Genomic DNA, 54892 nt, shown 5'->3' with positions numbered 1-54892 from the left:
CGACGCCGTGACCGTCCCGGACGGGTACAGGCAGAACATCGTCATCCGCTGGGGCGAGCCCATCCTGCGCGGTGCGCCCGCCTTCGACCCGGAGAAGCAGACCGCCGCCGCCCAGGCCGGTCAGTTCGGGTACAACAACGACTTCCTGTCGCTGCTCCCGCTGCCGGGCGAGCGGGGCAGGCAGATCCTCGTCGCCAATCACGAGTACACCGACGAGGTGCTCATGTTCCGCGGTTACGACGCTGCCGACCCGACCCGTGAGCAGGTCGAGATCGCGTGGGCGGCGCACGGGCTGTCCGCCGTCGTCGTGGAGGAGGACCGCAGGAGCGGGAAGCTCTCCGCCGTCTCCCGGCATCCCCTCAACCGGCGCGTCACCGCCACCACCGAGTTCCGGCTGACCGGGCCCGCCGCCGGGTCCGACCTGCTCAAGACCTCCGCCGACCCGACGGGCACCAAGGTCCTGGGCACCCTCAACAACTGCTCGGGCGGGACCACCCCGTGGGGTACCACCCTGCACGGCGAGGAGAACTTCAACCAGTACTTCGCAGGCGCGAGCCGCGCCACCGACAAGCGGTACGGCATCGGCACGGCGGCGAGTGAGCGCAAGTGGGAGCGGTTCGACAAGCGGTTCGACGTGGCCCGGGAGCCGAACGAGGTGCACCGCTTCGGGTACGTCGTCGAGCTCGACCCGTACGACCCGGACTCCACGCCCCGCAAGCACACCGCCCTCGGCCGGTTCAAGCACGAGGGCGCGACCGTGCGGCTCACTGACGACGGCCGACCTGTCGTCTATACCGGTGACGACGAGCGGTTCGACTACTTCTACAAGTTCGTCGGCAGCAAGCGGATGAAGAGGGGCTCGTCGCGGGCCGTGCGCGAGCACAACCTCTCGCTGCTCGACGAAGGCACGCTCTACGTCGCCAGGCTCACCGGCGACTCCCCCGCCATCGAGATCGACGGCACCGGCAAGCTGCCGGGCGACGGCGAGTTCGACGGCAGCGGCGAGTGGATCCCGCTGGCCACCGCGACCGCCAAGGGTGCCGTCTCGCACGTCGAGGGCATGACCGCCGACGAGGTGTTCGTCTTCACCCGTCTCGCCGGTGACAAGGTCGGCGCGACCAAGATGGACCGGCCCGAGGACATCGAGCCGAACCCGCACACCGGCAAGGTGTACGTCGCCCTCACCAACAACACCAACCGCGGTGTCGGTACGAACGCCCCGGCCGACGAGGCCAACCCGCGAAACGCCAACAAACACGGGCACATCCTGGAGCTCACCGAGCGCTGGAACCGGGCCGAGAGCACGAGGTTCGCCTGGACGCTCTTCCTCGTCGCCGGCGACCCGGACGACCCGGCCACCTACTTCGCCGGGTTCCCGAAGGACGACGTCAGCCCGATCTCCTGCCCGGACAACGTGGCCTTCGACCCGTACGGCAACCTGTGGATCTCCACCGACGGAGCCCAGCTCGGCTACCACGACGGCCTCTTCGGCGTCGCCACGAAGGGCGAGCGGCGCGGTGAGCTCAAGCAGTTCCTGACCATGCCGATCGGTGCCGAGACCTGCGGTCCGATCGTCCAGGACCGGCGGGTGCTCGTCGCCGTGCAGCACCCGGGCGAGATCGGCGGCGCGACCGTCGAGGAGCCGGCCAGCACCTGGCCCGACGGCCCCGGCAGGATCGTCCGTCCGTCGGTCGTGGCCGTGTGGCGCGCCGACGGCGACGACATCGGCGTCTGAGCGCACAGACCAGCGCGGTCGTCATGCGCGCCGGTGCAGCGTGAGGTCGACGAGCAGGGCGCGGTGGTCGGTGTCGGCGAGGTCGAGGAAGCGGGCGTCCCGCGCGGCGAAGTCGGGGGAGACCAGTACGTGGTCGATCTGGGCGCCCAGCGCGGGGGTGCTCCCGGCCGTGCGGGCGGGCCAGGTGGGCGTGCGGTCGGAACCGGCGAGGCGGGCCGCGTCGCGCAGGCCGGTGTCGAGGATGCGGCGGAAGGCCGCGTGGTCCTGGGAGGCGTTGAAGTCGCCGGCCAGGATGGCGGTGGCCTTCGCGTGGCCGGCGGCGAAGTCGCGCAGGGCGCTCAGCTCGCGCCGCCAGACGTCCACCTGGCCGGGCAGCGGTGGCATCGGGTGCGCGAGCTGGAGCCGTACGGCCCGCCCGCGTACGTCGGCGACGGCGCCCGGCATGCCCATGGTGCCGGGGAGGGTGTCGGCGGCCTTCAGCGGGAAGCGGCTGAGGAGGACGGACCCTGCCGATCCGCCGCCCTCGACGGCCTGCCGGTGCGGGTAGTCGGCACCGAGGGACTGCTTCAGCGCCGCGTCGCACGCGAACTCGCACTCCTGTACGAAGACGAGGTCCGGCCGCTCCTCGCGGACGGTGGCGATGAGCGAGTCGGTGGCCTGCCCGAACTCGACGTTCGAGGTCAGCACCCGCAAGGAGGCCACCGGCGCCCCGCCGGGTGCACCGATCTTCCCGTAAGGCTCCATGAACCACGCCAGCAGTCCCAGTACCGCCACCGCCCACACCACCCCGGTCCACCAGCGGGCGAGCAGCGCGAGGCCCAGCCCGAGGGCGGCGGGCGCCAGCAGCCACGGCAGGAAGGCGAGGAGCTGGGGGACGGGGGTGATCCCGTCGGTGTCGGCGACCCGGCACCCGACGACGACACTCACCCCGGCGGACAACAGCGCGGCGAGCCATATGCCGGGCCGGCGGAAGCGCTGTCGAGTCACCGTCCCGAGACTACGAGCGGCCGTCCACCCGCGCCAGGAACTCCCCGAGCGCCGCGTTGAACTCCTTGGGCCGCTCCAGGTTCGGCATGTGCGCCGCCCCCTCGATCACCAGCAGGGTGGAGTCGGGGAGGGCCGCGTGCATGGCCTCGGCGTCGGATACCGGCGTGTACGCGTCGTCGCTGCCCACGACGACCAGTGCGGGGACGGTGACGTGGGTCAGCAGCTCGCGGTAGTCGGGGCGTCCGGCGCGGGCGCGGAGGGCGGCGGCGGCTCCCTGAGGGGGTGCGGACGTCATCATGCGGTGGACGTGGGCCTTCACCTCGGGTGCGGCGTACGGCGCCACCATCTTCTCCAGCACCTCGTCGGCGTACCCGCGCATCCCCTCCCGCAGCAGCCGGTCCGCCATGGCGTTGCGGCTCTTCATGCCCTCCGGGGTCTCCGCCACCGGGAAGGTGTCCGCGAGGACCAGGCCCCGGATGCGGCTCCCGAACCGCCGGTAGCCGTCCATCGCGATCTGGCCGCCCATCGACAGTCCGGCGAGGACGAAGGTCTCCACCGACAGGTCGTCGAGGAGCGCCTCGATGTCCGCGGCGAAGTCGGCGAACCGCGTGATGCCGGGGGCCTGCGGAGACTCGCCGTAGCCGCGCAGGTCGGGGGCGATCACCCGGCGCGTGGCGGAGAACTCCGCGATCTGCGGGGCCCACATCGTGCGGTCGAACGGGTGGCCGTGGACCAGGACAAGGGGGACCGCGGGGGTATCGGATCCTTTGTCCTCGTATGCCAGGAACTCCGGGAAAGGGGTCATGTGGCCGACCCTAGATCGCTTCAACTCGTCGGTGCAATAAGATCTTTGCCCTCGGTGCAATGTGATGGGGGACCCTGTGGACGACTACCGGCGCCTCGCCGACCGACTGGCCGACGACATCGCCGCCGGACGGCTCAAGCCCGGTCAACGGCTGCCCCCGCAGCGGGCGTTCGCGCGGCGGCGCGGGATCGCCGGGTCGACGGCGGGGCGGGTGTACGGCGAACTCGTGCGGCGGGGACTGGTCGTCGGGGAGGTCGGGCGCGGGACGTTCGTGCGGGCGGCTCCGGCGGCGCCCATGGGCCGGGCACTCACCGAGCCGACCACGGCCGCGCCCATGGGCCGGGCGCTCAATGAACCGACCACGGCCGCTCCCGTGAACCTGGAGCTCAACTACCCGTCCGCGCCCGGCCAGTCCGAGCTGCTCGCCCCTGCCCTCGCGCCCCTGCTCCGCCCCGATGTCCTTGCGGAGGCCCTGCTTCCCGCCCCTGCCGACGGCACGGCGGCGGCCCGGGACGCCGCGGCCGCCCTCCTCGTCACCCCGGGCTGGCGGCCCGGCCCCGGCCAACTGCTCTTCACCGGCAACGCCCGCCAGGCGATCGCCGCCACCCTCGCCTCCCTCGTCCGCCCCGGCGGCCGGCTCGGCGTCGAGCCGCTGACGTATCCCGTGGTCAAGGAGATCGCCGCCCGGCTGGGCATCACGCCGGTGCCGCTGGCGGCGGACGAGGAAGGGCCGCTGCCGGAGTCCGTGGCCGCCGCCCACCGCACGGCCCCCCTCTCCGCCCTGTATGTGCAGCCGACGCTGCACAACCCGACGTCCGTGACGATGACCGAGGAACGCAAGCGCCAACTGGCCGCTGTTGCTGTTGACGTGGGCGTCCTGATCGTCGAGGACCGCATCTGGTCCTTCCTCGCCGACGGCGACCCGCTCGCCGTCCACGCACCCCGGATCACCCATGTCGTCGACGGGCTGTCGAAGCGGGTGGCCCCCGGACTCACCGTCGGCTTCGCCGTCGTACCTCCGTGGCGGGGCGAGGCCGTGGCGGACGCGATCCGGTCCGGCGGGTGGAGTGCCGGACGGTTCGCGCTGGAGGCCGCCGTGCGGTGGATCGGGGACGGGACGGTCGCGCGGCTGGTCGCGGCCAAGCGGGCGGACGCCGGGCGCAGGCAGCGCATCCTCCAAGAGGAGCTGCACGGGTTCGCCGTACGGTCCGATCCTCGCGCCTATTACGCCTGGTGGGAGCTGCCCGCCCCGTGGCGCGCGGACACCTTCACGGCCGCGGCCGCCGCGCACGGCATCGCCGTGACGCCCGGACCGGCCTTCGTCGTCGACCCGAGCCGGACGCCGGACGCGGTCAGGCTCGGGCTCGCGTCTGCCGCTGAGCCGGATCTGCGGCGGGCGCTGCGGACGCTCGCGGACGTCGCCGGAAGAGGAGCAGATACCCGTACCGGCCGCTGAGCCAGCAGATCAGAGCCACGGTCAGCCCGACGGCGACCAGCAGCCAGGAGACCGTGCGCAGGGTGGCCGTGAGGGCGTCGTAGACCGCGCCGGCGGCCGGGTGGAGGGCCGGGTCGGGCAGGCCGGCGACGGTGAGGCGGCGACCGACGGCGACCGCGAGGCCGAGGAGGGCGCCGCCGAGGGCCGTGCCGAGGGCGGTCGCGGTGACCGCGCGACGGCGGCAGGCCGCCACCGCGATCCCGGCTACGGCGAGGACGCCCGCCGTGACGGGCAGCCAGAAACCGGCGATGTCGAGCATGTGGAACCCCTTCCGGAGCCGGGCCAGGTCCTCGGCCGGGAGCACGGACACCTTGGTGTGCCGGACCGGGATGCGGTACGCCAACGGCGCCTGGTCCGCGGTCAGTCGGTCCTTCACCTCGGCGGCGACCGGTGCGAGGTCCACCGTCACCGCCCCTTCCCGGCCGCCGCGCAGCGCGCTCAACACGGCGTCGTGGACGGCCCGGTTCGACGCGTCCCACGCGGTGCGGAAGGCCTCGGTCCGAGTGAACGAGCGCACCGCGTCCCGCACGAAGGGGCGCATCGGCCGGTCGGTGTCCACCTCCCGCAGGATTCCGGCGCCGACCGTGTCCGCGATCGCGTCCCGCACGTCCGGGTCGGTGGCGAGCGGGGCCATCGTGGTGACGTACCGGCTCGTGTCGGTGAGCCCGTACGCCACCCAGGCCGCCGACGCGCCGAACGGCACGAGCAGACAGGCCAGGGCGATGAGTACGGCCGACAGGGCGTTCCGGAGTCGTGTGGGCACCCTTCCAGGCAAGACGCGGCGGGCCGGGGGTGCGCGCGGAGTGACTCCATATGGGCGCACGGGGCAAGCCGTACGGGCACAGGGCGGCCGTGTCCTTTGACGGAACTGGGCATGCCGCTCCGGGGCCGGGGCCGGGGCCCCTGCGCCGTACTCGGGAACCTCAGCGGATGCGGTTTCCCACCGCGTCCTCGCGCGTGTAGTAGCGGTAGAAGAACACGCCGAAGATGGCCGCCGCGACCACCAGCCCCATGACCGCCGACCGCAGGATGCTCTGGCCGCTCTGGTTGTACAGGAACCCGACAGCCGCGCCCGCGAAGCCCGACTTCGTCATCGAGTGCAGCTCCCGTTGCAGCAGCGGCGCGAACGTCGCCACGGCGAGGCACAGCACGATGAACACGAACGCGGTGACGAAGCCGAACAGGATGTTCCAGCCGGTGATGGGCCCGCCGTCGCGCCGGTTGGCCGCGGCCCAGTAGCCGTAGACGAGTCCGAGAACGACGGGGATCGCGAACCGCGTCACCCGGTGGACCCGCTCGCCGAACACGTCGGGTGTGCGGATCGGCCGGGTCGTGACGCGCCGGGCCGGACGACGGTGCATGCCGCGCATTCCACCGGGCGTGGGTGCCGCCTGAGCCATGAGAGCACTCCTCTCTCCTCGCCCCCGCCTTCCAGAGCACACCTGGGGACAGGCCCTGGCAAGTCGGCGGACGGGATTCCCGGTGCGGCGCACCGCGGCGGGGGCGCTCGTGCAGGGTGGTTTGCAGTCCTGAGACCCACCTTTGCAGCCGCAGCGGTTACGGTGCTGCCCTAAGTGATCGACGGGGGACGGGGAGGACCGATGCCGGGAACCGTGCTGCTGCTGGCCGCATCGCCGGTGGGCAAGGGCTGCTTGGTGGACGCGGCGTCCGTGCTCCCCGTGCTCGCGGCCGTGCCGCCCGCCGTGCTGTCCGGCACCAACACCGCAAACGTCGTCGAACTCGCCGACCCGCTGGAACCCCAGGCCGTCCTCACCCGGCTGCGCGCCGCCGCGACGGCCCCCGGCCCGCTGACCGTCTTCGTCACCGGCCAGCTCATGCTCGACCGCCGCCAGCACCTGCCCCACCTCGCGCTGGCCCGCACCACGTCCGCGACCGTCCGCTACACCGGCCTGCCCTGGCACTGGATCCGCGAGGAACTGCGCCTGCGCACGCCGGGCACGACGACCCTGCTCCTCGACCTGCACGCGGACGCGGAGACCTGGGCCTGGCTGCGCTCCCAGCCGCTCGACTCCGGCCGCAACAGCGCGGTGTACGGCCGTATCGCGCCGCCGCCGTCCTCCCGGCGGGCGGTGGCCGTGCCGGCGTACATGAAGGCGATCGCGACGATCCTGCGCAGCGGGCGGCGACCTGATCTCGCGGAGTTGCATCAGCAGGCGTTGGCCCGGCTGGGGAGCGACGGGTACGGGAACCTGGTGGTGGGGGTGCCCCCCGCTGCTGTCCCTGTGGGCTCCGCCCCCAGACCCCCGTATCCGCCTGAACGGCCTCGTCCTCACATGCCGGACAGGCTGAACACACCTGGCCGGGAGCGTGTCGACGACCCCCACGTCGCCATCACCACCGCGGTCCAGGACGGCCGTCATGACGCCGCCGACGCCCTCGCCGCCGAGCACGAGCAGGCTGCCGTACGGGCGCACGGCCCGGCCTCCGAGCAGGCCCTGCACTGGGCCGAGGTGCGGGCGGATCTGGCGATGTTCGCTGGGGACCCGGAGCGCAGTTGCCGTACGTGGCTGGCGGTGGCGTCGGCCCGGCTGGGTGCCGGGCAGCCGGTGGACGCGCCTGCCGTGGAGGCGGCCGTGGACCGGGCCCACCACCAGTGGGGGCAGATCGGCGACCCGGCGCGGGCCCGCGAACTCGGGGCCGAACTGGCCGACCTGCGGGCCCGGGTGCCGGGACGCCGCGTGGGCGCCCTGGACCACATCCGGCGGCAGCTGAGCCAGCTGCAGACGCTCGGCTCGTGAACATGCGGCACTTCCGACCTCTCCCCCGTGACCAACGTTGGTGACATGATGGTGAGTTATGGCTGAGGGGGATGGAGTGGCCAACCAAGGCATACGCGTTCGGCTGGACGGGACCGCGAGCGAGAGCGACGTCGGCGCTCTGCGCAAATGGCTGGAACGGGAGAAACCGCTCGACGAGCTGGTGCGGGCCGGCCGGCTGCAGATCCACGAGCGGCGCCGCGACGACGAGCCCGGCGCCCCGATGGGCGTCGGCATGGACATCGTCGTCGCGCTGGTCGGGGCAGGCGCCGCCACCGTCTTCAAGGAGCTGCTGGGGCAGGTCAAGCAGTCCGTGGAAGCGTGGCGGGTCAACCGCAGCGAGGTCGAGGACGGCGATCCGCCCGAGGGTCGCGTCGACACCGTGGACCTCGACGACAGGTAGGCCGGTGACCCGCTTCGACCCGCGTGGGCGGGTGAACCGGGCGCTGCTGGTGGGGGTCTCCGAGTACGACCTCACGGAGCCGCCGCACGGCGTGCCCGGCGACCTCCCCGCCGTCAAGCACAACCTGAACCGGCTCCGGGACGCGCTTTTGCGGGGCCGGGTCTTCGGCGAGCACGAGATCACCGTGGCCCGCTCGCCGTCCCTCGACGACTTCGACCACGCCCTGCGCAGGACCGCCGGGGAGGTCGAGGGGCTGCTGCTCCTGTACTTCACGGGGCACGGTGCCATCCCGAGCGCGGGCGACGAGCTGTTCCTGCAGATGCGCAACGCGAGCGTGGTCGCGGGCGGGCACGCCGTCTTCCCCGGCGCGGAGATGTTCACCACCGCCCTGACCGTGCTCGCCGCCGGTCCGGCCGAGCGGATCGTGGTCGTCCTCGACTGCTGCTTCGCGGGCAACGCCGCGTGGATCTGGGAGACCTTCCGCGACAAGCGGCGCGTGCTGCTGCTGATGAGCGTGCAGGCCAACCATCGCACCGACGCGGGGAACGGTGCGGCGCCGACGCCGTTCACCGGGGAGCTCGTACAACTACTTGAGCAGGACGAGGAGTTGAGCTTCCAGGAGCTTGCGGACCGGCTGCGGGACCGGATGGCGGCGGCGGGGCACAAGACGGTGCGCGGGGAGCCGTGGGAACCGCAGAGCAGAACGGAGCCGGGTGAGGACGTCCTGCTGTCCGCTCGGTCGCCTCTGTCGGTCCGGTGGGCGATGGGCGGGGCGGGACCGTGGCCCTCCGGCGAGCATCGGGGTGCATCCGGACAGCCCGGACAGCCCGGAGAGCGGAGGGGCGCGCTTGGGCGGCCCGGGGAGCGGCGGGGTTCGGGTGGGCCGTCCGGCCAGCGTCGGCGTCCGTCTGCCGTCCGTACGGCCGCTGCCGTCCTCCTCCCCCTCCGCGCTCTCCTGCGCTCCGGCGCCACCGCCCTCACCGACGCCTACCGCCGCGCGCGCCGCACGGACCGTCGCCCCGGCCGCCCCGCCGACCGCCCCACCGGACGCTCCGCCGCCCGCGTCGTCCTCGTCCTCGCTCTCGTCCTCGCCGGCCTGGGCATCGGCTCCTACGGCATCGTCAGCGTCACCGGCGGCCACGCCTCCTGCGGGCCGCCGCTCGAACTGCGCGTTCTGACCGACCCCGACCTCGAACCGACGGTGAGCGCGGCGGCGGCGGCCTACCTGAAGTCGGACGAAAACACCACCGGCGACGGCTGCCGGCGCAGTGGCATCACGGTCTACAGCGCCGGTTCCGCCGACGCGGTCACCGCGCTCGGCGGGCAGTCGGACGCCTGGCAGGAGCCCCGGGACGAGCACACCAACCCGCAGCGGGACGTCGGCCCGCAGCCGGACATCTGGATCCCCGCCACCCCCGCCGAGGCCGCCCGGGTCGCGGACGCCCAGGACACGGACGCCGTGGCCCGCCTGGACCCCGACGAGGAGCCGCTCGTGTACTCCCCGGTCGTGCTCGCCGTACCGAAGAACCTCGCCGCCGGGTTCCTGGGCGAACTGGCCGGCCCCTCGCTGAGCCGAATGATCACCGCCCTGCGCGAACGTGACGCGGATGCCCGAGTGCGCCGTCCCGACCCGGAGTTCGCGGCGTCGGCGCTGCTCGCCACGATCGGCCTGTACGGCACCGGGGCCGACCCGGGCGGTGCGGAACAGAGGGTCGCCCAGCCGGGACCGCCCTCGCCCACGGCCGCCGACCTGCTGTGCACGCTGCCCGACGACGACACCGTGGACAACCGCACCGCCGCCCTCGTCCCCGAGTTCCTGCTGCGCAGCGGCGTCGGCTGCGACCGGGCGACCCGGACGCCTCGGGTCGCCCACTACCCCGGCGACGTACCCGGGCTGGAGCCCACGTTCGTGCGGGTCCGCTGGCAGGACGCCGACCGGGACGAGGCGGCGCGGGACGCGGCGGCCGAGGACTTCCGGCAGTGGCTCAGCACTGAGGACGGGCGGGCCGCGTTCGCCCGGGACGGCTTCCGTTCGGCGAGCGGCAAGCGTCCCCTGCTGGACGCCGAGGGCCAGGTCCCCGCCGGGACGCTGTGGGAGCCCTCGCCGCTCAAGGAGACCGCCGGACGGGACGAGATGGAGACGGCACTCACCGACTACCGCGCCGCGCACGGCCCCGGCCGCGTCCTGTTCCTGCTGGACGGCTCGGGCTCGATGGCCTCGCTCTGGGAAGGTCCCAGCGGCGGGCCCGGCCTGCTCAAGCAGTCCCTGGGCGGGCTCGGGAGCAGGGACGAGTACGGTGTGTGGATGATGTCGGGGACGTCCGGCGACGAGCGCCCGTACGAGACCCTGCTCCCCTTCGGCCGCCACCCCCGCAAGGACGCCGAACGCGCCGTCGACTCGGCCCGCGTGCGGGACGCCGAGGCCGACCCGCACGCGACCCTGCTCGCCGCGCTGGACGACCTCGCCGCCCGCGGCCCGGCCGAACGCCCCCGTCTCCTGGTCCACATCACCGACGGCGAGGACGACAACCGGCTCACCGGCACGAATCTCGACGACGTGTTGGCCCGCGCGCGGGCAACCAGGGTGCCGGTGGCCATGGTGTCCCTGGCGACCGGCGGCTGCGACCCCGGCAGACCGGCCGCCCGCATCTCCACCGCGAGCGGCGGCCGCTGCCTGGACGCCGGCGAGAACCTCGGGGCGGGTCTGACCGACGAGGTCGCGCGCGCGGGGACGGGGGAGGACTGATGGCCGGGCGCGGGGTGGGGGTGCGGGCGGGACGCCGCCGCACCGCACGACTGCTGGGCCGCGGCAGCGTCGCGCGGCCGACGGCCCGGCGCGGCACGGGACAGCGGGCGGGACGCCGCCGCACCGGACACCCGATGGCCGGCCGCGGCACCTGGGCGCGCCTCGCGGCCCTCCTGACCGTGCTCCTGGTCACGGCCGTGACGGCGTGCACCGGCGGCCGCGCCGGGGAACCCGCGACGCCCGCCGCCGACGTGCCCGGTGACATCGTCGTCGCCAGCGGGAGGGACGTCACCGGCAAGAACGGTATCCGGCAGCAGCTCATCGACGCCTGGAACCGGCAGCAGGAGAAGGCCGGCACCGGCTACCGCGCCCGCCTGGTCGAACTGCCGGGCAGCGCCGACGAGCAGCGCAGCCAGCTCCTCGGCGCCCTCCAGTCCGGCAGCGCAACCTACGACGTCGTCAACCTCGACGTCACCTGGGTACCGGAGTTCGCCGCCGCCGGCCTCGTGCGTCGCCTGCCCGACGCCGTGCTGGACAGTGACGTCATCAAGTCGGTGGCGGGCACGGCCCGTTGGGACGGCAAGGTGTACGCGGTGCCGTTCAACAGCGACGTCGGCCTCCTCTACTACCGCCGCGACCACCTGCGCGCGGCGGGCATCCAGCGGACCGACCTGAGCACGGGCGTCGACCGGGCGCGGCTCCAGGAGATCATCCAGTCGCTGGAGAACCAACCGCCCAAGGGCTACGAGCAGGGCTGGACCACCCAGCTCGCCCCCTACGAGGGCCGCACGGTCAACGCGGTGGAGGCGTTCGCGTCCGCGACGCCGGACCTCCCCCTCACCGACGCCGAGGGCCACTACGTCGCCACCGTCGAGCAGTTGACGGAGGGCATCGCCGAACTCCGTCAGCGCACCGGTCCGCTGTACACCCTCCAGGACGCCGTCCACTCCGACGAGGACGCCTCCCTCGCCGACTTCGCCGCCGGTCGCACCGCCTTCCTGCGCCACTGGCCCTACGCCTACCGCACGCTGCACCAGACCTTCACCGACGAACAGCTCGGCGTGGCCCCGCTGCCCGGCCGGGCGGTGCTCGGCGGCCAGAACCTCGCGGTGACCGCCGCGTCCCAGCGGGCGGGCAAGGCGGCCGAGCTGATCGGTTTCCTCACCGGCGAGGAGAGCGAACGCTGCCTGCTGGACGCGGGGTTCGCGGCGACGCGGGCATCGGCGTACGGCAGCGCCACGGTGAAGTGCCCCCTTGCCGCCGGAAGCCCTTCGCCCTCCCCCACCGGCGAGCGCGCCGACCGCATGCCGCGCGACGATGCCGGCCGCCCCGCCTACGCCCGCCGCATCCTCCTCCCGGCGCTCCGGGCCGCCGTCCAGCGCCCCCGCACCCCGCTGTACGGCGCGTTCACGCAGACGTTCACCGCCCAGCTCGGAGCCCTCTTCGGCGCCCGTCCGCCGACCGACGCGCAGCTCGCGCAAGGCCTGGACGAGGCGCTGCGCAAGGCGCTGCCGGACTAGACACCGGCCGGCGGCCGCCGGAAGCGTCCACACCGGGGGTGTCGGACCGTCAGGTGCCGAGGTCCTCGATGATCGCGTTCACCTGGCGGCCCATCGAGGGGGCCCACCGCGCAGGCAGCGGCGCCAGTCGGTCGACCGCCGCGCCCAGCCACTCCGGGTCACCGAGGCGGCGCAGCGCCTTCGCGTCGGACATCTTCTTGAACAGGTCTGCAACGACGGTGACGTGGGCGGCCGTGTAGAGGCGTTCGTGGTGGGTGTAGTTCACCGACCAGCCCTCGTACGGATGGCGAAGGAGCCCACTCACGGAACAGCCGCTGCGGCCGGCCCCCATGTGACTGCCCCCGAGCCCGTCAAGGACACCCGCGGTACGGGTGGCCTGCCACGCCCAATGGGTGGCTCGCACCCCCACACTCACGAACTTGCCCCACGGGACGACGGCCAGGGGTTCTGGCACTCCGCGCTTGTGGTGCTCCAGTCCTCCGGCCGTGAGCACCACGCAAGAGCCGTCCTTGCGCTTCGGATCCCCGATGACCCACCGGTCCCCAACCAGCTCCAACGGCCCCAGATGCCGCACCATGATCCCCCCTAAGCCCCTTCGGTCCATTCGGTACACCGACGGCAACGCAACAAGCGGCGGTGCCGCCGGCGGTGCTCAGCGCGTATCTCCCAGTGAGACGAGCAACGTACGCAACAGCCCGTTGAACTGCTCGCTGTCCTCCACCCCCAGCCCCGACAGCAGCTTGCGCTGGTTGCTCACATGGCCCTCGACCACCTCGTCGACCCGGGCGACGCCCTCTTCCGTGAGGGCGATGTGAAGGCTGCGGCGGTCGCCGGGTACGGCCTCGCGGGTGACGAGGCCCTGGGCGACGAGACGGTCCACGCGGTTGGTCAGGGCGGCGGAGCCGATCATGACGCCGGCGGCCAGCTCCTTCGCGGTGAGCGGCCTGTTGCTCCGGCGCAGGGTGGCGAGTACGTCGAACTCCCAGGTCTCCATGCCGTGTTCGGCGAAGTAGTCCTTGAGGCCGGCGCCGACGAGCCGTGAGAGCCGCATGATGCGCCCGACGGTACCCATGGCGTCGAGGTCAAGGTCCGTGCGCAGGACGGCCCATTGGTCGAGGAAATCGTCGACGGAGTCGCGCATGACGGTCACCTCCCCTTCATTGATTCGATGTCAAACCGTTTGACTAAGTTCTAGCGTACTGCTTAGCTTCTCGATGTCAGATAGTTCGACGTCGAAAGGCTGGATCGTGACGACCGCCGAGGCAGATCATTCCACCGTGGCGCGGGTCATCCGCACGCGCCGCAGTGTCCGCCACTACCGGCCGGACCCGGTCCCCGCCCCGCTGCTGCGCGAGCTGACCGACCTGGCCCTGGAAGCGCCGTCCAGCTTCAACCTCCAGGCTCGCTCGATCGTGGTCGTGGCGGGCGAGGAGGGGCGTCAGGCCCTCACCCGGGCCACCGGAGGCCAGCCGCATCCCCAGGAAGCGCCGGTCATGCTGGTGTTCGTCGCCGAGTCCGCCGCCTGGTGCGAGGACCGCGGGGACATCTGGGAGACGGCCCTGGAGGGTGGTGCCTGGTCCGGCAGGTTCGCCGCCGCCTCGCCCGACGACGCCCGTGCCTTCTACGAGGACCCGAGCCGGCGTGGCCTCGAGCGCGAGTACGCGGTCAAGGACGCCATGATCGCCGCCTCGTTCCTGATGATCGCCGCGCAGGCGGCCGGCCTCGCCACCAGCCCGATGAACGGCTGGGACGAGGAGGACGTCAAGAAGGCCATCGGCGTCGACGGACGCGACGACGTGCACATCGCCCTGCTCATGCCACTGGGCTACCCGGCCGAGACCCGGCTCCACCCGGGCCGCCGGGACCGTGCGCTGACCTGCTTCAGCGAGTCGTACGGCCGCTGAGGCGCTCCGCGAGAACACGTTCGCCATTCAATCAAGCACGTCGAACAACTTCACCAGCAGGTTCTTTCAACGGGGGGATGGTCTTCATGACCACTGTGAACAAGCTCGTCCAGGTCGCCGGCATCATCGACGCCGCCGAAGCCGACATGGTCATCGGGGAGGGCGCGGACTGGATCGGTTTCGCCCTGCGGCTGCCGTCCGGCAAGGACGACATTCCCGAGCAGGACGCCGCCGTCATCATCAAGGGCCTCGAAGCCCCGCACGCCGGCGTCCTCATCAGCTACCTCACCGACGCCGAGGAGGTCAGCGAGTTCTGCCGCGAGCTCGGTGTCGTGGCCGTACAGCTGCACGGTGACGTGGCGACGGAGGAACTGCGCCGACTCAAGGAGATCCGTCCGGAGCTGTTCGTCCTGAAGTCCCTGGTGGTCAAGGAGGACAACGCCGACGAGCTGCTGAAGCTGGTCGACGAGACGCACCCGTACGTCGACATGTACATCACCGACACGTTCGACCCGAAGACCGGCGCCAAGGGCGCCACCGGCCTCACCCACGACTGGAGCGTGTCGGCCGAGCTGGTCCGCCGCTCCCCGAAGCCGCTGATGATGGCGGGCGGCCTGAACCCGGAGAACGTCGGCGACGCGATCCGCACGGTCCGCCCCGCCGCCGTGGACGCCCACACCGGCCTGGAGGGCCCCGACGGACGCAAGGACCGGGTCAAGGTCGCGAAGTTCGTCACCGAGGCGCGCCGCGCCTTCGACGAGATCGCCTGACCGCCGGCCCGCGGCAGGGGCGGCCGGTCCGGGGACAGCCCGGCCGCCCCGCTGCCTCGTCCGCTCCACACCCCGGCTGACCGAGGAGATCCCGTCGTGACCACCGGCCACAACGTCCACCCCCTTCCGCAGACCGACCAGCTCCGCGCGATGCACACGATCATCCGCGACCGGGACTGCGCCCGCCAGGACTTCGTCTTCTACTCCCGCCGCATCATCCGCCTCCTGCTGGAGACCGGAATGGACCTGCTCCCCTTCACCAAGAAGGAGGTCACCACTCCGGTCGGCACCACCTACCACGGCCTGGAGTTCGCCGCCGAGCTGTGCGGCGTGTCCGTGATCCGGGCCGGCGAGGCCATGGAGGGCGAGCTGCGCGACCTGCTGCCCGGCGTCCGGATCGGCAAGATCCTGATCCAGCGCGACAAGCAGACCAAGCAGCCCCACCTCTACTACCGGCACCTGCCCGCCGACATCGCCGAGCGGCACGTACTGCTGCTCGAGCCGATGCTGGCCACCGCGGGATCCGCGCTCGCCGCCGTCGACGTCCTGCTGGAGGCGGGGGTGCGCGAGGAACGCATCATCATGATCAATTTTCTGTCGTCGCCCGAGGGCCTGCGTCGCGTCGCCACCGAGCGGCCGCGCGTGCGGATCGTCACCAGTGCCATCGAGGACCGGATGAACGAGAACGCGTTCATGGTTCCGGGCATCGGCGACTTCGGCGACCGGTTCTTCGGCACCACCGACTCCGGAGCCCGGACATGACCGGCCAACGCCTCGCGACCACCTCCGCGATCACCGCCCTCGCCCCCGCCGTATGGGGCTCCACCTACCTGGTGACCACCGAGTTCCTGCCGCCCGACCGGCCCCTGCTGGCCTCGACCGTACGGGCGCTGCCGGCCGGCCTGATCCTGCTGGCCGCCACCCGGGTCCTGCCGAAGGGCGGCTGGTGGTGGCGGGCGATCGTGCTCGGTGTCCTCAACATCGGCGCGTTCTTCTACTTCCTGTTCCTGGCCGCCTACCACCTTCCAGGTGGCGTGGCCGCCCTTGTCATGTCGGTCCAGCCGATGATCGTGCTGCTGATGGGTGCGGTGCTGCTGGGGGACCGCATCAAGCCCGTGCACGTGGCCTCCTGCCTGATCGCCGCGGCCGGCGTCGCCCTGCTCGTCCTTCAGCCGCACGCGGGCCTGGACGGCATCGGCGTGGTGGCCGGTCTGCTGGGCGCGCTGTCCATGGCCGCCGGCATCGTGCTGACCAAGCGGTGGGGCCGCCCCGAGGGCGTCACGCTGCTGACGTTCACCGGCTGGCAGCTCACCGTGGGCGGCCTGTTCCTGCTGCCGATCACGCTGGCCGGCGAACCGCTGCCGGACCATGTGACCTGGGGCAACGTCGGCGGCTTCGCCTACCTCGGCATCATCGGCGCCCTCGTCGCCTATGTCCTGTGGTTCCGCGGCCTGTCCCGGCTGCCCGCGCTGGCGGCCTCGTTCCTGTCGTTCGCCTCGCCGCTGTGCGCGACGATCCTCGGCTACCTCTTCCTCGACCAGTCGCTGCGCCCGCTGCAACTCCTCGGCGCCGCGGCCGTCGTGGGAGCCGTCGTCCTCGCCCAGCCACGCGGAAAGAAGCCCGCGTCACCGGCGGCGGCCGAGGGCCCGACCCGTAGCCGGGTCGCGGACGACGCCCGCGTCTGAAACATCGTACGCACGCGGCCGTACGTACACACGGCCGTACCTGCGTGAGCATCCGCATGTCACCGCCCTGAACAGGGCGTACTTTTCCGGGGGGAAACACCGTCATGAGCACCCGTGCGCCGATACCCGGCGTGTCCCACATGGGCGTCTCGCTGCCCGATCTCCTTGCCCACCAGGCCCGCCTGCGGTACGACGACATCGCCGTCACCCTGCCGCAGGCCTCCGGGGAGAGCGGTCACCTCACCTTCGGCGGGCTGGACGCGGCCGCCCGCCGGCTCGGCACCCATCTGGTCCGGCTCGGCGTCGAACCGGACAGTTGCGTCGGCCTGTTCACCGAGCCGTCCGCCGAGCTGATGACCGGCGTGTGGGGCATCCTCACCGCCGGCGCCGCCTATCTGCCGCTGTCCCCGGACTATCCGGAGGACCGGCTGAGATTCATGGTCGAGGACTCCGGAGCCCGGGTCGTCGTCACCCAGGACCACCTGCGCGAGCGCGCCCTGCGCCTGGTTCCGGAGGGCACCACCGTCGTCACCGCCTCCGACGTCCCCGACCTGCCACCCGTTCCGCTGCCGCAGAACCGCGGCCACCACCTCGCGTACGTCATCTACACCTCGGGCAGCACCGGCCGGCCCAAGGGCGTGATGATCGAGCAGCGCAGCATCGTGTCCCAGATGCAGTGGCTGGCCAACTTCGGTCACCTGGGCCCCGAGGTGTCGATCCTGCAGAAGACGCCGATGAGCTTCGATGCGGCCCAGTGGGAGATCCTGGCGCCGGTCACCGGCGCCAGGGTCGTGATGGGCGCACCCGGCATCTTCCGGGACCCCGAGGCGATCGTCAGGACGATCTGCGAGCACCGGGTGACCGCCCTGCAGGCGGTGCCGACCCTGCTCCAGGCCCTCGTCGACACCGAACAGCTCGGCGCCTGCTCCTCGTTGACGCGGGTCTTCTCCGGCGGCGAGGCCCTGACCCGCACCCTCGCCAAGGACCTGTTCGCGGCGCTGCCCGGGGTGTCGGTGGTCAACCTGTACGGGCCGACCGAGACGACGATCAACGCCACCTCGCACTGGATCGACCCCGACACCCTGGGCGAGGCGCCCTCCGGGATCGTGCCGATCGGCACCCCGGCCGACAACGTCACCTGCTACATCCTCGACGAGAACCGCCAGCCGGTGGACATCGGCGAGAGCGGTGAGCTCTTCCTCGGCGGCGCCCAGGTCGCACGCGGCTACATCGGCCTGCCCGAGCAGACGGCGGCGCGGTTCGTCACCTCGCCGTTCAACCCGACGGAGCGGCTGTACCGTACGGGCGACCTGTGCCAGTGGAACCCGGACGGCACGATCCAGTTCATGGGCCGTACCGACAACCAGGTCAAGCTGCGCGGCTACCGCGTCGAGCTGGAGGAGGTGGCCTCGCGGATCGAGGAGCACCAGTGGGTACGGCGGGCCGCGGCCGTCGTCACCGACGATCCTCGCACCGGGAGCAAGGCCCTGGTCGCCGCGGTGGAGTTGAACGAGCGCACCGCCGCCGTCATGGACCAGGGCCGCGGCGACGCCGCCCACCACCAGTCCAAGGCGTCCAAGCTCCAGGTCAGGGCCCAGCTGTCCAACCCGGGCCTGCGCGAACCGGAGGAGCTCGCGGGCCGCGAAACGGTCGAGCTGCCCGGCCGGGAGGCCTCCGCGGCCCAGCGGCGGGAGGCGTTCGCCCGCAAGACGTACCGCTTCTACGACGGCGGCCCGGTCACCGCCACCGACGTCCTCGGCCTGCTCTCACCGTCCCCGGTGTCGTCGTACGCCCGGCCCGTCGGCGACCTGTCGGTGCCCGCACTGGGCGAGATCCTGCGCTGGTTCGGTCCGTTCCGCAGCGAGGAGCGGCTGCTGCCGAAGTACGCCTACGCCTCCCCGGGCGCCCTGTACGCCACGCAGATGTACCTGGAGGCGAGCGGGCTGCCCGGGCTGGCGGCGGGCCTGTACTACCACCACCCGGTCGACCACACCCTCGTCCGCCTCGGGGAGGTGTCCGACGGCTTCCCCGCGCACGGCCTGCGGGTCCACTTCCTGGGCAAGCGGCGGGCGATCGAGCCTGTGTACAAGAACAACATCGCCGAGGTGCTGGAGTTCGAGGCCGGCCACATGGTCGGTGTGTTCGAGGAGGTCCTGCCCGCCCACGGCCTGACCATCGAGCCGTACGGCTTCGAACCGTCGGTCAAGGACCGGCTCGACGTGGCCGACGAGGACCTGTACCTGGGCACCTTCGCCGTCACCCGGAACGACGGGCGCGTCCGGCCGGAGCAGGTGGACCTGTACGTGCAGGCCCACGACGAGCGCGTACAAGGGCTGGCCGCCGGTCTGTATCGGTACCGGGGCGGGGAGTTGGAGCCAATGGGCTCCGACGTCGTCGAGAAGCGGCACGTCATCGCGATCAACCAGGGCGTGTACGAGCGGGCCGCGTTCGGCGTCAGCGCGGTGGCCCGCACCGACGCCGACTGGCTGCACTACGTCGTCCTCGGCACCACGCTGCACCATCTCCAGCGGCGGCCCGGCATCGGCCTCATGTCCTCCGGCTACTCCTCCAGGTCCGGCCATCCGCTGCCCGCCTCGCGCCGCCTGGACGACCTGCTGGCCGCGGCCGGCGAACCGGCCGCGCCCGCCTCGTACTTCTTCGTCGGCGGCCGGATCAGCGACGAGCAGGCCGCGCACGAAGGCATGGACGAGGACGCGGTGCACACCAAGGGCCCGGCGGAGATGGTCCGCGACGACCTCACGCGGTTCTTGCCGGACTACATGATCCCCGCCCGGGTGCTGGTGGTGAACGAGCTGCCGCTGACCGCCAACGGCAAGATCGACCCCAAGGCCGCCGCCCGGCTGCCGGAGATCGCGCAGGCCCGTACGTCGGCCGAGTACGTGGAACCCGAGACCGCCACCGAGCGCTGGCTGGCCGGCGAGTGGGGCCGCACGCTGAAGTACGAGGACGTCTCCACCCAGGACGAGTTCTTCGCCTCCGGCGGCAACTCTCTGCACGCGGTGGCCCTGGTCAACCGGATCAACCGGGAATTCGGCGTCACCCTGCCGCTCCAGATCGTCTTCGAGTCCCCGAAGCTGGCCGACCTCGCCGCCCGCGTCGACGAGGGCGCGCCGGGCCGTGTCTCCCGCCTCGTTCCGCTGCACGGCGGCGGATCCGGTGACCGCCCGGTGTTCTGCTGGCCGGGCCTCGGCGGCTACCCGATGAACCTGCGCCTGCTCGGCCGCGAGGCCGCCCCCGGCCGCGCCTTCTACGGCGTCCAGGCGCACGGCATCAACCCGGGCGAGCTGCCGTACGGCACGATCCGCGAGATGGCGATGGCCGACGTGGCCGAGATCCGGCGCACGCAGCCCTCCGGGCCGTACACGCTGTGGGGCTACTCGTTCGGCGCGCGGGTGGCGTTCGAAGCGGCCTGGCAGTTGGAGCAGTTCGGCGAGAAGGTCGAGCGGCTGCTGCTGATCTGCCCCGGCAACCCGCGGGTGCGCACCGAGGACGGCCGTCAGTGGGGGCGCGAGGCCTCGTACGCCAACCCCGCCTATGTGACCATCCTGTTCTCCGTGTTCACGGGCACGATCCACGGGCCGGAGCTCCAGGAGTGCCTCGCCCGGGCGGTCGACGAGGACTCCTTCGTCGGGTATGTGGCCGGTTTGCTGCCCCAGCTCGGTGCGGAAACGATCCGCCGGATCACCCGGATCGTCACGGAGACCTACGAGTTCGAGTACAGCTTCCGCGAACTGCGTGAGCGCCGCATCGAGGCGCCCGTCACGATCTTCAAGGCGCGGGGCGACGACTACTCCTTCGTGGAGGACAGCTCCGGCTACTCCGCCGCACCGCCGGGGATCGTCGAGCTGGAGGGCGACCACTACGCCGTGCTGAAGGAGCACGGCGTCGGTGAACTCGTCGCTGCCATCCACGATGTGACGCATCGTCAGTAACCGTCACGTCCGCACACTCCTCGCCCCCGTGCACATCCCCCGCCACGGGGGCGAGGTCCCCGGAACCCCGGAAGGGAGCCGTGCGATGCCGCACGTCAGCATCAGGCACTGGCCGCGCACCTTCACCGACGCCGAGAAGGCGGACCTGGTGGCGGCCCTGACCGAGACGATCACGAAGGGCTTCGGCTGCGAGCCGGGCGCGGTGTCGATCGCCGTGGAGGCGGTGGAGCGGTCCCGCTGGGTCGCCGAGGTGCACGTACCCGAACTCGAGAAGCGCGCCCACCTGTTGTGGAAGCAGCCGAACTACTCCGAGCCCGTCCCGACCGAAGGAAGGTCATGAGCACGATCCCTCTCGTCTTCACCGAAGAGGTCCGCGAGGCCCTGCACGAGGGCCGTCCGGTCGTCGCGCTGGAGTCCAACGTCATCACGCACGGCCTGAAGTACCCGCACAACGCCGAGACCGCCCACCGGGTGGAGGCCGCCGTCCGCAAGGGCGGCTCGGTGCCGGCGACGATCTGTGTCGAGGACGGCGCCATCCGGGTCGGCATGACCGAGCGGGACATCGAGCGGTTCGCGTCCGAGACCGGCATTCCCAAGGTGTCCAGCCGGGACCTGCCGATCGTGCTGGCCGGCGGCGGCCAGGGCGCGACCACCGTCGCCTCCTCGCTGGTGGCGGCCGAGCTCGCCGGGATCCCGTTCTTCTCCTCCGCGGGGCTGGGCGGGGTGCACCGGGGCGCCGAGACCACCATGGACGTCTCCTCGGACCTGATCCAGCTGACCCGCTCGAAGGTCGCGGTTGTCTGCGCCGGGGCGAAGATGATCCTCGACCTGAAGCTGACCATGGAGTACCTGGAGACGCAGTGCGTCCCGGTCGTCTCCCACGGCTCCGACGACTTCCCCGCGTTCTACTGCGCCTCCAGCGGCGTGAAGTCCCCGCACCGTATCGACGACGAGGACCTGATCGCGAAGTCCGTCGCCCTGCACTGGGCCGCCGGCCACCCCGGCTCCTTCGTCATCACCACCCCGCCCCACGCCGAGGACGCCGTCGACGCCGCCGAGGCGGAGGCCGCGATCGCCGACGCGCTCGCACAGGCGGAGCGGGACGGCGTCACCGGCCAGGGCCTCACCAAGTACCTGATGCACGCGGTCGACCGGGCCACCGGCGGCCGTACCGCACAGGCCAACATGGCCGTCCTGATCTCCACCGCCGAGGTGGGCGGCCGGATGGCCGCCGCGTACGCCCGGCACCTTGCCGACCGTTCCTGACCATTCCTCATCCCCAGGGAGAAACCCGCATGACCTCGCTGTTCGACTCCGTGACCTTCGGCAAGATCCCGCTGGCCAAACGGCTGGTGATGGCGCCGATGACCCGCAACCGGGCCAAGCCGTGCGGCGGCGCCACCGAGCTGATGGCCGAGTACTACGCCCAGCGCGCCTCCGCCGGCCTCATCATCACCGAGGGCGTGCAGCCCTCCCAGGTCGGCCAGGGCTTCCTCAACACGCCCGGCCTGCACCACCCCGAGCAGGTCGCGTCCTGGCGCGCGGTCACCGACGCCGTGCACGCCGAGGGCGGCCGGATCGTGGTCCAGCTGATGCACGCCGGCCGGATCGGTCACCCGTCGCTCTACGACAGCGCCCACACCTCCGTCGCGCCCTCGCCCGTCGCCGCGGCCGGCCAGTGCTTCACCCCGGGCGGCATGCAGGACTACCCGGTGCCGCACGAGCTGACCGTCGACGAAATCGCCGAGACGGTGCGGGACTTCGCGACGGCCGCCCGTAACGCCGTCGAGGCCGGCTTCGACGGGGTGGAGATCCACGCGGGCAACGGCTTCCTGCTGCACCAGTTCCTCGCCGAGAACACCAACCACCGCACCGACGCCTACGGCGGCTCGCTCGCGCACCGCATCCGCTTCGCCGTCGAGGTCACCGAGGCCGTCGTCGCCGCGATCGGCAACGAGCGCACCAGCATGCGCGTCTCGCCCGGCAACACCTACAACGACATCGCCGAGGGCGACACCGAGGGCCTCTACGCGGCCCTCGTCCCGGCCCTGCCGGAACTCGCGTTCCTGGAGGTGTGCGAGATCGTGACCCGCCCGGTGACCCGGGCCGTGCGCGACCTGTGGCGGGGCAATCTGGTGCTGAACCCGCACGCCGCTCCCGACTCCTTCCCGGCCACGGCCAAGTCCGCGCAGGAGGTGCTGGACGAGGGCCTGGCGGACGCCGTGTCGCTGGGCGCGCTGTTCCTCGCCAACCCCGACCTCCCCGCCCGCATCGCGGCCGGCGGCCCCTTCAACGAGGCCGACGAGTCGGCGTTCTACGGCGGCGACCACCGCGGCTACACCGACTACCCCGTCCTCGCTCAGTGAGGGCCGACCGCACCAACGAGCGCACCCTGCTCCTCTTCGCCGGCCGTGCCCACCCGGAGCTGGCCGGGAAGGTCGCCGCGGAGCTGGGCGCGCGCCTGGTGCCCACGCAGGCCCGGGACTTCGCCAACGGGGAGATCTACGTCCGTTACGAGGAGTCGGTGCGGGGCGCGGACTGCTTCGTCATCCAGTCCCACACCGCGCCCATCAACACGTGGATCATGGAACAGCTCATCATGATCGACGCGTTGAAGCGGGCCTCCGCCCGCAGCATCACCGTCGTCGCCCCGTTCTACGGCTACTCGCGCCAGGACAAGAAGCACAAGGGCCGCGAGCCGATCTCGGCGCGGCTGCTCGCGGACCTGCTGGCGTCCGCGGGCGCGGACCGGATCATCACCGTCGACCTGCACACCGACCAGATCGCGGGGTTCTTCGACGGTCCGATGGACCATCTGTTCGCGCTGCCGACGCTCGCCGACCACATCGCCGCGGGGAGCGACCATCAGCGGCTGACGGTGGTGTCGCCGGACGCGGGCCGGGTGCGGGTCGCGGACCGGTGGTGCGACCGGCTGGGCACCCCGCTGGCGATCGTCCACAAGAAGCGGGACAAGGACGTGGCCCACCAGGTCAGCGTGCACGAGGTGGTGGGTGAGGTCGAGGGCCGGGTGTGCGTGCTGGTCGACGACATGGTCGACACTGCGGGCACGATCTGCGCGGCGGCCGACGCGCTGTACGACAGCGGCGCCGAGGACGTGATCGTGGCGGCCACGCACGGCATCCTGTCCGGCCCGGCGGTGGACCGGCTGAAGAACTCGCGGGTCAGCCGCTTCGTGTTCACCGACACCCTGCCGACGGCCGCCGCGACGGGCCTGGCCAAGGTGGAGGTGCTGTCCATCGCCCCCGTGATCGCTTACGCGATCCGGGAGATCTTCGAGAACGGCTCGGTGACGAGCCTGCTCGACGACCTGTGAGCGACGACCTGTCAGCCGGGTTGTGTCCAGCGGCCGACGGGGGCCGCGGAGTCCGTGAGCTGTGTGGCGTGCCGCGCGGGCCGGGGCTCCGTCGCCCTCGCCGGGCCCGCGTTCGCCGCGAGTACCAGGGCGGCGATCGCCACGACGGCGGCGACGATGCCCCTGGCGTAACGCTCGGTGGCGCTGGTGCGATCAAGCACGACAACCTCGCAGCGGCGACAGGACCAGCAACAACAGGAACTCGAACGGCAACACGAACAACCACACCGACAACCGCGCCGACAACGGCAACGAAAACAAACAGAAGCAGCGGCGTATTAAGCATGGTTAATACGCCGTTTAACCTAGGGGCTGGCGGACTCGAACGGCAAGAGGACCAGGGGAGTTGGGCATGTCGGAGCGCGACGACCCGGTGACCATCGGACGCAGGGTGCAGCAACTGCGCATCGGCCGCGGGCTGACCCAGAGACAGGTGGCCGAACCGGCGTACACGCCCGCCTACATATCCACCTTGGAGGCCGGCCGCGTCCGCCCCTCCGACGACGCGCTCAGGCATCTCGCCGAGCGGCTCGGCGTCGGCTTCGAGGAGCTGGCGACCGGGCGTCCGGCCCGTCTGGTGACCGAGCTGCGGCTGCGACTGACCGATGCCCAGCGCACGTTGGCGACCGGCGCCGCCGAGGCCGCGGCCGAGGAGTTCGCGGCGGTCCTCGCCCAGGCGGAGGCGCACGGGCTGGTGGGTGAGCAGGCCGACGCCCTGCTCGGACTCGGCGAGTCCGGCATCGACACCGGCGACCTGGCGGCCGCCCGGCTGTACTTCGAGCGGGCCGAGGAGGCGCTCGCCCGTGCGGGCGCCCCCCTGCCCGCCCGCGTCCCGGCGATCCGGGGCCGAGCCGTCTCCCACTACCTGGGCGGTGAACTCCGGTATGCGGTCTACCTGGTGGAGTCCACCCTCGACGAGCTCAACCGCGGCGGCCTGCACGACCCCGATGCGCTGGTCCTCCTCTACGCCGGCGTCATCGGCCCGTACATGGACATGGGCGCCCACGCCCGCGCCGCCCAGGCCGCCGAACTCGCCCTCGCCCTGGCACCCCAGGTCGGCGACCCGGCCCTGGTGGCCCGGATGCACCGTTCGGTCGCCCGCACCCTGCTCGCCGAGGGCCGTATCGCCGAGGCCGACGCCTCGCTCGCCAAGGCGGCCGAGCTGTACCGGCAACTCCAGCTCCGTACCGAACTCGCCAACTGCCACTGGATGCGCGGCTACGTGTACGCGCAGAACGGCGAACTGAAGCGCGCCGAGGCCGAGTTGCGGGAGGCCCTCGCGATGCTCTCGGCCAAGCGGGCAGCCCTCTACTCCAGCCAGGTCGCCGTCGAGCTGGCCGACGTACTGCACCGGCGCGGCAAGTCCGAGGAGGCCGCCGCCCTGCTGCACGGCGTGCTCAGCGACTTCACCGCCGAACGCGGCGCCCTGCATTCCGCCGCCGCCCACCGCCTCCTCGGCATCATCGCCGAGGACGCCCGGGACACCGAGGCCGCCGAGGAGCACTACGTACGCGCCCTGAGCCTGCTGGAGCGGGCGGGCGCGGTCGGTGACCTGGCCGACCTGTGCCGGCTGCTGGGCGACCTGCTGCGCCGCGGCGGCCGGGTGGAGGCCGCGCTGGACGCCTACCGGACGGGGCTCGGACACCGTACGGCCCCGGGCACCACCACCCTCGGGCCCGCGCCCGCACAGCCTCCTCTGTGACGAAACCGGGGCGGCGCACAGCGGTCCCGGATACCGTGCGCGGAGACAGCGGTACGGCCGATACAGCCGAGACAGACGCACTACCGGGACAGGCACGTGGAGAACCAACCGACGGCGGGCGACAGCCTGCGCCTCGCCGTGCGCGCACTCGTGTACGCGGTCCTCGGCGGGGCGGCGCTGCTCGCCATCGCGACGGTCCTCTCCGTCCTCGGGCCGATGCTCGCGCTCGACCTGTACACCCCGGCCGTCGCCGCCTGGTGGACCGTCTTCACGGCGGTCGCCGTCCAGGGCGTGCCGTTCCTGCTGCTCGGTACGGTCGTCTCGGCGGCGATCGGAGCCTTCGTACCGGAGAAGGTGTTCAAGCGGCTCCTGCCGCGCAACCAGGCCCTCGCCGTCCCGGTCGCGGGAGCCGCGGGGGTCGTGCTGCCCGGCTGCGAGTGCGCGTCCGTGCCGGTGGCCGGGAGCCTGATGAGCCGGGGCGTGGCCCCGGCGGCCGCCCTCGCCTTTCTCCTCTCCGCGCCCGCGATCAACCCGGTGGTGCTGGTGGCGACGTCCATCGCCTTCCCCCGGCAGCCCGAGATGGTGCTCGGCCGGCTGGTCGCCTCACTGGGGACGGCGGTGGTGATGGGCTGGCTGTGGGCCCGGTTCGGGCGGGAGGAGTGGATACGGCTGCCCAAGCGGCGCGCACCGGCCGGCGGGGGCGGTCTGCGGGCCTTCGGCGCCGGGCTCCAACACGACTTCCTGCACGCCGGCGGCTTCCTCGTCCTCGGCGCGGCGGCCGCGGCGACCTTCAACATCGCCGTCCCGCGCTCCGTACTCGACGTCTTCACCGGCTCCGCGTGGCTGTCGGTGCTGCTGCTGGCCGTCCTGGCGGTCGTCCTGTGCGTGTGCAGTGAGGCCGACGCGTTCGTCGCCGCCTCGCTCAGCGGCTTCTCACCCACCGCCCGGCTGGCGTTCATGGTCGTCGGCCCGATGGTCGACCTGAAGCTGATCGCGTTGCAGACGGGGACCTTCGGGCGCGCCTTCGCCGTACGGTTCTCGGCCGCGACCTGGGTGGTGGCCCTGGCGAGCAGCGTGCTGGTGGGATGGTGGCTGCTGTGAGCGTGCGACGGTACGGCTCCCCCCTCCTCCTCGTCCTCATGGGCGCGGCGATCCTGCGGATCTCGCTGCTCAGCGAGCTGTATCTGCGGTATGTGCAGGCGGCACTGCGGCCGTATCTGGTCGTGTCGGGTGTGCTGCTGGTCCTGCTGGGGGTGGCGATGGCGGCAGTACGGCGGTTCGCGCCCGCCGACGACGAGCCCGGGGAGCACGACGAGCACAGGGAGCACGCGGAGCACGGAGATCAAGGGGAGCACGGCCACGACCATCACCACGGCCCCCGCATCGCCTGGCTCCTCACCCTCCCCGCCCTCGCCCTGCTGCTGTTCCCGCCGCCCGCGCTCGGCTCGTACAGCGCCGGGCGCGAGGCCGCCCAGCGGGCGTCGCAGGGGGTCGGGACCTTCCCGGCGCTCGCCTCCGGGGACCCGGTGGAGCTGACCCTCGCCGAGTTCAGCTCCCGGGCGATCTACGACAGCGGGCGGTCGCTGAACGGCCGTACGGTCCGCATGACCGGCTTCGTCACCCACGGCGACGACGGCACCTGGTACGTCACGCGGCTCTACGTCACCTGCTGCGCCGCCGACGCGACGGCCGGCAAGGTCGAGGTGCGTGGGGACGACGCCCCGCCGGTCGACACCTGGATCACCGTCACCGGCACCTGGCTGCCCAGGGGGGAGCTGGGCAGCGACGCGGCCTGGCCGGCGGTGCTCGACGCCACGTCGGTGAAGCGGGTGAGGCAGCCGGCGGATCCCTACGAGCAGCGGTAGCCGAGGGAACGCCGGAGGGGACGCCGGGTGGGTTTCGCCCTTCGGCCCATGGGTAGTCGGGCGTCGCCCCCGAGCGGGTCCTTTACGACGGTGGGCGCTCTGTGACGAAGGAGGCGGTGGCCGTGCGTCCCAGGGACGGCCCGGACGGCGCCCACGGTGACGAGCCCGGCCGGTACGGAACGGAAGGCGGCGACCGCGGTCGCCCCCGGTCCTCTCCGCAGCCCGGATACTCCGAGCCTCCAGGCGCGTCGGAACGCCACGCCGAGCGTGAACTGGCCCAGGACCGCATGCGTGACGTCGACATGATCGCGGAGGGCGTGCGGGACGCCGAGCCCAAGGACATCCCGCGGCGGCTGTGCGGCGTGGCGGTCGAGCTGCTGCCGGTGGCCGACGCGAGTGTGGCGCTGCACAGCGAAGGCATGCCGGTACGGCTGAGCGCGAGCAGTGAGCGGGCCGCCCGCTTGTCGGAGATCCAGGCCACCCTGGGCGACGGGCCCTGCCTGTACGCCGCCCGTGTAGGCGTCCCCGTGCTCGCCTGCGACCTCACGACCGGGCGGGACGCCGGACGCTGGCCGGTCCTCGCCCAGCAGGCCACGGCCGCCGGGGTGCGGGCGATCTACTCGATCCCGCTGGGCAACGAGGCCGTGTGCGTGGGCACCCTCGACCTCTACCGCGACACCCCCGGCGAGCTCACGCCCCGCGACCTGCGTACCGCGCTGCTCGTGGCGGGCGTGATGACGGTCGCCCTGATGGAGCTGCCCCGAGGGGACGAGAACGGGGGCCCGGGCCCGGAACCGTGGCTCGGCGGCCTGGCCAAGGAGGGGGACGAGGTCTACCAGGCCATCGGCATGATCATGGCCCAGCTCGGCGTCGACGCCGACGATGCACTGGCCCGGCTGCGCGCCCACGCCTTCGCACAGAGCCGTACGGCGCTGGAACTGTCGCGTGACGTGATCGCACACCGGACGAGGTTCGACCGGGACGGCGACGAGGACTGAACCGGCGTGGCGCCGACCGGACCGGCGTGGCGCCGACCGGACCGGCGTGGCGCCGACCGGACCGGCGTGGCGCCGACCGGACCGGCGTGGCGCCGACGGCGTCGAGCAGGCCGTGCTGGTCCTCGGCACTCAGACCTCCACCCGTCCCTTCCTGCGGACCTCCGTCAGGCGCTGCGCCCCGAGCTGTACGACCGCCTGCGCGACCTCGGGCGCCACCTCGCCGAAGCCGCCGTGGGTGAGGCCGATCGCGTCGTCGCCGACGCGGACGACGGCGACGTCCAAGGTGAACGCGGCGGGCTCGCCGTCGGCCGTCTCTCCCCACACGAGGACCCGCAGGCCCTGCCGGGCGTCCCCCACCTCCGGCAGCGCGGCCTTGCCGACCTCGACGTCGTGCAGGTCGCCCCGGGCGGTCTTCACCGTGAACCGCGCGCACTTCTTCGGCAGCTTCTTCAGCCAGGCCAGCGTGCGGTCCACGTCCGCCGCCGGGTGCGCGACGACCTGCTGGCGCAACTGGGTCTCGTTCCAGTCGTCGTCGAGCCCGACCACCGCGCGGGGGCGGGCGTCCGCGCCGAACAACTCCTCTGAGTAGAGGGTGTCGAACAGACGCTGGCAGTCCCGTTTCTTCGTGGTCGCCTTGAGTACCGCGTCGTGCCAGGTCGCGGCGCCCTGCGTGGGCGTCCACGGCTCTCCCAGGTCGACCTCCGTGAGCAGCGTGGCCTGCGCCTGGGCCTGGGTGAGGTCGGGGGTGGCGGCCGGGCTCTTCGGGTGCGGGGTGGGTGTGGTGGCGGCGAGGTCGGGTTTCTCGGCGGTGGGCGGGGTGGTGAGGGCGGAGCAGGCGGTGGCGGTCAGGAGGGCGCACAGCGTGAGCGCGGCGGCGAGAGTGCGGGCCGGGGGTGGGGTCATCGAGGTCTCTCCTGAGGGCTGCCAAGATCGAGTACGCCCTCTTACGGCACCACCGGGAGTGACGGTCCACCAGTGAGCCGGGCCGTACGGGTGAGGGGATCGGTGCTGAGGGGAGGGGTGGGGTGCGCAACCCGGCGCTGACGGGGCGCCGCCCGCGCCCACCCATGCCGCCCCGGCGGTACGACTGCCCGCGGCTTGCGAGGTTGCGAAAATCGATCGCCCCGTTCCTCGGCCCCTTGTTACCGTCCCTCCATGCAGCGCGCCCACGTAGTGCCCGTGTTTCTCACGACGACGCCGGAGAGGGTCCCGGCGCGCTGACAGTTGACTCAGTCGAAAGCCCCGGGGCGAGTGCCCCGGGGCTTTGCCGTGTGGGGGCTCGTCTCCGGTCACCGTGAGGAGAGCCCGCCATGAACGCCATGAACGCCATGACCGCCAAGAACGCCATGAACGGCGCGCACGATCACCGTCGGCTCGGCCGTGAGCTGGGCCTGTTCGACACCGATCCGCTGATGGGCGCGGGGCTGCCGTACTGGCTGCCCGACGGGGCCGTCGTACGGCACACCCTGGAGGAGTACGTCCGGGAGGCCGAGCGCGCCGCCGGATACCGGCACGTGTACTCGCCGGTGCTCGGCAAGCGGGAGCTGTACGAGATCTCGGGGCACTGGTCCCACTACAGCGAGGACATGTTCCCGCCGATGGAGCTGGGCGCGGAGGAGGTCGTACTGCGGCCGAGCCTGTGTCCGCATCACGCGCTGATCTACCGCTCCCGCTCCCACAGCTACCGTGAACTACCTCTGCGCCTGGCCGAGTTGGGCGGAATGTACCGCTCCGAGCTGTCCGGGGTGCTGGGCGGTCTGACCAGGGTCCGGGCCATCCAGCTCAACGACGCGCACATCTTCTGCACCCTGGAGCAGGCCGTGGACGAGGCCCGGGACGCCCTCGAGCTCATTGGCCGCGCGTACGCCGATCTCGGCATCCGGGCCGCCCGGTACCGGCTCTCCCTCCCCGGCGAGGGCGGCAAGTACGTCGCCGACCCGGACCTGTGGCGGCGGGCCACCGCACTGCTGCGGGAGGTCCTCGACGAGTCGGGGATCCCCTACGAGGCGGCCGAGGGCGAGGCCGCCTTCTACGGGCCCAAGATCGACGTCCAGATCGCCGATCCGGCCGGCCGCGAGTCCACCCTCTCCACCGTCCAGATCGACTTCCACCAGCCCGAACGCTTCAACCTGCACTACATCGGCGCCGACGGGGCGAAACACCGGCCGGTCATGGTGCACCGCAGCATCATCGGCAGCGTGGAACGGGCGGTCGCGCATCTCCTCGAGCAGCATGGCGGCGCGTTCCCGGCGTGGCTCGCGCCCGTACAACTCGTGGTACTGCCGGTGGCGGACGCGCAGGAGGAGCGGGCCCACGAGGTCGTACGGCAGGCGGTCGCGCGCGGACTTCGGGCGGAAGTCCGCGGCCCCGGCGACGGCACCCTCGCCGCCCGGATCCGGGCGGCGCGACTCGTGCCGTACCAGGCGGTGATCGGGGAGCGGGAGGCCGAGGGCGACCTGGCGGCCGTACGACTGCGGGACGGGAGCCGTCCGGGAGCGGTGCCGGTCGGGGAGCTGCTGGACCGGATCGCGGCCAGGGTCGGTGATCGCGGGACCGAACTGTGGGCGGCTGCGTAAGGTCGCTGGCGTAACCCGTCGTAGCCCGTAGAGAGAGGAACCCCGCCGTGACCGGTCAGCCCATCCCGGTGATCATCGACTGCGACACGGGTGTCGACGACGCCCTGGCCCTGCTGTTCGCCGTACGGCATCCCGCGCTCGACGTACGGGCGGTGACCTGCGTGGCCGGGAACACCGACGTGGACGGCGTCGTACGCAACACCCTGACCGTGCTGGAGCAGGCCGGGGCCGGTGACATCCCGGTCGCGCGGGGCGCGGAGCGCCCGCTGATCGAGCCGGTGCGGACGGCACGGCACGTGCACGGCGAGGACGGCATGGGCGACCTCGGGCTGCCCGCTCCGACCCGTCGGCCGGTCGACGTGGACGCGGTGACGCTGCTGCGCCGCGAGATCCTCGCCTCGCCGACGCCGGTCACCCTCATCCCCACCGCGCCGCTGACGAACATCGCGCTGCTGCTGCGCACCCACCCCGAGGTGGTGCGCAACATCGAGCGGATCGTGTTCATGGGCGGCGCGGTGGCGACCGGGAACGCCACGCCGGTCGCGGAGTTCAACGTGTGGCACGACCCGGAGGCGGCCGCGATCCTGCTCACCGCAGGGGTGCCGATCACCATGTACGGCCTGGACGTCTTCAAGCAGGTCCTCGTCCCGGCCGGGGACGTCCAGCGACTGCGCGCCAGCGCGGAACCCCGCCTCCGGCTGGCCGGCGAACTCCTCGCCCACCGCGACCCGGCCACCTCCGGCGACCCCACCCCCACGGGCGGCCTCGGCGACGCGGGCGCCATCTGCGCGGTCGTCGACCCGGGGGGCATCACCACCGAACGCCTCCCGCTCGAGGTGAGCCTGGCCCCGGGCCCCACCCGCGGCCAGACGATCGCCGACCGCCGCCCCCGCCCCGGCGAGTCCGAGATCCACGAGGGCACCCGCGAACAGCCGCTGGTGGACGTGGCGTTGGGCGTGGACGTGGAGCGCTACGTGAAGCTGTGGCTGACGACGGTGGAGGGCGTCTGACGACGGTGGAGGGTGTCTAGCGCGTCTCCGCCGCCGGCCGTACCGCCCACCGCTGTTCGACCTTGGCGAGTCGCCAGTAGCCGATGGCGGCGGCCCACACCACCATGAACAGGCCGACGATGACGTAGCCGACGCTGTCGAGGTTGATGTCGGCGATCCAGGTGGTGACCGTGTCGCTCAGGTCGAGCTTCTCGTGCAGGACGCCGACGAGTTCGATGGTGCCGATGAAGAAGGCGACGGCGATGGACAGGCCGGTGATGGTGAGGTTGTAGAAGACCTTGCGGACCGGGTTGGAGAACGCCCACTGGTAGGCGAAGTTCATGAACGTGCCGTCGAGCGTGTCGAACAGGCTCATGCCGGCGGCGAAGAGGAGGGGCAGGGAGAGGATCGCGTACCAGGGCAGACCGGCCGCCGCTCCCGAGCCCGCCATCACCATCAGGGTGACCTCGGTGGCGGTGTCGAAGCCGAGGCCGAAGAGGAAGCCGAGCGGGTACATCTGGCCCGGGCGGCTGATGGACTTGGTGAGACGGCCGAGGATCCGGTTCATGAACCCGCGGGAGTCCAGGTGCTGTTCGAGTTCCTGCTCGTCGTACGCGCCCGCCCGCATCGCCTTGAACACCTTCAGGATGCCGAGCAGGGCGACCAGGTTGAGGGCGGCGATGAGGTAGAGGAAGGTGCCGGAGATCGTCGTACCGAGGAAGCCGAGCACCTGGTGGGTGCTGGAGCCCTCGTTCATGACCTTTCCGGCGAGCTGGGTGCCGCCCGCGATCAGCAGGGCGAGGAGAACGACCACGCTGGAGTGGCCGAGCGCGAACCAGAAGCCCACCGACACCGGGCGCTTGCCGTCGGCCATCAGCTTGCGGGTGGTGTTGTCGATCGCGGCGATGTGGTCGGCGTCGAAGGCGTGCCGCATGCCGAGGGTGTAGGCGGTGATGCCGAGGCCGATGCCGAAGGCCTTGTTGCCGACCTCGTAGTGCCCGGGGGCGACGAGGAGGAACAGGATTCCGAAGGCGACGACGTGCAGTGCGGCGACGACCGCCATCAGTCCGGCGGTCTTGAGGGTGTCCTCCCGGCGCCACTTGAAGGACGTCGGGGCGGGGACCGACGCAGACTTCCGGGCAGGGTTGGGCAGGGTCATCCGGTCACGCTCCAGCACCTCGTGGATCAACTCGTGAGATGCCGTGGCCGGTCTCCTGGCTTAGAGCTCCGAACAAAAGTGGAGCCCGGCTCGCGGCGTCTGGCACGCACGCTCGCCGCGTTGCCGAAAGCCCCTAGTAGCTCCGCTACGAGGAGCTTCCGGCGCCTTGCGATCGCACGCACCAGACGCCGCGAGCTGATCGGACTCCACTTTTGTTCGGAGCTCTTAGGGGTACCTCCCCCTCGAGCGAAGTCGAGAGTGGGGGAGGGTCGTGCGTGTCCGTTCCTGCCTTCCCGGTCTTGCGACCAGTGGCCCGGCTTGCGCCGGACGGGACGGAAACTCCCCGATCACAGTGGCGAGGGCCGCTCCGGCATGGGTCCCTGAGGGACCGTCACCGGCTTCCCGAGCACCACGGCCCGCCCACCGTAGGGGGGTGAGCCGTCTCCTGCATAGCTGCGTACCTGCGCAGGTATGGAAGATCACATAGGGGTGCCTGCGAGGATGGCGGCATGCATCTCGTTCCGGCCGACCGAGCGGATCGCCGAACCATCGACGGGCACCGGGTGTGCGACGCGATCGCCGCGATCGGCGAACCGGGCCATGTCCGCGCCTGGGCCGACCGCTTCGCCCTCCTCGCCGATCCCAAGAGGCTCGCCCTGCTGCTCGCCCTGCACCGGACCGGCCCTCTGGCCGTCTCCGACCTGGCGATCGCCACCGGCATGAACGACCCCGCCGTGTCACAGGCCCTCAGGCTGCTGCGGGCGGCGGGGGTCGTGGAGGGCGAGAAGGAGGGAAGGATCGTGCGCTACCGGGTGGTGGACCCCGACATCGCCTCGCTCCTCAAGCACTGCGCAACTTCTAGCCTCTCTGGGGGAGTTTGAGCACGAGGCCCTTCGGGCCGAAGCGGGGGTCTGGGGGCGCAGCCCCCAGGGACGGGAAGGGAAGGGGCGGCGGGGGCGATTTCCGTGTCCTGAGCCCGAACGCCGGTCGGGCTGAAACCGCCCGACCGGCGCCGACTACACCAACCGCACCTGACTACGAGCGGGCCGCCTTGCGACGCCGCGTCGCCAGCACGATGCCCGCGCCGCCCGCGAGCAGCACCGCCGCACCGATCGCCATCGGTCCGGTCGCGCTGCTGCCGCCGGTCTCCGCGAGGTCGCCGCCACCGCCGTTCGGCGTGGTGGCGGGGGCGGTGGTGGACTCGGAGGCCGACGGGGTCGGGGCCTCGGTCGAGGGAGAGGGAGAGGGAGACCCGGAGGGGGGCTGCGTCGCCGGGGGCGTCGACTCCTCGGCAGGCGTCGAGGGCACGGTGGACTCCGGCGTCGACGGAGTCGGGGTCGGCGTCGAGCTGACCGGCGGCTTGGACGGCGCCGTCGTGCAGTCCTTCGTGCCGCCGTTCCAGGCCGCGATCAGCTTGTCCTTGATGACCGGGCGGTCCGGGCCCTTGGGCAGGTCGCCGTGGACGAAGCCGTCGTTCGCGTCCGGCTTGCCGTCGAACTTGACCGCGCCGCGGTAGAGGTCGATCTGCGCGAAGCAGCCCGCGTCCGGCACCGCGATGTCGAGGGATTCGGTCTGGCCCGGCTTGACGGTCACCGTGTCGAAGTCGACGAAGACCTGCTCGCCGGAGGTGCCGAAGGTGGCGCCGTGGGCGAGGTAGGAGGCCAGGGAGGCCGTGCAGGTGGTCGCGTCGCCCGCCGTGCGGACCTTGATGTGGACCTTGCCGTCGTCGGTCGGCTTCAGGTTCTGGTCGTCGACCTTGACCGAGTCGTAGAAGCTCGTGCCGTCCAGCGAGAACTGGCAGCGGTCGGTCCCGGTCTCCGTGCCCGCGCCGGTGCCGGGCTTGTACGACCCACCCGACTTCCAGCCGTCGCCACCGGGGGTGCCGGTGGCCCAGGCGCCGGAGGCGGCGGCGACGGAGGCGGAACAGAGGACGAGCGCCGCGGCGCCCGTCCCCAGCAGGCGGCGCGCGGTGACACGTCTGGCTATCGACATGCGGATCCCATCGGATGTGTGTGAGGGGTGGCGTGTGTTCCGAGAACACCGGAACACCGATGAACACCGGGAACACCGGTCTGAAAACACTGGCCCCATTGGTCACATGCGACACAGTGCTCGCTCATCGTGGATCTCTCTGCGGAACGCTGTCAACCTGCGGATATGCAGAGGGAGTTCAGAACTCCATCACAATTCCGCCACACAGGGAATGAATCACTCCGACGGCGTTCGAGTTCGCTTTCCCGGCAATGTGGACAGTACTGAACAGGTACTGGGCAGGTACCCGAGTGCCCCCTGAACACCGTCACGACCGCCATGAGGGAGACCGCCGCGTGACAGACCGGAATCCAGACCGCCCCGACCTTCCCGACCTCTCCTCCAAGAACCCCGACTGGTGGCGCCAGGCCGTCGTCTACCAGATCTACCCCCGCAGCTTCGCCGACGCCGACGGTGACGGGCTCGGCGATCTGCGAGGCATCACCCGGCGCCTGAACCACCTCGCCGCGCTCGGCGTGGACGCCCTGTGGCTCAGCCCCTTCTACCCCTCCGAACTCGCCGACGGCGGCTACGACGTCTCCGACCACCGCGACGTCGACCCCCGCCTGGGCACCCTCGAAGACTTCGACGCGCTCGCCGCCGAGGCCCACCGACTCGGCCTCAAGGTGATCGTCGACCTCGTTCCCAACCACAGTTCCCACACGCACGTCTGGTTCCAGGAGGCGCTCGCCGCCGGGCCCGGCTCGCCCGCCCGCGACCGCTACGTCTTCCGCGACGGCCGCGGCGCGCAGGGCGAACTGCCGCCCACCGACTGGCAGTCCGTCTTCGGTGGCAGCGCCTGGAAACGGGTACCGGACGGGCAGTGGTACCTGCACCTGTTCGCCCCCGAACAGCCCGACCTGAACTGGTCGAACGAGGAGGTCCGCGCCGACTTCCGCACCACCCTGCGCTTCTGGTCCGACCGCGGGGTCGACGGCTTCCGCGTCGACGTCGCCCACGCCCTCGCCAAGGACCTGACCGAGCCGCTGCGCGACCTCGGTGACCTCTCGGCCGCCGCCGAGCAGGTCCTCGACGACATGCCGCCCGGCAGCCATCCCTACTACGACCGCGACGAGGTCCACGAGATCTACCGCGACTGGCGCAAGGTCTTCGACACCTACGCCCCGCCCCGCATGGCGGTCGCCGAGGCCTGGGTGCCCAACGCCCGCCGGGTGCTGTACGCCCGCCCCGACGAACTCGGCCAGGCCTTCAACTTCGAGTACCTGCAGGCCGGCTGGGACGCCGACGAACTGCGTCAGGTCATCACCGACGCCCTCACCACCGCGCGCACGGCCGGCGCCTCCGCCACCTGGGTGCTGTCCAACCACGACGTCGTGCGCCATGCCTCCCGCCTGCTGCTCCCGCCCGGCACCGACGAGAACGCCTGGCTGCTGTCCGGCGGCCACGCCCCCGCGATCGACCCGGCGAAGGGCCTGCGGCGGGCCCGCGCGGCCACGCTCCTGATGCTGGCGCTGCCGGGGTCCTCGTACGTCTACCAGGGCGAGGAACTCGGCCTGCCCGAGGTCGCCGACCTGCCCTTCGAGGTCCTCCAAGACCCCATCTGGGAACAGACGGGACACGTCCGCAAGGGCCGCGACGGATGCCGGGTGCCGCTGCCGTGGACGACGACGGGGCCCTCGTACGGCTTCGGCGCGGGCGGTGCCTGGCTGCCGCAGCCGGAGAGCTTCGCGGCGTACGCCGTCGAGGCGCAGGACGGGGTCGAGGGTTCCACGCTGGAGCTCTACCGCACGGCCCTCAAGCTGCGCCGCAAGCTGCTCGAGGGCGAGTCGCTGACCTGGGCGGCCGACAGCCCGGCAGGGGTGCTGGACTTCGCCCGGCACGACGGCTGGCGGTGTGTGGCCAACCTGTCGGGGACGGCCCTGCCGCTGCCGCCGGGTGAGGTGGTGCTGAGCAGCGCGCCGCTGGACGACGGGCGGATCGGGCCGGACACCACCGTCTGGCTCGCTCGCTGAACGACAGGGCCAGGGCCGGTCGCCCCGACGGCGGACTCAGGGCGTGATGGTCGGTGTCGCGGTCGCGGTCGCCGGCGGGGTGAGGACGACCATCGGCTCGCCCGGCTGCGGCGGCGGCGGAGTGAGGTCGTCCGAGGGCAGCTTCGGCGGGGTGGTCTGCTGGAAGAGGGCCTGGTCGAAGTTGACCAGGCCGGTCTTCTCCATGACCGTGATGTGGTCCAGGACGGTGTTGTTGGCCTGGTCGGCCAGCTGGCGCACCAGGCTGTTCTTGGTGGTGGAACGGATCTTCGCGACCGTGTTGAAGATCGAACCGTGCGTGATCCGCAGGATGTTGGCGAAGTTGGAGTCGAACGCCGCGCCGGTCTGCGAGTCGATCTGGTTCACGAAGGAGACCTGCTGCGGGCTCGCCACGTTCGGCAGGGTGATGTTCAGCATCGGGGCGATCTTGCGGCAGCTGGCGTCCAGCGCCGCGTGTCCGTCCACGAGGTGCTCGGACGCGGTCTTGACCTCCGGGCTCGTCCCCTTCTTCAGGCCGATCTGCCCGAGCGGGTACTCCCACAGCCCGGCCGCGCGCACCTTCACCACGAAGTCCCGGTCCGCCTCCGTCAACGGCCCCCACTGTGTCTGGGCGATGACCCGGTCCTGGGCGCTGGAGACGGTGTCGAGGCCGAGCATCGAGGGATAGGCCAGCGCACCCAAGGTCAGTGTGAGAGCACCGCCCACGAAAAGCGTCCCCATCGTGTTCCGCGAAAAGCGCACCGTGTCTCCTGCCCGGTCGGGATGCCCGCCGGTGGGCGGGTCGGACGTACAGAGGTACGGATGCGGATGCAGACGGAACCTTTTGATTTGGTAAAGAATCGGCCCCTGGGCGCGTTCCTCGTCGGTGGGCGGCCGGTCGTGGACAGCTCGCCCGTACGGCCCGACATCTCTCGCCCCTACCGGGGTGCCGTTGCCGGAGCGGCCGGAGGTGGCCGGTACGGCGTACCACGGGGCGCAGGTCACCGTGCGCGACGCCCTCGAGGAGGAGGTCTGCGTGACGACCGTGGCGGCCGACGGAACATGGTCCTGGGTACCGGATTCCGCACTCCCGGCGGGCGTGGGCCGGCTCCAGGCGACGGCGACGCTGAACGGGGTCGGCGCGCCGAGCGAGCAGATCACCGTCACGGTGGGACCGGCCGGTCGGGATTGACGCAAGCTTGACCCGTTCGCGGGCGAGAGCAGACAGACCCCGGAGATAGCGTCGCCTGCATGTCCATGTCAGCGCAGTGGCGCCCGGCCGGGACTCCGGCTCCCCCGCGGACGTCCCTTCCCGTCCTCCCCTACCGCAAGCCAACCAAGGGCCGTGACTACTGGGTCCTGGACGACGTACTGCCCACCGCCGACGCGGACGCCGTACGGGCACGCTGCCTCGCCAAGGACGACTGGACCGAGGGCTACCCGCACAAGCCCGAGGCATGGCCGGGGCTGCGGGCGATGCCCGGCCTCGAGCCGTCCGAACTGGCCCGCGTGGAGCGGCTGGTGCGACAGGCCACCGGCGCGAAGGAACTGTGGGTGCAGCGCACGCCGGGCGGCGGCACCCTCAACCACAACTGCGTCCAGGTCGTCGGGGAGGGCGAGAGCACGCCCCGCCCGCACACCGACTCGCGCTCCCTGTGCCGGTACGCGGCCGTGCTCTACCTCAACCCCGGCGTTCCCAAGGACTGCGGCACCAGTTTCTACCGGCAGTCCCTGCCCGGCGGCCGGCTCGGCGGAAACGTCGTCCAGGCCCCGCACAACAGCCTCGTCGACGCCCTCGGCACCCGGTTCGTCGCCCCGGACGCCTTCGAGGAGGACGTCCGCGTGCCCCACAAGTACAACCGGCTGCTCCTCTACAACGCCAACCTCGTGCACAGCGCGACCGGTTACTCCGGCCGCACGCTGGAGGAGAAGCGGATGACGGCGGTCTTCTTCTGGATGGCGTGAGCCCCCACGCCTCAGCCGACTACGGCCATGTCGTGCGGGGTGCTGTTCAACCGCCGCCCGCCCGTCTCCGTGCACGTCACGATGTCCTCGATACGGACGCCGAAGCGGCCGGGCAGATAGATGCCGGGCTCGATGGAGAAGCACATCCCGGGTACCAGCGGCCGCTGTTCACCCTGGACGAGGTACGGCGGCTCGTGCGTGGTGACGCCGATGCCGTGGCCGGTGCGGTGGATGAAGTACTCGCCGTAGCCGGCGTCCTCGATCACCGTCCGGGCCACCCGGTCGATCTCCTCGCACGGCACACCGGGCTCCACGGCCTCGAAGGCGGCCTGCTGCGCCTGCCGCACGACGTCGTGCACCGCCCGCTCCTCGTCCGTGGGCTCGCCGACGTGCACGGTCCGGGTGGTGTCCGAGCCGTACCCGTCCTTCAGACCGCCGAAGTCCAGGACCACCATGTCGCCGTCCCCGATGGTGCGTTCCCCGGCCTCGTGGTGCGGGTTCGCGCCGTTGGGTCCGGAGCCGACCACGGTGAAGTCGACCTGGCTGTGCCCGTGGCGGCGCAGGAGGTGGGCGAGGTCGGCGGCCACGTCGGTCTCCCGGCGCCCGGCGAACCGTACGGACAGGATCTCCTCGTACGTCGCGTCCGCCGCCGCCCCCGCCGCCGCCAGCCGTGCCACCTCGTGCTCGTCCTTGACCGCCCGCAGCATCGGCAACGCGGTGGTCAGCGCGCGGTAGGTGGTGAGCGGCAGGGCCTCCTGGAGGCCGAGGAGGTGCAGGGCCCAGGTGGCGTCGGAGACGCCGTAGTGGCCGCTGGGGCGCAGCAGACCGGCCGCCGCCGCGTACGGGTCCTGGCCGTCCCGCCACTCCGACAGTCGCAGGGCGCCCGCGCCGGGGGCCGCTTCCGCCTCCGGGCGTTCCAGCGCCGGGACCAGCAGCCGGGGTTCCGACTCGGGGACCAGCACCAGCAAGGTGAGGCGTTCGGTGAGCGCGGTGGGCTGGTAGCCGCACAGCCAGGCCAGGTCGGGGCCGGGGGTGACCAGAATCCCGGAGAGTCCGGCGTCGACCGCGTCCCGGGCGGCCCGGGCCATGCGGTCCGCATAGTCCTGCTCGGTGAAGACCACCGGCGTCCTGCTCATCGGTGTCTCGCTCATCGCCCTGCCCTGTCGCCGCGGTGCCGTGCGCTGACCTGTTCATTGGACGGGGACGGGCGTGGGGTGCGCGGATGGACAGGGCCGTTCGGGTGACGGTGGACGCGTCCGCGCACCGTTCAGTACCGCACCGCCCGTCCCACCTTCGCCCCCACCTCGCCGCTCAACTTCCGTGTGCTGTGAGCCGTGGCCTTCCCGGACTCGCCGGACGAGACGTCGGAGACGGTGACCACGACCGTGTCGACGCGGTTGCCGCCCTGGTCGGTGAAGTCGACCTGGACGAGGAAGGACTTCGTCGAGCCGGCGGTGTTGTCCACGGCGACGTCGACCGTCGTACGGCCGTCGCCGTCCGTGCCCGGGGTGCCCAGCTTCACGTCGTCCTTCGCGTCGACGCCGCCCTTGACCTCGTCGAACTTCCGGCCCGCCTCCGCCGTCGCCGACGCGAACGCGTCCGTGGCCTCAGAAGCCACCGAACGCGCCGCGGACGCCGCCCTGCTGACCGCGTCCGAGGGGCTGTCGTCGTCGGAGCAGCCGGCCAGCGTGATCAGCGCGGCGGCCATGACGGCCGTCAGCGCGGCGCCGGTCGACCGGCGCGCTCGGTAACGGGCCATGTCGCCTCCCGGGGTGCGGTGCTCTTCGGGTGCCGCACGGGCTTCCAGCTTCCAGTGAAGGTCCGTGGGCGTACGGGCGCATGCCGGGCGTCACCCGATCGGCCCGCCCTCATGGCGACGGACCTCGTGCCGCCCGATCGTCGAGGCAGTCGATCGTCGAAGCAGTCGATCGTCGAGGCGGTCGTACGACTCGAACCACTCGCAGACTCGGAAGAACGGGGCCGGTCCATGACCCAGCAACCGCACAGCCGCCGACGGGCGAGCGGCAGTCGTCGGTCCGAGACGACATGCGCCGCCCGGCCGGCATGCCGCCCGACCGGACCGGCCACAGCCTCACCCCGACGCCGACCGAGACCGCCTGGGCCACGGGCGGCGTCGTCTTCGCCGGCGTCCTGATGCTGATGAACGGCGTCATGGCCATCTTCCAGGGCATCTCAGCGCTCGCCGAGGACGACGTGTGGGCCAATCTCGGCGACTACGTCTACAAGATCAACCTCACCGGCTGGGGCGTGATCCTGGTCGTCCTGGGCGCGGTGGCCGCGCTCACCGGCGCCGGCATCCTCAGGGGCGCCGAGTGGGCCCGCATGACCGGCATCTTCCTGGCCGCGGTCGGTCCTATGTGGGCCTACGTGGACCTACGTGGTCATACGTGCCCGATGCCGCCGCTGCCGAAGGAACCGCTGGAACCGGGCAGCCAGCGCTTTCGGCGCTGATCCTTTCCGCGTCTGGTGCCGGCGTGGTGGAGCTGATACGGCATGAGCCGTTCCCGCTTGTCCTCCGCTACGGGTATCTCGTCCGGCTCCCGCGCCTCCCGCATCTCGCGGATGGCGCCGGTCGGGGGAAGGTGAGCCTGCTCCTCGGGGCGGGGCCGGGGCAGTTCCCGCTCCTGGACCCGCATGCCGAACTGCACGGCCCACACCAGCGCACCGGCGATGATCAGGCCACCGCCAAAAGCGGCGATCACGTTGAGTACATCGCTCGACGAGGCCGCCAGTACAAACGTTGCGGTACTCATGGTTCCGATTATCGCCCATATGGGTGGCGAGCGTGTGGCCTGGGTCACATGATTTTGCGCCGCGTGCCGTCGGCCGAGTAAGTACCGCTGCGCGCTGCCTACCGGTGCCGGGGCGTGCTCGATGGTCGGGGCGTGCTCGACGGCGCCAGCGCCGCGAACGCCTCGTCGAGCAGGGCGACCAGGTCGAGACGGCCGTCGGAGGCGGTCCAGTGGTCGAGGGCGACGTTCAGGCAGTCGAGCGCGGCGGCCGCCCGGACCGTCTGACGGAGGGTCACGGACCCCGGACCGCCAACGCGCTCCGCGAGCGCCTCGGTCAGCGCGGGCCGCCAGCCGAGCTGCTTCTCCAGGTGCCGGGCGCGCAGCGCCGGAGTCTCCCGGACCAGCCGGGTCGTCGCCAGCGCGCCCGCCGGGTCCTCGTGGTAGCGCCCGATGACCGTGTCCAGCGCCCGCCGCAGCGCCGTCCAGTCGTCCTCGTCGGCGGGGCGGGCGCGCAGGGCGTCGGCGACCCGCCGGTCATGCCCGTCGAAGGCGGCGAGGACGGCCTCCTCCTTGCTGCCGAAGTACCGCAGGAAGGTGCTCCGGGACACCCCCGCGGCCGCGGCCAGGTCGTCGAGGGTGACCTTGTCGAAGCCCTCGCGACGGAACAGCTCGAAGGCGACCTGGGTGAGCTCGCCCCGTACGGCGGCCCGGGCGATGTCCCGGGTGTTCGTACGCGTACTCGCGCTCGCGCTCGTGCGTCCTGCTGCTCCGGTCACCCGGCGATCGTAGCCCGCTCCTCGAACCACGCTTGCGGTGTCGGTACTCAGTGGCTAACGTGACACTCGGTTTCAATCCAGGCACTCCTCTTCACGCAGACCGACACCGCGGCCGTGCCGCAGGAGCAGGAAAGGCCCCCATGACACCCGCGCAAGGCTCGCCCGTCGACATCCCCACCCCGGACGGCACCGCCGACGCCTACCTGACCCACCCCGACGACGGCGCCCCGCACCCCGCCGTCCTCCTCTACATGGACGCCTTCGGCCTGCGCCCGCACCTGAAGTCGATGGCGGACCGCCTGGCAGGGGCCGGTTACACGGTCCTGGTCCCCAACGTCTTCCACCGCTACGGCCGCGCACCGATAGTGGGCCTGCCGGAGTTCATCAACCCGGCGGAGCGCCCGGAGATCTTCCAAGCCCTCCGCCCGGCCGCCGAGACCCTCACCCCCGAGGCCGCGATGCGCGACGCCGCCGCCTACCTCGACTGGCTGGCCGCGTCCCCGCTGACCACCGACGGCCCGGCAGGCGTCACCGGCTACTGCATGGGCGCCGGCCTCGCCCTGCGCACGGCCGGCGCCCACCCCGACCGCATCGCCGCCGCGGCCGGCTTCCATGGCGCGTACCTGGCGACCGACGCCCCCGACAGTCCCCACCTCCTCGCCCAACACATCACGGCCGAGCTCTACTTCGGCCACGCGGACCAGGACTCCACCAACCCGGCCGAACACATCGACCGCCTGGACAAGGCCCTCACGGAAGCGGGCGTCCGCCACCGCACCGAGGTCTACGAGGGCGCCCACCACGGCTTCACCCAGGCCGACACGGCGATGTACGCGGCGGAGGCGACGGAACGTCACTGGAGCGCCCTGCTGGACCTGCTCAACAGGACCTTCCAGTAGGCCTTTTCCGTCAGTTGGAGGCCGGAAGCCGCGGGCGGGCCGCCTCGAAAGGGGGCGAGACGGAAGGTTGTGGCCGAGGGGCGCGCGGCGCGTGGTTCTTACCGACTTCTTGATCAGCCTGGTTCGAGATCACGACCACCGATGGCTCACGTACTCGGGCGGAGCTGAGTACTTCCGCTCTGGCCGGTGACGGGGCGAGCCGAAACGCTGGGGACATGAGCCAAGGACGACTGCCGAAGACTGTTCTCCAACTGCTGCCGGTGCTCGTACTGGCCGGGGTGTCGCTGGCGGCGTGGGCCGCCTGGCTGGGCTGGGACCAGCATCATGACGTGCAGCCCGACGGTACGACGACCGGCCCCTACGAGGCCTGGCAGGTGATCGGGCTGGTGCTGACCCTGCTGGTGCCCGTGTACTGGGCGGCGTCCCGACACCACGTCGCGGGCGCTGTGCGCGGCACCACGCTCGGCCTGACCGTAGCCGCCTATTACGACTGGTCGGACGATGCCAGCGGCCTCTTCATGGTCGGCGTGAGCATGGTCCTGGTGGGAAGTCTCGCCGTGACCGCCGCCGTTTCCGCCGTGATCGCCCGTGTGAAGGGAGACGGACAACGGATCGGAGCCTGACGGCGCGCTGCCGCATCACCGTGGAGTAGACGATCACGACATCGAACTCGGCCACTCGGACGCCTAGTTCGCGTCAGTTCGCGTCCCCCCACGTCATTTCATCCTCAACAAGCAACCCCGACACGGCTCTCACAACTCTCACAGGGCGCTCACAGAGACAGGCACAGGCACAGACCTGATCGAGCACACCTGGGAGACAAGAACCGATGACTCGCTTAAAACGCTCCGCACTTGCCGCCGCGGCCGCGCTCACCGTCGTCGTCACGGGAGCGGGAGCCGTCCCCGGCACCGGAGCGGAGGCTGCGGAGGCGACGCCCGGCAAGCCGAAGCTGAAGCTGATCGCCGCGTCGAACTCCGTGACGCTCGACCGCTACGAGTGGGACTCCGGCGTCTACCTCGACCTCGGCACGTACGTCACGGTCGACAACGCGCCGCTGGAGTTCAAGGTGACCCGGAAGTCGTACAAGGACCCGATCGTCGCCCGGCAGATCCTGCGCGACGGGAAGAGCACGCGGACCAAGACCCTGCCCGCCGGGCTGGTGAAGGACTTCTCGGGGCTGCCGGGCTTCCTCGACGTGTCGATCACCGACGCGTCCGGCAAGGAGGTGACGACCAGCAAGGGGACCTTCTGCCCGAACAACGCCTCCGGGCGCCTCCGTCCCGACGCCCCCGCGACCTCGCACTATCCGGAGAGCTGCCCCACCAACCCGTTCACGCTCGGCTCGGTGTGGGGTGTAGAGAAGGGCTGGGCGTCCAACTCCAGCACGGTCGACTACGACAGCCCGGTGGACCTGCCGGCGGGCGAGTACACGGCCAAGGTGTCGGTGGCGAAGCAGTACCGCGACCTGTTCGACATTCCCGACGACCAGCCGACCATCAAGGTGACCGTACGGGAGCAGACCGACGGCGAGGCGGCCGGGCTCAGGACCTCCGCCCACCACGGCGGCGGCCACGACGCCGCCGCGACCGGCGCCTCCCACCACTACGGCCCCCGTGGCGCCGACGAACCCACACCCCCCGCCCTCTCCCACGCCCTCGAAGACCGCGGTACGGCCCACCACCTGGGCGACGGCAGCGGCCACACCGACGGCTCCCGCATCGCGCCCGCGCTGACCCCCAACACCAAGCGGCCCACCGGCCGGGCCGGCGTCGCGGCGAGCGTGCCCAAGCCGGACCTGCGTTCGCTGCCGGCGTGGGACATCGCCATCACCGACGGCGAGGACGGGGACGTGGCGGGCAAGGACTACCTCGCGTTCAGTGCGAACGTCTGGAACGCCGGTCCCGCTCCGCTGGTCGTGGACGGGTTCCGCAGCCCCGGCAAGGACCTGATGGACGCCTACCAGTACTTCTACGACGCCGACGGCAAGCAGGTCGGGTACACGCCCACCGGCACCATGGAGTGGGACCCGCGAAGCGGCCACGAGCACTGGCACTTCACGGACTTCGCCAGCTACCGGCTGCTGAGCGAGGACCAGACCAAGGAGGTGCGCAGCGGCAAGGAGGCGTTCTGCCTGGCCAACACCGACGCCGTCGACTACACGGTGAAGAACGCCAACTGGAAGCCGTACAACACCGATCTGTCGACCGCCTGCGGTGAGCAGAACTCGATCTCCGTCCGCGAGGTCCTCGACGTCGGTTCCGGTGACACGTACACCCAGTACCGTCCCGGGCAGTCCTTCGACATCACCGACCTGCCGAACGGCACGTACTACATCCAGGTGATCGCCAACCCGGAGAAGCGCCTCCAGGAGACGAACACCGACAACAACGTCGCGCTGCGCAAGGTCGTCCTCGCGGGTGAGCCGGGCGCCCGCACGGTGACCGTGCCGCCGCACGACCTGATCGACGCGCGGTAGCAGAGGGCCGTACCGGAGGTACGTCGTCCTGCACCGTCAGGTGAGGCGGCGGAGGACGACGTACCCCGGACCCGGTCAGGGGCGAAGGTGTCAGCCCGGCTCGTCGGTGTGGGCGCGGCGGCCCTGGGAGCGGCTGCTGATCAGCCAGGTCGAGGGGTCGGGCGCCGCGTCGGCGACTCGGGCGGTGTCGACCGTGAGGTGAAGAAGGGTGCCGTGTCCGTCCGGGCCCGTGGGGTAGCTGCGGGGTTCGTCGGCGTGGAACACCTGGCGCAGGAGCAGCGCGACCCGCTGGGCGACGTCCGGGTCCGCCGCGATGATGCGGACCTCGGCGAGCTCGTCTCCGTCGGGCGGGCGCTCGGACGTCGAGCCCATGTCGGTCACCGTTCCTCTTCCGCCGCAGGTCTGCCACACGCCCCCGGTCGTGTCCACCGTACTCCGGAGGGGTCATGACCTCCCCGGAGTTCTCGTACGGGTACGCGCACGGGGACGGGCCGGAGCTCGCCCCGGCCGACGGGCGGCTCAGGCCGGGGCTCGCCCGGCCGACGGGCATCGCACATCTGTGTTCGCCGCAGCAGGGATTCCGCACGGGCGACTAGAGTTCTCGTACGGGAAACTGCCCCATGCGGCGGGCCGCGCCCGGGCGGCCCGCGGGAAGGCGTACATGCCCTCGGAAGACCAGTCGCAGGCCGCCGACCGGCTCGACGACGACCACTACCCGGCGTTCACCATGGGCCGGGCCGCCGAGCTGATCGGCGTCACGCCCGGGTTCCTCCGGGCCCTCGGGGAGGCGAACCTGGTCGCCCCGAAGAGGTCGGACGGCGGCCACCGCCGCTACTCGCGCCACCAGCTGCGCCTGGCCGCCCGGGCCCGCGAGCTGGTCGACCAGGGGACCCCGATCGATGCCGCCATCCGCATCATCGCCCTCGAGGACCAGCTGGAGGAGGCCCTGCGCCACAACGAGGAGCTGCGCCACGGCGACGAGTGAATATCTGATCCGGCCGCGGAAGAAAAATGACGCGAGCGGGGAAGAAATTCGAGTAGACCCGGGAAAAGGATTCTCGGACGACTCGGAGGCTCTCTGGTGGGACTCGTGCGCGGGCGTTATTACGGGCTGACGGGATCGCTGAAGTCATCCCCTGTCGTCCCCTCGCATCGAATTCTTTCCGTGCTAGGCTCGACGCAGTTGCAGTTGTGGTTGCCATTTTGCTGCCGGTTTTTCCGGGCAGGTGATCATCACGGCGATGAGGAGATTCGCGAGGTGCGGGTCCCCAGCACTGCCTCAGGAGATATGACATGGCCACCGGTACCGTAAAGTGGTTCAACGCGGAAAAGGGCTTCGGCTTCATCGAGCAGGACGGCGGCGGCGCTGACGTCTTCGCCCACTACTCGAACATCGCCACCCAGGGCTTCCGCGAGCTGCAGGAAGGCCAGAAGGTGACGTTCGACGTCACTCAGGGCCAGAAGGGCCCGCAGGCGGAGAACATCGTTCCTGCCTAGTTAGCGCTACGACAGGGCCCGCACCTTGGGTGCGGGCCCTGTTCGTTTTCCCTGGGCCGGCCACGCGTCGGCCCTGCGCTTTCCGCGCGCACCCGCGTTTCCCGCCATGCTCCGCCCGACCCCAGGTGAGGCACCATGCGCTGTGTGATCGCCCGTTTCCCCTTCGACCTCGTCAAGTCCGAGGTGGAGTCGAAGATGGACGGCATCCGACCGGAGGAAGTGACCGGGGCCTGCGTGGTCATCGGGCGCAAGGTGTTCCCGGTCAAGCAGGTCGGCGAGGTCATCACCCGTCAGGACCGCCGTGACTTCACCGCCGGCGAAGTGACCCGGGCACTGGTCCGCCTCGGCTTCACCTGCCACGCGACACCTCCTCAGTCACAGTCACAGCCACCGCTCGCCTCCGGCTCGACGCCGGATCCGTTCGGGAGTCCGGGCGGCTGACACCGGCCGATTCCCGGCCCGTTCCGTTCCGCCCGGCACCACCGTCATACGGCCATCCCGATGCGGAACGGTCTCCCCTTCTCACCTCGCACCGCGCAGGCCACCGCACTCGTACGCCGATCGCCGTCATGTCCCTCCTGGCAGGGGCCCGCACGGATCCTGGCGCGAACACCTCCCCGAGGCCGGGTCCCCCGCCGCGCGATGTGCTTCTCCGGCTCCGAAGCCTGACCGCGAAGCCCGACCGCCGAGTCCGGCCGCGCAGGTCCGACCGCGAAGACCTGAAGACCGCGAAGACCGCGAAGACCGCGAAGCAAAGGGGCCCACCCCACCAGCTGTCGCGTTTCTTCAATACGCGGCGCCGTCGGCCGGCCCAGCATGGGGTCATGGAACTGGCACCTCTGATGGGCCGGGCCTCCGCGGTCGCCGTGGACGTCGTACGGGGGATCGTGCCCGACGACCTCGACGGGCCGACCCCGTGCACGGAACGGACGGTGCGCGCCCTCGTGAACCACCTGGTCTTCTGGACCGCCGTACTGGGGCACACCGCCGGAATCAAGCAGCCGCCGTCGGACCGGGTGGCGGAGGGGCACGACTTCACCGCGGAGCCCGACTGGGCCGAGGCGTACGCCGTCCGTTCCGCGGCGACCGCCGCCGTGTGGAGCGACCCGCGGGCCTGGTCCGGCGAGACGTCCCTGACCGGCCGCAGCGCGATGCCCGCCCCCTTCGTCGGCGGCATCCTGCTGTGCGAGTGGCTGATCCACGGCTGGGACCTGGCCGTGGCCACCGGCCGGCAGCCGGCCGTGGACGACGACCTCGCCGCGGCGGTGTACGAGAACGTCGCCGCCAGGGCCGAGACGGCCAGACGGTACGGCGTCTTCGGCCCCGAGGTACCCGTGCCCGCGACCGCCCCGCTGTTCGACCGCGCCCTGGGCCTGGCGGGCCGCGACCCCGCCTGGAAGCGTGGAGCCTGACCGCGGGCCGGACGGGACGGCCACGCCGGTAACGTTGTCCCACCCGCTTCCCGTCGTACGCCCCACTGGAGCACCAGCGTGAGCAACTCCCTGTTCGTCAAGATCTGTGGTCTGAAGACCGAGAGGGACGTCGACACGGCGGTCGAGGCGGGGGCCGACGCCATCGGGTTCGTGTTCTCGGCGAGCCCGCGCCGGATCGATGCCGCCACGGCCGCGCGGCTGTGCCGTCGCGTACCGGAGAACGTGCTGACGGTCGGCGTGTTCCGCGAGGAGCCCCTGCAGGAGGTGCGGTCCGTGGCCGCCGACGCGGGGATCCGGGCCGTACAACTGCACGGGCCGGAGGACCGCGGGTATTACGACGAGCTGGCGACGGGTGGGTGGACGCTGATCCGGGCCGCGGCGTTCGGTGATCTAGCGCCGCGCTTCGGGGACATGGGCGAGGACATGATGCTGCTCGACGCGCCGGTGCCGGGTTCCGGTGTCACCTGGGACTGGTCCACCAGGCCGCCGGTCGGATCCGGGGAGAAGTGGCTGCTCGCGGGCGGCCTCAGCCCGGACAACGTGCGGGACGCCATCGACGCGGCGCAGCCGTGGGGCGTCGACGTGTCGAGCGGGGTGGAGCAGAGCCGCGGGGTCAAGGACCCCGCCCTGATCACGGCATTCGTCAAGGCAGCACGCGCACGGTCCTGACGGTGCTCAGCCGAAGCGGGAGCCTGAACCGGAACTGGAGCTCTCGGATGCCTTGCCCGCGGCCCGGCGGTACTCGGCGTTGATGCGCTGGGCCTCCTCGAGCTGGTCCTCGAGGATGACGATCCGGCAGGCGGCCTCGATCGGGGTGCCCCGGTCGACGAGCTCACGGGCTCGGGCGGCGATCCGCAGCTGGTAGCGGGAGTACCGGCGGTGCCCACCCTCCGAGCGGAGCGGAGTGATCAGCCGGGCCTCGCCGATGGCTCGGAGGAAACCCGGCGTGGTGCCGAGCATCGCGGCGGCCCGGCCCATCGTGTACGCGGGGAAGTCGTCGTCGTCCAGACGATCGCTGAGCGGGGTATCTGCTGTCATGTCACCTCGTTGACCAACGCGTCGAGGGGCCCCGGTGCCGAACGGCACCAGGGCCCCGAAGGAAATTGAACACCATCTGTCGGCCCTTTACGGCGCCGACCTGCTCCATCCGTCACCCGGCCCTGCGGTGGGGCGGGGGTGCGGGGATCGCGATTGCGTGACCGGGGACCACCTTCCAATCCGGGGTCTTGCGGTACCCGGGCCGAACGAGTCGGTCCGGGCGATCCTGATGGCGTCTCCTCCTCCGTGCTCGGATCTCGTCTACGACAGAAACGCTACCCATGACGGCGCCCAATGTCTACCCTGGCAAAGATAGATTTCACTCGTCTGGAGAGCCAGGTATTTTGGGGTACGCACATCCCCGGCCGTCCGCCGCATAGACTCGGCTCTCATGCCGAACCCTGACGAGCTGCTCGTGTCCATCTGCGCCATGGTGGAGTCCGAGCAGAGCAATCAGATGTCGCTGACCGTGGTCGTCGGAGGTGCCGTCATCACCGGCCGACTGGCTCCCGAAGCCGTGTGGCGGGAGCGGGTGTCGGAGGTCCTGAAGGACTCGGACCACCTCGGCCCGTTCGCCGACGTCTTCACCGCCGACCGGGCGGAGCGCCGACCCGACCCCGGCGAAGCGCCCACGCATCTGCACTTCCATCTGGCCCGGATCCTGCAGGGCACCGTCGGGATCCCCGAGACGGGCGGGATGTACCGAGTCGCGATCAACGACGTCAGCGCCTGGACCGTGGGCGACTTCAGCTACTCCGACCAGTGACAACAGCAGTGAGGGCCCTGCCGACGCGCGTCGGCGGGGCCCTCACTGCTGTGCTGAGGCGGCTTTCGCCCGTCCTCATACCTCCTGGGGCTCGGGGCTGCCGAGCAGCGCCGAAGCGGTCTGGAGCGGGCTGAGCACCGGCGCGGGCGCCGGCACGGCCTGGGGGTGCTCGTGACAGGTGAAGCCCAGGCGGGCCATCGCGCGGGTGACCTCACCGGCGGAGAAGTCGCGACGGTCCTGCCGGGTGAGGATCTCCCCCACCTGCTTGACGGGGTAGCGGCGGCGACCGATGGTCACGGACTCACCCGTGACGAGCTCGGGCTTGATGCCCTTCATCGAGTCCAGTACCCCGGCCTTGGTGAGGTCGAACGGGTAGCGGGCGATGACACAACGCATAATGCCTCACAAAGAGAAGGGGAACGGCCTGACCGAGGGTCCGCCGAGGATGTCCCGCAGCCGGATCCGGTCCGTGTACGCCGAGCTGTCCCGGAGGCGGGCGAGCTGGGCTCGGGTGATCGAGCCGGTGCTCTCGTCGTCCCCGTCGCACACGATCAGATACTGGACACGGGCGCCGGCCATGACCGACAGGGCCACCTCGACCGTCATGTCGTCACAGACTCGAGGCCCGGACGCATCCACGCCGACCAGAGTAGTGGTGACGGGAGCCGCCGGGTGTCGCCGCATCTGAACCGATGTCAAAGAGTGCCTCCTGCGAGATGGCCGACATGGCGGAGAAGGGGGAGGGGGAGCCGGACCGGCTCCCCCTCCCCCGAACGTGTTACGCCGCCGAATCGAAGGAGGACCTGCGGCGCGCCGTCGTGCCGCGGCGCCCGGCCTCGCCGGCGGTCCGGGCCTGGCCGCTCTGACCGCCACGGCTCTGGCCGCCCTGGCCGCTCTGTCCACTGCGGCTCTGGCCGGTCTGTCCACTGCGGCTCTGGCCGCCCTGGCCGCCCTGGCCGCCGCGGCCACGACGGCCCCGGGACGAGGACGAGGACGCGGCGCGGCGGGGACGCTCCACCACCGGTGCGGTGATGACCACGGGGACGCCGGACGGGACCTGGGCGCCCGTGATGCGGCTCAGCTCCTCCTCGCCCGAACGCACCGGGGTCACCGTCGCGGTGATGCCGGCCGAGATCATCAGCCGGGTCATGTCGCGACGCTGATCGGGCGTCACCAGGGTGACGACGCTGCCGGACTCGCCGGCCCGGGCCGTACGGCCGCCGCGGTGCAGGTAGTCCTTGGGGTCGGTGGGCGGGTCCACGTTCACGACCAGGTCGAGGTTGTCGACGTGGATTCCGCGGGCCGCGACGTTGGTCGCCACCAGCACCGTCACATGCCCGTCCTTGAACTGGGCGAGCGTGCGGGTGCGTTGCGGCTGGGACTTGCCGCCGTGCAGGGCACCGGCGCGGACGCCGCTGCTCAGCAGGTGCTTGGTCAGCCGGTCCACCGCGTGCTTGGTGTCCAGGAACATGATGACCCGGCCGTCGCGCGCGGCGATCTCGGTGGTCGTCTGCTGCTTGTCCGTGCCGTGCACGTGGAGCACGTGGTGCTCCATCGTGGTGACGGCGCCCTGGGACGGGTCGACGGAGTGCACCACCGGGTCGGTCAGGTAGCGGCGGACCAGCAGGTCCACGTTGCGGTCCAGAGTGGCCGAGAAGAGCATCCGCTGGCCGTCGGGACGCACCTGGTCGAGCAGGGCGGTGACCTGGGGCATGAAGCCCATGTCCGTCATCTGGTCGGCCTCGTCGAGGACGGTGATGTCGACGCGGTCGAGCCGGCAGTCGCCCCGGTCGATGAGGTCCTTGAGCCGTCCCGGCGTCGCGACGACGACCTCGGCTCCGGCGCGCAGCGCACCGGCCTGCCTGCCGATCGACATTCCGCCGACGACGGTCGTCAGCCGCAGCTTCACGGCTCGTGCATACGGGGTGAGCGCGTCGGTGACCTGCTGGGCGAGCTCGCGGGTGGGTACGAGGACCAGGGCGAGCGGCTGCCGGGGGTCGGCGACGCGACCTGCCGTACGGGCCAGCAGGGCCAGGCCGAAGGCGAGGGTCTTGCCCGAACCGGTGCGGCCGCGGCCGAGGACGTCACGGCCTGCGAGCGAGTTCGGCAGGGTCGCCGCCTGGATCGGGAACGGAACGGTCACGCCCTCGTGGCCCAGTGCGGCCAGCATCCGCTCCGGCATGTCGAGTTCGGCGAACGCCTCGACGGCGGGCAGAGCGGGGGTGATGGTCTTCGGCAGAGCGAACTCGCCCTGCTGTGCGGTCTGTCGGCCGCCGCGGCCGGGGTTGCCGCGCTTCTTGGAGTAGGCCGAGCCCGAGGCCGAGCCAGAGGCGGCGCCTCCGGTGCGGGTACGGGAGAAGCGGTCGTTTGTGCGGGTGCGCGTGTAGGCGCGGTTCATAGGGAACCTTCCTTGATGCGGCGCGTACCAAGGAATTCCCGCAGCTGAGCAGCGCAGAGAATTGCAAGAACGAGCCGAATGTGAATTCCAACCGATGGTCGAGCACTGGATATCGGGAATTGGATATCCGGGTCGGGCGCAGTATTTCTGTGCGGCGCCCTGGAACGCAGCGAGCTGGGGCCCGCACCCCAAGGTGCGGGCCCCAGCTGCGAAGTCAGCGTCTGGTTCAGCGTCAGGCGGTGACGATGTTCTCGGCCGTCGGGCCCTTCTGGCCCTGGGCGATGTCGAAGGAGACCTTCTGCCCCTCCTGAAGCTCGCGGAAGCCCTGGGCGGCGATGTTCGAGTAGTGGGCGAAGACGTCGGGGCCGCCGCCGTCCTGCTCGATGAAGCCGAAGCCCTTTTCCGCGTTGAACCACTTCACGGTGCCAGTAGCCATGTTGTTCTCCTTTGGGACGGTGTTCGGAGTTCGCCGTGTGCGGACTCCGGTCGCCGTGATGATCGGCCCGTCGGAAAAACCTTCTGGCAACCACACCTGCAACTGAGATCGACAGTAGCATGGTGCGATCGGCCGTGCACGGTCGATGATTTCGCTCAGTCTGTCGACCGGGGAATACTCATCGCGCGTCGCGTCGATTTCTCACTTCACCGTCACAGATATTGCTCGTTTTTCAGCGGATGGGCCGTCGACGGCCGCGCCGAGCGCCTCGTACGGTGATGAAGGCCACATCGGCCAGGAACAGCACGATGCCGATGGCCAGCAGGTAGCCCAGGCCGTCCGCCGCCGCGCCGATGATGCCCAGCGCGACGGCCACGAGGAGGAGCAGCAGGAAAGTCACCATCAACTCGAACACCTCCTGGTGCCGCGGACGGGGTCACTGGCGCGCGAGTTGGCGTTCGCCGTGGGGCCCCGGCTGGTACGTCATGCCGTAGTGCTGGAAGATCTCTTCCTCCCGCTCGGCGGGCAGGACGTCGTCCGTGCCGATGGAAGGCGCCTTCCGCACCTCCCCGCGCGGATGGGAGACCTTGACGTAGTCGGGCCCGAGGACCGCCTCGTCGAGCGGCACGAAGACCAGCCGCCGGCGGGAGGGCAGACCGGTGCGGACGGTGGCCACGGCCGGCTCGTCCGTGGTCGTGTCCACGTAGATCGCCTCGAGCATGCCGATCTTGTGGCCCCTCAGGTCGACCACGTCGTGGTTGCGCCACTCACGGATTTCGGCTGAACGGATCATGCCTGCTCCCAGTCCACTGGCCTACTTGTCATCGTATGACCGGAAGCGCTGTCCGGCACGAGGGTGAACAGGGCACGTCGTGGTCAAGGGCAGCAGACAGCCCCCGGGCCACGGGCCTGGGGGCTGTCTGCTGCTCCGGCTCCTACTTCTGTGGGGACGGGGACGCCGTGGCGGCGTCCGAGGGCTTGTCGGGCAGGGGCTCGAAGGCGAGGGCGT

The 54892-nt window shown here is 71.5% G+C and carries 60 protein-coding genes and 1 riboswitch (2 of these 61 only partly in view); of the genes, 36 read left to right on the top strand and 24 right to left on the bottom strand.

The annotated features are described in order from the left end of the window. Positions 1-1735, top strand: the 3' portion of a protein-coding gene (locus ACFYO2_RS15865; RefSeq protein ID WP_388348906.1) for a PhoX family protein. 329 nt of this gene lie to the left of the window's left edge; the window shows 1735 of its 2064 coding nt (coding positions 330-2064); the start codon falls outside the window, past its left edge; the stop codon is at positions 1733-1735. Between the two features lie 21 nt (positions 1736-1756). Here ACFYO2_RS15865 and ACFYO2_RS15860 read toward each other — a convergent pair whose 3' ends face one another. Further along, positions 1757-2722 carry an endonuclease/exonuclease/phosphatase family protein gene (locus ACFYO2_RS15860; protein ID WP_388348904.1) on the bottom strand — a complete coding sequence of 322 codons (966 nt, stop codon included), beginning with the start codon at positions 2720-2722 and terminating at the stop codon, positions 1757-1759. 10 nt (positions 2723-2732) lie between these two features. Beyond that, positions 2733-3527, bottom strand: coding sequence for an alpha/beta fold hydrolase (locus ACFYO2_RS15855; RefSeq protein ID WP_388348902.1), 795 nt, complete (start codon positions 3525-3527; stop codon positions 2733-2735). Between the two features lie 76 nt (positions 3528-3603). Between ACFYO2_RS15855 and ACFYO2_RS15850 the strand changes: the two genes are divergently transcribed. Further along, positions 3604-4983, top strand: coding sequence for a PLP-dependent aminotransferase family protein (locus ACFYO2_RS15850; protein ID WP_388349600.1), 1380 nt, complete (start codon positions 3604-3606; stop codon positions 4981-4983). On the opposite strand, the gene ACFYO2_RS15845 is transcribed toward ACFYO2_RS15850, so the two are convergent. Both ACFYO2_RS15845 and ACFYO2_RS15840 read right to left on the bottom strand, forming a co-directional pair. After that, positions 4880-5785 (bottom strand): hypothetical protein, encoded by a 906-nt coding sequence (locus ACFYO2_RS15845; RefSeq protein WP_388348900.1) that lies wholly within the window; start codon positions 5783-5785, stop codon positions 4880-4882. The two genes, ACFYO2_RS15850 and ACFYO2_RS15845, sit on opposite strands and share 104 nt — an antisense overlap. 160 nt (positions 5786-5945) lie before the next feature. Beyond that, positions 5946-6422, bottom strand: coding sequence for a hypothetical protein (locus tag ACFYO2_RS15840; protein WP_388348898.1), 477 nt, complete (start codon positions 6420-6422; stop codon positions 5946-5948). A gap of 201 nt (positions 6423-6623) precedes the next feature. On the opposite strand from ACFYO2_RS15840, the gene ACFYO2_RS15835 reads away from it, so the two are divergent. The 4 genes from ACFYO2_RS15835 (at position 6624) to ACFYO2_RS15820 (ending at position 12468) form a co-directional block, all read left to right on the top strand. After that, a complete protein-coding gene (locus ACFYO2_RS15835; RefSeq protein WP_388348896.1) occupies positions 6624-7781 on the top strand; it encodes a hypothetical protein in 1158 nt (385 codons plus the stop codon). Positions 7782-7857: 76 nt separating this feature from the next. Further along, entirely contained in the window at positions 7858-8202 is a 345-nt protein-coding gene (locus ACFYO2_RS15830) for a hypothetical protein (RefSeq protein ID WP_388348894.1), read from the top strand. A gap of 4 nt (positions 8203-8206) precedes the next feature. Then, positions 8207-10948 (top strand): substrate-binding domain-containing protein, encoded by a 2742-nt coding sequence (locus tag ACFYO2_RS15825; protein ID WP_388348892.1) that lies wholly within the window; start codon positions 8207-8209, stop codon positions 10946-10948. Between the two features lie 134 nt (positions 10949-11082). Next, complete coding sequence (locus ACFYO2_RS15820; protein ID WP_388349598.1) at positions 11083-12468, top strand: extracellular solute-binding protein; 1386 nt, start codon at positions 11083-11085, stop codon at positions 12466-12468. A gap of 49 nt (positions 12469-12517) precedes the next feature. Here the strand turns inward: ACFYO2_RS15820 and ACFYO2_RS15815 are convergent, their stop codons facing one another. Both ACFYO2_RS15815 and ACFYO2_RS15810 read right to left on the bottom strand, forming a co-directional pair. After that, entirely contained in the window at positions 12518-13045 is a 528-nt protein-coding gene (locus tag ACFYO2_RS15815) for a hypothetical protein (RefSeq protein WP_388348890.1), read from the bottom strand. 75 nt (positions 13046-13120) lie between these two features. Further along, positions 13121-13609 carry a MarR family winged helix-turn-helix transcriptional regulator gene (locus ACFYO2_RS15810; RefSeq protein ID WP_388348888.1) on the bottom strand — a complete coding sequence of 163 codons (489 nt, stop codon included), beginning with the start codon at positions 13607-13609 and terminating at the stop codon, positions 13121-13123. A 106-nt stretch (positions 13610-13715) separates the two neighbouring features. Here ACFYO2_RS15810 and ACFYO2_RS15805 point away from each other — a divergent pair, with 106 nt between their 5' ends. From ACFYO2_RS15805 to ACFYO2_RS15765, 9 genes are all read left to right on the top strand, one after another. Next, positions 13716-14372 (top strand): nitroreductase family protein, encoded by a 657-nt coding sequence (locus ACFYO2_RS15805; protein ID WP_388348886.1) that lies wholly within the window; start codon positions 13716-13718, stop codon positions 14370-14372. An 86-nt stretch (positions 14373-14458) separates the two neighbouring features. Beyond that, entirely contained in the window at positions 14459-15142 is a 684-nt protein-coding gene (locus tag ACFYO2_RS15800; protein ID WP_388348884.1) for a phosphoribosylanthranilate isomerase, read from the top strand. 96 nt (positions 15143-15238) lie between these two features. Further along, on the top strand, positions 15239-15904 hold the full coding sequence (upp, locus tag ACFYO2_RS15795) for a uracil phosphoribosyltransferase (RefSeq protein WP_388348882.1): 666 nt from the start codon (positions 15239-15241) through the stop codon (positions 15902-15904). Next, positions 15901-16827 (top strand): EamA family transporter, encoded by a 927-nt coding sequence (locus tag ACFYO2_RS15790; RefSeq protein WP_388348880.1) that lies wholly within the window; start codon positions 15901-15903, stop codon positions 16825-16827. Before upp ends, ACFYO2_RS15790 begins: the two co-directional genes overlap by 4 nt. Before the next feature lie 104 nt (positions 16828-16931). Continuing rightward, complete coding sequence (locus ACFYO2_RS15785) at positions 16932-20780, top strand: amino acid adenylation domain-containing protein (RefSeq protein ID WP_388348878.1); 3849 nt, start codon at positions 16932-16934, stop codon at positions 20778-20780. A gap of 85 nt (positions 20781-20865) precedes the next feature. After that, complete coding sequence (locus ACFYO2_RS15780) at positions 20866-21120, top strand: tautomerase family protein (RefSeq protein ID WP_388348876.1); 255 nt, start codon at positions 20866-20868, stop codon at positions 21118-21120. Beyond that, positions 21117-22046 carry a pseudouridine-5'-phosphate glycosidase gene (locus ACFYO2_RS15775; RefSeq protein WP_388348874.1) on the top strand — a complete coding sequence of 310 codons (930 nt, stop codon included), beginning with the start codon at positions 21117-21119 and terminating at the stop codon, positions 22044-22046. Before ACFYO2_RS15780 ends, ACFYO2_RS15775 begins: the two co-directional genes overlap by 4 nt. 29 nt (positions 22047-22075) lie before the next feature. Further along, positions 22076-23146 (top strand): alkene reductase, encoded by a 1071-nt coding sequence (locus ACFYO2_RS15770; protein ID WP_388348872.1) that lies wholly within the window; start codon positions 22076-22078, stop codon positions 23144-23146. Next, entirely contained in the window at positions 23143-24114 is a 972-nt protein-coding gene (locus tag ACFYO2_RS15765; RefSeq protein WP_388348870.1) for a ribose-phosphate diphosphokinase, read from the top strand. Before ACFYO2_RS15770 ends, ACFYO2_RS15765 begins: the two co-directional genes overlap by 4 nt. 11 nt (positions 24115-24125) lie before the next feature. Here the strand turns inward: ACFYO2_RS15765 and ACFYO2_RS15760 are convergent, their stop codons facing one another. Then, positions 24126-24314 carry a hypothetical protein gene (locus ACFYO2_RS15760; protein WP_388348868.1) on the bottom strand — a complete coding sequence of 63 codons (189 nt, stop codon included), beginning with the start codon at positions 24312-24314 and terminating at the stop codon, positions 24126-24128. 191 nt (positions 24315-24505) lie between these two features. Between ACFYO2_RS15760 and ACFYO2_RS15755 the strand changes: the two genes are divergently transcribed. From ACFYO2_RS15755 to ACFYO2_RS15740, 4 genes are all read left to right on the top strand, one after another. After that, positions 24506-25855 (top strand): tetratricopeptide repeat protein, encoded by a 1350-nt coding sequence (locus ACFYO2_RS15755; protein ID WP_388348866.1) that lies wholly within the window; start codon positions 24506-24508, stop codon positions 25853-25855. A gap of 96 nt (positions 25856-25951) precedes the next feature. After that, positions 25952-26956 carry a permease gene (locus ACFYO2_RS15750; RefSeq protein WP_388348864.1) on the top strand — a complete coding sequence of 335 codons (1005 nt, stop codon included), beginning with the start codon at positions 25952-25954 and terminating at the stop codon, positions 26954-26956. A 2-nt stretch (positions 26957-26958) separates the two neighbouring features. Then, complete coding sequence (locus tag ACFYO2_RS15745; RefSeq protein WP_388349597.1) at positions 26959-27720, top strand: TIGR03943 family putative permease subunit; 762 nt, start codon at positions 26959-26961, stop codon at positions 27718-27720. A gap of 116 nt (positions 27721-27836) precedes the next feature. Then, positions 27837-28718, top strand: coding sequence for a GAF and ANTAR domain-containing protein (locus tag ACFYO2_RS15740; protein ID WP_388348863.1), 882 nt, complete (start codon positions 27837-27839; stop codon positions 28716-28718). 129 nt (positions 28719-28847) lie between these two features. Here the strand turns inward: ACFYO2_RS15740 and ACFYO2_RS15735 are convergent, their stop codons facing one another. After that, complete coding sequence (locus ACFYO2_RS15735; protein WP_388348861.1) at positions 28848-29621, bottom strand: hypothetical protein; 774 nt, start codon at positions 29619-29621, stop codon at positions 28848-28850. 407 nt (positions 29622-30028) lie between these two features. On the opposite strand from ACFYO2_RS15735, the gene thrS reads away from it, so the two are divergent. Further along, positions 30029-31294, top strand: a complete 1266-nt coding sequence (gene thrS, locus ACFYO2_RS15730; protein ID WP_388348859.1) for a threonine--tRNA ligase — start codon at positions 30029-30031, stop codon at positions 31292-31294. 47 nt (positions 31295-31341) lie between these two features. Continuing rightward, a complete protein-coding gene (locus tag ACFYO2_RS15725; protein WP_388348857.1) occupies positions 31342-32304 on the top strand; it encodes a nucleoside hydrolase in 963 nt (320 codons plus the stop codon). 16 nt (positions 32305-32320) lie between these two features. On the opposite strand, the gene ACFYO2_RS15720 is transcribed toward ACFYO2_RS15725, so the two are convergent. After that, on the bottom strand, positions 32321-33442 hold the full coding sequence (locus ACFYO2_RS15720; RefSeq protein WP_388348855.1) for a HoxN/HupN/NixA family nickel/cobalt transporter: 1122 nt from the start codon (positions 33440-33442) through the stop codon (positions 32321-32323). Positions 33443-33469: 27 nt separating this feature from the next. Beyond that, a riboswitch (cobalamin riboswitch) is annotated at positions 33470-33871 on the bottom strand. A gap of 80 nt (positions 33872-33951) precedes the next feature. Here ACFYO2_RS15720 and ACFYO2_RS15715 point away from each other — a divergent pair. Then, a complete protein-coding gene (locus ACFYO2_RS15715; protein WP_388348853.1) occupies positions 33952-34323 on the top strand; it encodes an ArsR/SmtB family transcription factor in 372 nt (123 codons plus the stop codon). A 154-nt stretch (positions 34324-34477) separates the two neighbouring features. Here ACFYO2_RS15715 and ACFYO2_RS15710 read toward each other — a convergent pair whose 3' ends face one another. After that, complete coding sequence (locus tag ACFYO2_RS15710; RefSeq protein ID WP_388348851.1) at positions 34478-35434, bottom strand: LAETG motif-containing sortase-dependent surface protein; 957 nt, start codon at positions 35432-35434, stop codon at positions 34478-34480. 335 nt (positions 35435-35769) lie between these two features. On the opposite strand from ACFYO2_RS15710, the gene ACFYO2_RS15705 reads away from it, so the two are divergent. Beyond that, positions 35770-37446 carry a glycoside hydrolase family 13 protein gene (locus ACFYO2_RS15705; RefSeq protein ID WP_388348849.1) on the top strand — a complete coding sequence of 559 codons (1677 nt, stop codon included), beginning with the start codon at positions 35770-35772 and terminating at the stop codon, positions 37444-37446. A gap of 36 nt (positions 37447-37482) precedes the next feature. On the opposite strand, the gene ACFYO2_RS15700 is transcribed toward ACFYO2_RS15705, so the two are convergent. Beyond that, positions 37483-38184 carry a DUF4142 domain-containing protein gene (locus tag ACFYO2_RS15700; protein ID WP_388349595.1) on the bottom strand — a complete coding sequence of 234 codons (702 nt, stop codon included), beginning with the start codon at positions 38182-38184 and terminating at the stop codon, positions 37483-37485. A 211-nt stretch (positions 38185-38395) separates the two neighbouring features. Between ACFYO2_RS15700 and ACFYO2_RS15695 the strand changes: the two genes are divergently transcribed. Together ACFYO2_RS15695 and ACFYO2_RS15690 are read left to right on the top strand one after the other, a co-directional pair. Then, positions 38396-38635 (top strand): hypothetical protein, encoded by a 240-nt coding sequence (locus ACFYO2_RS15695; protein ID WP_388348847.1) that lies wholly within the window; start codon positions 38396-38398, stop codon positions 38633-38635. Between the two features lie 65 nt (positions 38636-38700). Beyond that, entirely contained in the window at positions 38701-39408 is a 708-nt protein-coding gene (locus ACFYO2_RS15690; RefSeq protein WP_388349593.1) for a DUF6445 family protein, read from the top strand. 11 nt (positions 39409-39419) lie between these two features. On the opposite strand, the gene ACFYO2_RS15685 is transcribed toward ACFYO2_RS15690, so the two are convergent. Together ACFYO2_RS15685 and ACFYO2_RS15680 are read right to left on the bottom strand one after the other, a co-directional pair. Next, positions 39420-40559: a M24 family metallopeptidase gene (locus tag ACFYO2_RS15685; RefSeq protein ID WP_388348845.1), complete on the bottom strand. Its 1140-nt coding sequence runs from the start codon at positions 40557-40559 to the stop codon at positions 39420-39422. A 116-nt stretch (positions 40560-40675) separates the two neighbouring features. Next, positions 40676-41167 carry a hypothetical protein gene (locus ACFYO2_RS15680; RefSeq protein ID WP_388348843.1) on the bottom strand — a complete coding sequence of 164 codons (492 nt, stop codon included), beginning with the start codon at positions 41165-41167 and terminating at the stop codon, positions 40676-40678. Positions 41168-41454: 287 nt separating this feature from the next. Between ACFYO2_RS15680 and ACFYO2_RS15675 the strand changes: the two genes are divergently transcribed. Further along, positions 41455-41880: a hypothetical protein gene (locus ACFYO2_RS15675; RefSeq protein ID WP_388348842.1), complete on the top strand. Its 426-nt coding sequence runs from the start codon at positions 41455-41457 to the stop codon at positions 41878-41880. On the opposite strand, the gene ACFYO2_RS15670 is transcribed toward ACFYO2_RS15675, so the two are convergent. Both ACFYO2_RS15670 and ACFYO2_RS15665 read right to left on the bottom strand, forming a co-directional pair. Further along, the gene (locus ACFYO2_RS15670; protein WP_388348840.1) at positions 41811-42182 is read right to left on the bottom strand and encodes a DUF6479 family protein; all 372 of its coding nucleotides are present in this window, start codon (positions 42180-42182) and stop codon (positions 41811-41813) included. The two genes, ACFYO2_RS15675 and ACFYO2_RS15670, sit on opposite strands and share 70 nt — an antisense overlap. Positions 42183-42280: 98 nt before the next feature. Then, positions 42281-42937, bottom strand: a complete 657-nt coding sequence (locus ACFYO2_RS15665; protein WP_388348838.1) for a TetR family transcriptional regulator — start codon at positions 42935-42937, stop codon at positions 42281-42283. 140 nt (positions 42938-43077) lie between these two features. Here ACFYO2_RS15665 and ACFYO2_RS15660 point away from each other — a divergent pair, with 140 nt between their 5' ends. From ACFYO2_RS15660 to ACFYO2_RS15650, 3 genes are all read left to right on the top strand, one after another. After that, positions 43078-43836 carry a dienelactone hydrolase family protein gene (locus tag ACFYO2_RS15660; RefSeq protein WP_388348836.1) on the top strand — a complete coding sequence of 253 codons (759 nt, stop codon included), beginning with the start codon at positions 43078-43080 and terminating at the stop codon, positions 43834-43836. 215 nt (positions 43837-44051) lie between these two features. Further along, positions 44052-44459 carry a hypothetical protein gene (locus ACFYO2_RS15655; RefSeq protein WP_388348834.1) on the top strand — a complete coding sequence of 136 codons (408 nt, stop codon included), beginning with the start codon at positions 44052-44054 and terminating at the stop codon, positions 44457-44459. A 206-nt stretch (positions 44460-44665) separates the two neighbouring features. Beyond that, positions 44666-46315 (top strand): lysyl oxidase family protein, encoded by a 1650-nt coding sequence (locus ACFYO2_RS15650; protein ID WP_388348832.1) that lies wholly within the window; start codon positions 44666-44668, stop codon positions 46313-46315. A gap of 90 nt (positions 46316-46405) precedes the next feature. Here the strand turns inward: ACFYO2_RS15650 and ACFYO2_RS15645 are convergent, their stop codons facing one another. Then, the gene (locus ACFYO2_RS15645; RefSeq protein ID WP_388348830.1) at positions 46406-46687 is read right to left on the bottom strand and encodes a hypothetical protein; all 282 of its coding nucleotides are present in this window, start codon (positions 46685-46687) and stop codon (positions 46406-46408) included. Between the two features lie 74 nt (positions 46688-46761). Here ACFYO2_RS15645 and ACFYO2_RS15640 point away from each other — a divergent pair, with 74 nt between their 5' ends. The 6 genes from ACFYO2_RS15640 (at position 46762) to ACFYO2_RS15615 (ending at position 49914) form a co-directional block, all read left to right on the top strand. Continuing rightward, positions 46762-46911 carry a hypothetical protein gene (locus ACFYO2_RS15640; RefSeq protein ID WP_388348828.1) on the top strand — a complete coding sequence of 50 codons (150 nt, stop codon included), beginning with the start codon at positions 46762-46764 and terminating at the stop codon, positions 46909-46911. A 65-nt stretch (positions 46912-46976) separates the two neighbouring features. Next, positions 46977-47300: a MerR family transcriptional regulator gene (locus tag ACFYO2_RS15635; protein ID WP_388348826.1), complete on the top strand. Its 324-nt coding sequence runs from the start codon at positions 46977-46979 to the stop codon at positions 47298-47300. 308 nt (positions 47301-47608) lie between these two features. Next, complete coding sequence (locus ACFYO2_RS15630; RefSeq protein ID WP_010986199.1) at positions 47609-47812, top strand: cold-shock protein; 204 nt, start codon at positions 47609-47611, stop codon at positions 47810-47812. A gap of 135 nt (positions 47813-47947) precedes the next feature. Continuing rightward, complete coding sequence (locus ACFYO2_RS15625; protein ID WP_388348824.1) at positions 47948-48253, top strand: SCO5918 family protein; 306 nt, start codon at positions 47948-47950, stop codon at positions 48251-48253. Between the two features lie 383 nt (positions 48254-48636). Next, the gene (locus tag ACFYO2_RS15620; RefSeq protein ID WP_388348822.1) at positions 48637-49224 is read left to right on the top strand and encodes a TIGR03086 family metal-binding protein; all 588 of its coding nucleotides are present in this window, start codon (positions 48637-48639) and stop codon (positions 49222-49224) included. Positions 49225-49302: 78 nt separating this feature from the next. Then, entirely contained in the window at positions 49303-49914 is a 612-nt protein-coding gene (locus ACFYO2_RS15615) for a phosphoribosylanthranilate isomerase (protein WP_388348820.1), read from the top strand. A 6-nt stretch (positions 49915-49920) separates the two neighbouring features. Here the strand turns inward: ACFYO2_RS15615 and ACFYO2_RS15610 are convergent, their stop codons facing one another. Then, on the bottom strand, positions 49921-50283 hold the full coding sequence (locus ACFYO2_RS15610; protein WP_388348818.1) for a MerR family transcriptional regulator: 363 nt from the start codon (positions 50281-50283) through the stop codon (positions 49921-49923). Between the two features lie 391 nt (positions 50284-50674). On the opposite strand from ACFYO2_RS15610, the gene ACFYO2_RS15605 reads away from it, so the two are divergent. Then, positions 50675-51049: a hypothetical protein gene (locus tag ACFYO2_RS15605; RefSeq protein WP_388348816.1), complete on the top strand. Its 375-nt coding sequence runs from the start codon at positions 50675-50677 to the stop codon at positions 51047-51049. Positions 51050-51124: 75 nt separating this feature from the next. Here the strand turns inward: ACFYO2_RS15605 and ACFYO2_RS15600 are convergent, their stop codons facing one another. From ACFYO2_RS15600 to ACFYO2_RS15570, 7 genes are all read right to left on the bottom strand, one after another. Beyond that, on the bottom strand, positions 51125-51445 hold the full coding sequence (locus tag ACFYO2_RS15600) for an SCO5918 family protein (RefSeq protein WP_388348814.1): 321 nt from the start codon (positions 51443-51445) through the stop codon (positions 51125-51127). A 6-nt stretch (positions 51446-51451) separates the two neighbouring features. After that, complete coding sequence (locus ACFYO2_RS15595) at positions 51452-51733, bottom strand: hypothetical protein (protein WP_388349591.1); 282 nt, start codon at positions 51731-51733, stop codon at positions 51452-51454. Between the two features lie 94 nt (positions 51734-51827). Beyond that, complete coding sequence (locus ACFYO2_RS15590; RefSeq protein WP_388348812.1) at positions 51828-53447, bottom strand: DEAD/DEAH box helicase; 1620 nt, start codon at positions 53445-53447, stop codon at positions 51828-51830. Between the two features lie 232 nt (positions 53448-53679). Then, complete coding sequence (locus ACFYO2_RS15585; RefSeq protein WP_020113641.1) at positions 53680-53883, bottom strand: cold-shock protein; 204 nt, start codon at positions 53881-53883, stop codon at positions 53680-53682. 232 nt (positions 53884-54115) lie between these two features. Further along, a complete protein-coding gene (locus tag ACFYO2_RS15580; RefSeq protein ID WP_388348809.1) occupies positions 54116-54286 on the bottom strand; it encodes a hypothetical protein in 171 nt (56 codons plus the stop codon). Between the two features lie 33 nt (positions 54287-54319). Beyond that, positions 54320-54676 carry a PRC-barrel domain-containing protein gene (locus ACFYO2_RS15575; protein ID WP_388348807.1) on the bottom strand — a complete coding sequence of 119 codons (357 nt, stop codon included), beginning with the start codon at positions 54674-54676 and terminating at the stop codon, positions 54320-54322. A gap of 142 nt (positions 54677-54818) precedes the next feature. After that, positions 54819-54892, bottom strand: the final stretch of a protein-coding gene (locus ACFYO2_RS15570; RefSeq protein WP_388348805.1) for a hypothetical protein. Its footprint extends 2935 nt past the window's final position; 74 of the gene's 3009 nt are visible here — the last part of the coding sequence; its start codon lies off the right edge, out of view; it ends in the stop codon at positions 54819-54821.

Source organism: Streptomyces sp. NPDC006602, from assembly GCF_042870385.1.
Classification (GTDB): Bacteria; Actinomycetota; Actinomycetes; order Streptomycetales; family Streptomycetaceae; genus Streptomyces.
Note: the sequence above shows the minus strand (reverse complement) of the source record. Positions and strands in the feature narration are given on the sequence as shown.

Bases quoted from the DNA above. Each gene is read 5' to 3' on its own strand.
- ACFYO2_RS15855 (WP_388348902.1), bottom strand. From the start codon at position 3,527: ATGACCCCTTTCCCGGAGTTCCTGGCATACGAGGACAAAGGATCCGAT.
- ACFYO2_RS15840 (WP_388348898.1), bottom strand. From the start codon at position 6,422: ATGGCTCAGGCGGCACCCACGCCCGGTGGAATGCGCGGCATGCACCGT.
- ACFYO2_RS15835 (WP_388348896.1), top strand. From the start codon at position 6,624: ATGCCGGGAACCGTGCTGCTGCTGGCCGCATCGCCGGTGGGCAAGGGC.
- ACFYO2_RS15820 (WP_388349598.1), top strand. From the start codon at position 11,083: ATGGCCGGCCGCGGCACCTGGGCGCGCCTCGCGGCCCTCCTGACCGTG.
- ACFYO2_RS15815 (WP_388348890.1), bottom strand. From the start codon at position 13,045: ATGGTGCGGCATCTGGGGCCGTTGGAGCTGGTTGGGGACCGGTGGGTC.
- ACFYO2_RS15810 (WP_388348888.1), bottom strand. From the start codon at position 13,609: ATGCGCGACTCCGTCGACGATTTCCTCGACCAATGGGCCGTCCTGCGC.
- ACFYO2_RS15800 (WP_388348884.1), top strand. From the start codon at position 14,459: ATGACCACTGTGAACAAGCTCGTCCAGGTCGCCGGCATCATCGACGCC.
- ACFYO2_RS15790 (WP_388348880.1), top strand. From the start codon at position 15,901: ATGACCGGCCAACGCCTCGCGACCACCTCCGCGATCACCGCCCTCGCC.
- ACFYO2_RS15785 (WP_388348878.1), top strand. From the start codon at position 16,932: ATGAGCACCCGTGCGCCGATACCCGGCGTGTCCCACATGGGCGTCTCG.
- ACFYO2_RS15780 (WP_388348876.1), top strand. From the start codon at position 20,866: ATGCCGCACGTCAGCATCAGGCACTGGCCGCGCACCTTCACCGACGCC.
- ACFYO2_RS15775 (WP_388348874.1), top strand. From the start codon at position 21,117: ATGAGCACGATCCCTCTCGTCTTCACCGAAGAGGTCCGCGAGGCCCTG.
- ACFYO2_RS15770 (WP_388348872.1), top strand. From the start codon at position 22,076: ATGACCTCGCTGTTCGACTCCGTGACCTTCGGCAAGATCCCGCTGGCC.
- ACFYO2_RS15755 (WP_388348866.1), top strand. From the start codon at position 24,506: ATGTCGGAGCGCGACGACCCGGTGACCATCGGACGCAGGGTGCAGCAA.
- ACFYO2_RS15735 (WP_388348861.1), bottom strand. From the start codon at position 29,621: ATGACCCCACCCCCGGCCCGCACTCTCGCCGCCGCGCTCACGCTGTGC.
- thrS (WP_388348859.1), top strand. From the start codon at position 30,029: ATGAACGCCATGAACGCCATGACCGCCAAGAACGCCATGAACGGCGCG.
- ACFYO2_RS15720 (WP_388348855.1), bottom strand. From the start codon at position 33,442: ATGACCCTGCCCAACCCTGCCCGGAAGTCTGCGTCGGTCCCCGCCCCG.
- ACFYO2_RS15715 (WP_388348853.1), top strand. From the start codon at position 33,952: ATGCATCTCGTTCCGGCCGACCGAGCGGATCGCCGAACCATCGACGGG.
- ACFYO2_RS15710 (WP_388348851.1), bottom strand. From the start codon at position 35,434: ATGTCGATAGCCAGACGTGTCACCGCGCGCCGCCTGCTGGGGACGGGC.
- ACFYO2_RS15700 (WP_388349595.1), bottom strand. From the start codon at position 38,184: ATGGGGACGCTTTTCGTGGGCGGTGCTCTCACACTGACCTTGGGTGCG.
- ACFYO2_RS15690 (WP_388349593.1), top strand. From the start codon at position 38,701: ATGTCAGCGCAGTGGCGCCCGGCCGGGACTCCGGCTCCCCCGCGGACG.
- ACFYO2_RS15685 (WP_388348845.1), bottom strand. From the start codon at position 40,559: ATGAGCGAGACACCGATGAGCAGGACGCCGGTGGTCTTCACCGAGCAG.
- ACFYO2_RS15680 (WP_388348843.1), bottom strand. From the start codon at position 41,167: ATGGCCCGTTACCGAGCGCGCCGGTCGACCGGCGCCGCGCTGACGGCC.
- ACFYO2_RS15675 (WP_388348842.1), top strand. From the start codon at position 41,455: ATGCGCCGCCCGGCCGGCATGCCGCCCGACCGGACCGGCCACAGCCTC.
- ACFYO2_RS15670 (WP_388348840.1), bottom strand. From the start codon at position 42,182: ATGAGTACCGCAACGTTTGTACTGGCGGCCTCGTCGAGCGATGTACTC.
- ACFYO2_RS15660 (WP_388348836.1), top strand. From the start codon at position 43,078: ATGACACCCGCGCAAGGCTCGCCCGTCGACATCCCCACCCCGGACGGC.
- ACFYO2_RS15655 (WP_388348834.1), top strand. From the start codon at position 44,052: ATGAGCCAAGGACGACTGCCGAAGACTGTTCTCCAACTGCTGCCGGTG.
- ACFYO2_RS15650 (WP_388348832.1), top strand. From the start codon at position 44,666: ATGACTCGCTTAAAACGCTCCGCACTTGCCGCCGCGGCCGCGCTCACC.
- ACFYO2_RS15645 (WP_388348830.1), bottom strand. From the start codon at position 46,687: ATGGGCTCGACGTCCGAGCGCCCGCCCGACGGAGACGAGCTCGCCGAG.
- ACFYO2_RS15640 (WP_388348828.1), top strand. From the start codon at position 46,762: ATGACCTCCCCGGAGTTCTCGTACGGGTACGCGCACGGGGACGGGCCG.
- ACFYO2_RS15635 (WP_388348826.1), top strand. From the start codon at position 46,977: ATGCCCTCGGAAGACCAGTCGCAGGCCGCCGACCGGCTCGACGACGAC.
- ACFYO2_RS15630 (WP_010986199.1), top strand. From the start codon at position 47,609: ATGGCCACCGGTACCGTAAAGTGGTTCAACGCGGAAAAGGGCTTCGGC.
- ACFYO2_RS15625 (WP_388348824.1), top strand. From the start codon at position 47,948: ATGCGCTGTGTGATCGCCCGTTTCCCCTTCGACCTCGTCAAGTCCGAG.
- ACFYO2_RS15620 (WP_388348822.1), top strand. From the start codon at position 48,637: ATGGAACTGGCACCTCTGATGGGCCGGGCCTCCGCGGTCGCCGTGGAC.
- ACFYO2_RS15610 (WP_388348818.1), bottom strand. From the start codon at position 50,283: ATGACAGCAGATACCCCGCTCAGCGATCGTCTGGACGACGACGACTTC.
- ACFYO2_RS15605 (WP_388348816.1), top strand. From the start codon at position 50,675: ATGCCGAACCCTGACGAGCTGCTCGTGTCCATCTGCGCCATGGTGGAG.
- ACFYO2_RS15600 (WP_388348814.1), bottom strand. From the start codon at position 51,445: ATGCGTTGTGTCATCGCCCGCTACCCGTTCGACCTCACCAAGGCCGGG.
- ACFYO2_RS15595 (WP_388349591.1), bottom strand. From the start codon at position 51,733: ATGCGGCGACACCCGGCGGCTCCCGTCACCACTACTCTGGTCGGCGTG.
- ACFYO2_RS15590 (WP_388348812.1), bottom strand. From the start codon at position 53,447: ATGAACCGCGCCTACACGCGCACCCGCACAAACGACCGCTTCTCCCGT.
- ACFYO2_RS15585 (WP_020113641.1), bottom strand. From the start codon at position 53,883: ATGGCTACTGGCACCGTGAAGTGGTTCAACGCGGAAAAGGGCTTCGGC.
- ACFYO2_RS15580 (WP_388348809.1), bottom strand. From the start codon at position 54,286: ATGGTGACTTTCCTGCTGCTCCTCCTCGTGGCCGTCGCGCTGGGCATC.
- ACFYO2_RS15575 (WP_388348807.1), bottom strand. From the start codon at position 54,676: ATGATCCGTTCAGCCGAAATCCGTGAGTGGCGCAACCACGACGTGGTC.